This window comes from Rhodopseudomonas sp. BR0G17, from assembly GCF_010907025.1.
GTDB lineage: Bacteria > Pseudomonadota > Alphaproteobacteria > Rhizobiales > Xanthobacteraceae > Rhodopseudomonas > Rhodopseudomonas palustris_H.
On sequence record NZ_QUML01000001.1, the window covers coordinates 282,482 to 340,152 of the forward strand.

General features: G+C 65.4%; 48 protein-coding genes and 3 tRNA genes (2 of these 51 running past the window's edge). 18 read left to right on the forward strand and 33 right to left on the reverse strand.

All coding sequences use genetic code 11. From position 1 onward, the window contains the following. The 4 genes from DY467_RS01385 to DY467_RS01400 all read right to left on the reverse strand — a co-directional run. Positions 1–1,241, reverse strand: partial view of a valine--tRNA ligase gene (locus tag DY467_RS01385; protein ID WP_164633737.1) — the beginning only. Its footprint begins 1,633 nt before the window's first position; the window shows 1,241 of its 2,874 coding nt (coding positions 1–1,241); the start codon lies at positions 1,239–1,241; the stop codon falls past the left edge of the window. 141 nt (positions 1,242–1,382) lie between these two features. Further along, positions 1,383–2,177, reverse strand: coding sequence for a PopZ family protein (locus DY467_RS01390; protein WP_164633738.1), 795 nt, complete (start codon positions 2,175–2,177; stop codon positions 1,383–1,385). A 292-nt stretch (positions 2,178–2,469) separates the two neighbouring features. Beyond that, a complete protein-coding gene (locus tag DY467_RS01395; protein WP_107344559.1) occupies positions 2,470–3,861 on the reverse strand; it encodes a TolC family outer membrane protein in 1,392 nt (463 codons plus the stop codon). Positions 3,862–4,071: 210 nt separating this feature from the next. Continuing rightward, on the reverse strand, positions 4,072–4,737 hold the full coding sequence (locus tag DY467_RS01400) for a protein-L-isoaspartate O-methyltransferase family protein (protein WP_164633739.1): 666 nt from the start codon (positions 4,735–4,737) through the stop codon (positions 4,072–4,074). Between the two features lie 254 nt (positions 4,738–4,991). Between DY467_RS01400 and DY467_RS01405 the strand changes: the two genes are divergently transcribed. The 3 genes from DY467_RS01405 to DY467_RS26135 all read left to right on the forward strand — a co-directional run bounded on the left by DY467_RS01405 (position 4,992) and on the right by DY467_RS26135 (position 5,996). After that, positions 4,992–5,066 (forward strand) — tRNA-Asn (locus DY467_RS01405). 189 nt (positions 5,067–5,255) lie between these two features. Then, positions 5,256–5,627 (forward strand): hypothetical protein, encoded by a 372-nt coding sequence (locus DY467_RS01410; protein ID WP_164633740.1) that lies wholly within the window; start codon positions 5,256–5,258, stop codon positions 5,625–5,627. 192 nt (positions 5,628–5,819) lie between these two features. After that, entirely contained in the window at positions 5,820–5,996 is a 177-nt protein-coding gene (locus DY467_RS26135; RefSeq protein WP_199851737.1) for a hypothetical protein, read from the forward strand. Positions 5,997–6,017: 21 nt separating this feature from the next. Here the strand turns inward: DY467_RS26135 and DY467_RS01415 are convergent, their stop codons facing one another. The 8 genes from DY467_RS01415 to DY467_RS01450 form a co-directional block, all read right to left on the reverse strand. Then, positions 6,018–7,151 (reverse strand): alginate O-acetyltransferase AlgX-related protein, encoded by a 1,134-nt coding sequence (locus DY467_RS01415; protein WP_164633741.1) that lies wholly within the window; start codon positions 7,149–7,151, stop codon positions 6,018–6,020. Between the two features lie 2 nt (positions 7,152–7,153). Next, on the reverse strand, positions 7,154–8,656 hold the full coding sequence (locus tag DY467_RS01420; RefSeq protein WP_246701422.1) for an MBOAT family O-acyltransferase: 1,503 nt from the start codon (positions 8,654–8,656) through the stop codon (positions 7,154–7,156). A 202-nt stretch (positions 8,657–8,858) separates the two neighbouring features. Then, positions 8,859–8,932, reverse strand: a tRNA-Cys gene (locus tag DY467_RS01425). Between the two features lie 105 nt (positions 8,933–9,037). After that, positions 9,038–9,769 carry a tRNA-uridine aminocarboxypropyltransferase gene (locus DY467_RS01430; protein WP_164633742.1) on the reverse strand — a complete coding sequence of 244 codons (732 nt, stop codon included), beginning with the start codon at positions 9,767–9,769 and terminating at the stop codon, positions 9,038–9,040. A gap of 7 nt (positions 9,770–9,776) precedes the next feature. After that, positions 9,777–12,884 (reverse strand): efflux RND transporter permease subunit, encoded by a 3,108-nt coding sequence (locus tag DY467_RS01435; protein WP_164633743.1) that lies wholly within the window; start codon positions 12,882–12,884, stop codon positions 9,777–9,779. Further along, positions 12,884–16,015 (reverse strand): efflux RND transporter permease subunit, encoded by a 3,132-nt coding sequence (locus tag DY467_RS01440; RefSeq protein WP_164633744.1) that lies wholly within the window; start codon positions 16,013–16,015, stop codon positions 12,884–12,886. The genes DY467_RS01435 and DY467_RS01440 overlap by 1 nt, the downstream gene beginning before the upstream one ends. 76 nt (positions 16,016–16,091) lie before the next feature. Beyond that, on the reverse strand, positions 16,092–17,459 hold the full coding sequence (locus DY467_RS01445; RefSeq protein ID WP_164633745.1) for an efflux RND transporter periplasmic adaptor subunit: 1,368 nt from the start codon (positions 17,457–17,459) through the stop codon (positions 16,092–16,094). Further along, on the reverse strand, positions 17,449–18,897 hold the full coding sequence (locus tag DY467_RS01450; RefSeq protein ID WP_164572646.1) for an efflux transporter outer membrane subunit: 1,449 nt from the start codon (positions 18,895–18,897) through the stop codon (positions 17,449–17,451). Before DY467_RS01450 ends, DY467_RS01445 begins: the two co-directional genes overlap by 11 nt. Positions 18,898–19,331: 434 nt before the next feature. Here DY467_RS01450 and DY467_RS01455 point away from each other — a divergent pair, with 434 nt between their 5' ends. The 5 genes from DY467_RS01455 to DY467_RS01475 all read left to right on the forward strand — a co-directional run bounded on the left by DY467_RS01455 (position 19,332) and on the right by DY467_RS01475 (position 24,343). After that, positions 19,332–20,645, forward strand: coding sequence for an NAD(P)/FAD-dependent oxidoreductase (locus tag DY467_RS01455; protein WP_164633746.1), 1,314 nt, complete (start codon positions 19,332–19,334; stop codon positions 20,643–20,645). A gap of 2 nt (positions 20,646–20,647) precedes the next feature. Beyond that, a complete protein-coding gene (locus tag DY467_RS01460) occupies positions 20,648–21,493 on the forward strand; it encodes a DUF1365 domain-containing protein (protein ID WP_164633747.1) in 846 nt (281 codons plus the stop codon). A gap of 59 nt (positions 21,494–21,552) precedes the next feature. After that, complete coding sequence (locus DY467_RS01465; RefSeq protein ID WP_164633748.1) at positions 21,553–22,782, forward strand: SAM-dependent methyltransferase; 1,230 nt, start codon at positions 21,553–21,555, stop codon at positions 22,780–22,782. 108 nt (positions 22,783–22,890) lie between these two features. Further along, a complete protein-coding gene (locus tag DY467_RS01470) occupies positions 22,891–23,928 on the forward strand; it encodes a cysteine synthase A (RefSeq protein WP_164633749.1) in 1,038 nt (345 codons plus the stop codon). A gap of 100 nt (positions 23,929–24,028) precedes the next feature. After that, positions 24,029–24,343, forward strand: a complete 315-nt coding sequence (locus DY467_RS01475; protein WP_234819951.1) for a hypothetical protein — start codon at positions 24,029–24,031, stop codon at positions 24,341–24,343. A 21-nt stretch (positions 24,344–24,364) separates the two neighbouring features. Here the strand turns inward: DY467_RS01475 and DY467_RS01480 are convergent, their stop codons facing one another. The 4 genes from DY467_RS01480 to DY467_RS01495 are packed head-to-tail and all read right to left on the reverse strand — an operon-like array spanning position 24,365 to position 28,910. Continuing rightward, positions 24,365–25,105 carry an amino acid ABC transporter ATP-binding protein gene (locus DY467_RS01480; RefSeq protein ID WP_107344547.1) on the reverse strand — a complete coding sequence of 247 codons (741 nt, stop codon included), beginning with the start codon at positions 25,103–25,105 and terminating at the stop codon, positions 24,365–24,367. Between the two features lie 15 nt (positions 25,106–25,120). Beyond that, the gene (locus DY467_RS01485; RefSeq protein WP_164633750.1) at positions 25,121–26,626 is read right to left on the reverse strand and encodes an amino acid ABC transporter permease; all 1,506 of its coding nucleotides are present in this window, start codon (positions 26,624–26,626) and stop codon (positions 25,121–25,123) included. After that, positions 26,623–27,828 (reverse strand): amino acid ABC transporter permease, encoded by a 1,206-nt coding sequence (locus DY467_RS01490; RefSeq protein WP_164633751.1) that lies wholly within the window; start codon positions 27,826–27,828, stop codon positions 26,623–26,625. Before DY467_RS01490 ends, DY467_RS01485 begins: the two co-directional genes overlap by 4 nt. A gap of 20 nt (positions 27,829–27,848) precedes the next feature. Further along, on the reverse strand, positions 27,849–28,910 hold the full coding sequence (locus tag DY467_RS01495) for an amino acid ABC transporter substrate-binding protein (RefSeq protein ID WP_164633752.1): 1,062 nt from the start codon (positions 28,908–28,910) through the stop codon (positions 27,849–27,851). A gap of 321 nt (positions 28,911–29,231) precedes the next feature. Here DY467_RS01495 and metC point away from each other — a divergent pair, with 321 nt between their 5' ends. Then, positions 29,232–30,428: a cystathionine beta-lyase gene (gene metC, locus DY467_RS01500; RefSeq protein WP_164633753.1), complete on the forward strand. Its 1,197-nt coding sequence runs from the start codon at positions 29,232–29,234 to the stop codon at positions 30,426–30,428. Between the two features lie 80 nt (positions 30,429–30,508). Here metC and DY467_RS01505 read toward each other — a convergent pair whose 3' ends face one another. The 10 genes from DY467_RS01505 to DY467_RS01550 all read right to left on the reverse strand — a co-directional run bounded on the left by DY467_RS01505 (position 30,509) and on the right by DY467_RS01550 (position 44,302). Continuing rightward, complete coding sequence (locus DY467_RS01505) at positions 30,509–31,759, reverse strand: hypothetical protein (RefSeq protein ID WP_164633754.1); 1,251 nt, start codon at positions 31,757–31,759, stop codon at positions 30,509–30,511. Positions 31,760–31,961: 202 nt separating this feature from the next. Then, the gene (locus DY467_RS26140; RefSeq protein ID WP_349627598.1) at positions 31,962–32,261 is read right to left on the reverse strand and encodes a transposase; all 300 of its coding nucleotides are present in this window, start codon (positions 32,259–32,261) and stop codon (positions 31,962–31,964) included. Then, positions 32,186–32,584, reverse strand: a complete 399-nt coding sequence (locus DY467_RS01515; protein ID WP_164633755.1) for a transposase — start codon at positions 32,582–32,584, stop codon at positions 32,186–32,188. The genes DY467_RS26140 and DY467_RS01515 overlap by 76 nt, the downstream gene beginning before the upstream one ends. A gap of 13 nt (positions 32,585–32,597) precedes the next feature. Next, a complete protein-coding gene (locus DY467_RS01520) occupies positions 32,598–32,927 on the reverse strand; it encodes a transposase (protein ID WP_164633756.1) in 330 nt (109 codons plus the stop codon). A gap of 142 nt (positions 32,928–33,069) precedes the next feature. Continuing rightward, entirely contained in the window at positions 33,070–33,408 is a 339-nt protein-coding gene (locus DY467_RS01525; protein WP_012496014.1) for a lipid-A-disaccharide synthase N-terminal domain-containing protein, read from the reverse strand. Beyond that, positions 33,408–34,160, reverse strand: a complete 753-nt coding sequence (locus DY467_RS01530) for a glycosyltransferase family 2 protein (RefSeq protein WP_012496013.1) — start codon at positions 34,158–34,160, stop codon at positions 33,408–33,410. The genes DY467_RS01525 and DY467_RS01530 overlap by 1 nt, the downstream gene beginning before the upstream one ends. Before the next feature lie 63 nt (positions 34,161–34,223). Continuing rightward, positions 34,224–35,072 carry a phosphatase PAP2 family protein gene (locus tag DY467_RS01535; RefSeq protein ID WP_164633757.1) on the reverse strand — a complete coding sequence of 283 codons (849 nt, stop codon included), beginning with the start codon at positions 35,070–35,072 and terminating at the stop codon, positions 34,224–34,226. 1 nt (position 35,073) lies between these two features. Next, on the reverse strand, positions 35,074–36,819 hold the full coding sequence (locus DY467_RS01540; protein ID WP_107355646.1) for an ArnT family glycosyltransferase: 1,746 nt from the start codon (positions 36,817–36,819) through the stop codon (positions 35,074–35,076). A 50-nt stretch (positions 36,820–36,869) separates the two neighbouring features. Then, positions 36,870–39,092: a penicillin-binding protein 1C gene (pbpC, locus tag DY467_RS01545; protein WP_164633758.1), complete on the reverse strand. Its 2,223-nt coding sequence runs from the start codon at positions 39,090–39,092 to the stop codon at positions 36,870–36,872. Then, positions 39,089–44,302 (reverse strand): alpha-2-macroglobulin family protein, encoded by a 5,214-nt coding sequence (locus DY467_RS01550; protein ID WP_164633759.1) that lies wholly within the window; start codon positions 44,300–44,302, stop codon positions 39,089–39,091. Before DY467_RS01550 ends, pbpC begins: the two co-directional genes overlap by 4 nt. 278 nt (positions 44,303–44,580) lie before the next feature. Between DY467_RS01550 and DY467_RS01555 the strand changes: the two genes are divergently transcribed. The 3 genes from DY467_RS01555 to DY467_RS01565 all read left to right on the forward strand — a co-directional run bounded on the left by DY467_RS01555 (position 44,581) and on the right by DY467_RS01565 (position 46,633). Continuing rightward, a tRNA-Arg gene (locus DY467_RS01555) sits at positions 44,581–44,657 on the forward strand. A gap of 119 nt (positions 44,658–44,776) precedes the next feature. After that, positions 44,777–45,445 (forward strand): hypothetical protein, encoded by a 669-nt coding sequence (locus DY467_RS01560; RefSeq protein WP_164633760.1) that lies wholly within the window; start codon positions 44,777–44,779, stop codon positions 45,443–45,445. A 294-nt stretch (positions 45,446–45,739) separates the two neighbouring features. Further along, positions 45,740–46,633, forward strand: a complete 894-nt coding sequence (locus DY467_RS01565) for a hypothetical protein (protein ID WP_164633761.1) — start codon at positions 45,740–45,742, stop codon at positions 46,631–46,633. A 111-nt stretch (positions 46,634–46,744) separates the two neighbouring features. Here DY467_RS01565 and DY467_RS01570 read toward each other — a convergent pair whose 3' ends face one another. Further along, on the reverse strand, positions 46,745–47,191 hold the full coding sequence (locus tag DY467_RS01570; RefSeq protein ID WP_164633762.1) for a translation initiation factor 2: 447 nt from the start codon (positions 47,189–47,191) through the stop codon (positions 46,745–46,747). Between the two features lie 241 nt (positions 47,192–47,432). Here DY467_RS01570 and DY467_RS01575 point away from each other — a divergent pair, with 241 nt between their 5' ends. Continuing rightward, positions 47,433–47,786 carry a hypothetical protein gene (locus tag DY467_RS01575; protein WP_164633763.1) on the forward strand — a complete coding sequence of 118 codons (354 nt, stop codon included), beginning with the start codon at positions 47,433–47,435 and terminating at the stop codon, positions 47,784–47,786. On the opposite strand, the gene DY467_RS01580 is transcribed toward DY467_RS01575, so the two are convergent. Both DY467_RS01580 and DY467_RS01585 read right to left on the reverse strand, forming a co-directional pair. Beyond that, positions 47,787–48,266 (reverse strand): threonine/serine exporter family protein, encoded by a 480-nt coding sequence (locus DY467_RS01580; RefSeq protein ID WP_012496005.1) that lies wholly within the window; start codon positions 48,264–48,266, stop codon positions 47,787–47,789. It lies immediately after the preceding gene. Beyond that, entirely contained in the window at positions 48,263–49,069 is an 807-nt protein-coding gene (locus DY467_RS01585; RefSeq protein ID WP_107344533.1) for a threonine/serine exporter family protein, read from the reverse strand. Before DY467_RS01585 ends, DY467_RS01580 begins: the two co-directional genes overlap by 4 nt. 220 nt (positions 49,070–49,289) lie before the next feature. On the opposite strand from DY467_RS01585, the gene DY467_RS01590 reads away from it, so the two are divergent. After that, positions 49,290–49,631 (forward strand): hypothetical protein, encoded by a 342-nt coding sequence (locus DY467_RS01590; RefSeq protein WP_107346591.1) that lies wholly within the window; start codon positions 49,290–49,292, stop codon positions 49,629–49,631. Positions 49,632–49,679: 48 nt separating this feature from the next. Here the strand turns inward: DY467_RS01590 and DY467_RS01595 are convergent, their stop codons facing one another. After that, the gene (locus DY467_RS01595; RefSeq protein ID WP_164633856.1) at positions 49,680–50,087 is read right to left on the reverse strand and encodes an FKBP-type peptidyl-prolyl cis-trans isomerase; all 408 of its coding nucleotides are present in this window, start codon (positions 50,085–50,087) and stop codon (positions 49,680–49,682) included. A 214-nt stretch (positions 50,088–50,301) separates the two neighbouring features. After that, positions 50,302–53,295 (reverse strand): outer membrane protein, encoded by a 2,994-nt coding sequence (locus DY467_RS01600; RefSeq protein ID WP_164633764.1) that lies wholly within the window; start codon positions 53,293–53,295, stop codon positions 50,302–50,304. 197 nt (positions 53,296–53,492) lie between these two features. On the opposite strand from DY467_RS01600, the gene DY467_RS01605 reads away from it, so the two are divergent. Then, positions 53,493–53,840, forward strand: coding sequence for a GrlR family regulatory protein (locus DY467_RS01605; RefSeq protein ID WP_164633765.1), 348 nt, complete (start codon positions 53,493–53,495; stop codon positions 53,838–53,840). Between the two features lie 43 nt (positions 53,841–53,883). Here DY467_RS01605 and DY467_RS01610 read toward each other — a convergent pair whose 3' ends face one another. Beyond that, complete coding sequence (locus tag DY467_RS01610) at positions 53,884–54,123, reverse strand: pentapeptide MXKDX repeat protein (RefSeq protein ID WP_164633766.1); 240 nt, start codon at positions 54,121–54,123, stop codon at positions 53,884–53,886. 266 nt (positions 54,124–54,389) lie between these two features. Here DY467_RS01610 and dctP point away from each other — a divergent pair, with 266 nt between their 5' ends. Genes dctP through DY467_RS01625 form a run of 3 tightly spaced genes read left to right on the forward strand, consistent with a single transcriptional unit; the run spans position 54,390 to position 57,312 of the window. Then, positions 54,390–55,409, forward strand: a complete 1,020-nt coding sequence (gene dctP, locus DY467_RS01615) for a TRAP transporter substrate-binding protein DctP (protein ID WP_164633767.1) — start codon at positions 54,390–54,392, stop codon at positions 55,407–55,409. Continuing rightward, positions 55,406–55,957 (forward strand): TRAP transporter small permease, encoded by a 552-nt coding sequence (locus DY467_RS01620; RefSeq protein WP_164633768.1) that lies wholly within the window; start codon positions 55,406–55,408, stop codon positions 55,955–55,957. Before dctP ends, DY467_RS01620 begins: the two co-directional genes overlap by 4 nt. Beyond that, complete coding sequence (locus DY467_RS01625) at positions 55,954–57,312, forward strand: TRAP transporter large permease (protein WP_164633769.1); 1,359 nt, start codon at positions 55,954–55,956, stop codon at positions 57,310–57,312. The genes DY467_RS01620 and DY467_RS01625 overlap by 4 nt, the downstream gene beginning before the upstream one ends. A gap of 107 nt (positions 57,313–57,419) precedes the next feature. Here the strand turns inward: DY467_RS01625 and DY467_RS01630 are convergent, their stop codons facing one another. Further along, positions 57,420–57,671, reverse strand: partial view of a hypothetical protein gene (locus tag DY467_RS01630; RefSeq protein ID WP_164633770.1) — the 3' end only. 606 nt of this gene lie beyond the right edge of the window; the window shows 252 of its 858 coding nt (coding positions 607–858); the start codon falls outside the window, past its right edge; it ends in the stop codon at positions 57,420–57,422.

Below are 57,671 nucleotides of genomic sequence, written 5' to 3' on the forward strand. Positions count from 1 at the left end.
GTCTTCTCCCAGTTCTTCGGCACGAAGGTGGTCTCACCCGAGCGCACCGCGGCGATCGCCGGCTGCGCCAGCGTCTTGGCGTCGACGTACCACTGATCGGTGAGGAACGGTTCGATCACCACGCCGGAGCGGTCGCCGTGCGGCACCATGTGGACGTTGGGCTCGATCTTCTCCAGGAAGCCGAAATCATCGAGCCGCGCCACGATCATCTTGCGGGCCACGAAGCGGTCGGTGCCGTTGATCTCCTCGGCGAATTCGCGCGCGCCTTCCGGCAGGCCTTCGAGATAGGCGCTGTTGTCCGCGACCGAGATCTTGCCCTCGATGTCGAGCACATTGATCTGCGGGAGATGATGCCGCTTCCCGACCTCGAAGTCGTTGAAGTCGTGCGCCGGCGTGATCTTCACCGCGCCCGAGCCCTTCTCGGGGTCGGAGTACTCGTCGGCAACGATCGGAATCCGCCGGCCGACCAGCGGCAGGATGACGTGCTTGCCGACCAGATGCGTATAGCGCTCGTCTTCCGGATTCACCGCCACCGCGGTGTCGCCCAGCATGGTTTCGGGACGCGTGGTCGCAACGACGATGAAGGTCGACGGGTCGGCCGGGTCGAAGGTCTTGCCTTCGATCGGATAGCGCAGGTGCCAGAGGTTGCCCTTCACCTCGATCTGCTGGACTTCCAGATCCGAGATCGCGGTCAGCAGCTTCGGGTCCCAATTGACCAGCCGCTTGTCCTTGTAGATCAGGCCCTGGCGGTGCAGCTCGACGAACACCTTGGCGACGGCGCGGGACAGTCCCTCGTCCATGGTGAAGCGCTCGCGCGACCAGTCGCACGACGCGCCGAGCCGCTTGAGCTGGTTGACGATGACGCCGCCGCTCTCGGCCTTCCACTGCCACACCCGCTCCAGGAACTTGGCGCGGCCCATGTCACGGCGGCTCGGCTCCTGGCGCTCCATCAGCTGGCGCTCGACCACCATCTGGGTGGCGATGCCGGCGTGGTCGGTGCCGGGCTGCCACAGCACGTCGCGGCCGCGCATCCGCTCGAACCGGCACAGGATGTCCTGCAGCGTGTTGTTGAGCGCATGGCCCATGTGCAGCGAGCCGGTGACGTTCGGCGGCGGAATCACGATCGAGTACGGGACGGCGTCGCGGCGATCCGGACGGCCGGCCTTGAAGGCCTCCGCGTCTTCCCAGGCGCGCGAAATGCGGGCCTCGATGTCGGCTGGCTGGTAGGTTTTCTCGATCATGGCGCTGCAATCAAAAAAGGCGCGTCGCCGGGCCGCGAACGCGCTCGTTGGACGACGCTAGAAACCTTCCGGCGCGCCGCAAGTCAACAATGGAGGCCGGTCCATTGGATCAGGCGGAGGCAGCGCCTCCGCCAAACGGGCTCAGCGCCCGCGCGAGACCCGCTCGATTTCCTGGCGGACGATCCGCTCGACCAGCGTCGGCAGATTGTCGTCGAGCCAAGCCTTCAGCATCGGCCGCAGCATCTCCTTGACCAGATCCTCGAGGGTCCGGGCATTGTTGCTGAGCACCGTAGTGGCGAGCGAATTGAACGCCGATTCCACCGCCGCGGCGGTGGTCCGCGACAGGATCGGCTGCTGCGGCTCTTCGCTCCAGGCCGCCGCCGCGGGCGGCGGCTCGTAGGCCGGCTCCGGCGCACGCGGCTTGGGCGCGGCCTCGGCGAATTCGATATCGTCCTCGATCGGCGCCTTCTGAACGGGCGGCGGCGGAGGTGGTGGTGGTGGCGGCGCCGGCTCGGGTTCGGGCTCCGGCAGCGCCATCTCGTCGGTCAGTTCGAGCACGTCGCCATCCGGCTGCGGCGGACGAACCTCCTCCTCCGTGGTGTCGGCGTCGAGGCCGGCCAGCAGCGCGTCGATGTCGTCCTGACTGTTGCTCTCGGCCGGAGCCGGCGTTGGCGGAGGCGCCGGCTTCGGCGCAGCGGCGGCGGCGGGTTTGGGCGGCGCGGCTTGCGCCACCGGACTCGGTGCAGACGGAGGTGGGGTCATGGCCGCGGGCTTGCTCGGCGGGGGAGCCGGCTTGGGCGGCTCCGGCTTCGGGGCAACGGCCACCGGCGCAGGAGCCGGGGTCGCGGGCTTGGCTTCGTCATCGGCAATGATGCGACGGATCGACGCCAGAATCTCCTCCATGGAAGGCTCTTGCGCCTTTGCAGGCTGCGTCATCTCCGACTCCACATCATCACGCCCTTCCCGGCGTTGTAACATCAAAGCTCTACGGGAGAGACCGGTTCCGGATCGGCGGCGCCAGGTTTCGCGTTGGAAGCAGGACTTGTCCCCAGCTTCAACTACGGTACGCCCCGAGGTCCGCGCCACGTGTAACAACGTGGAGCGCCGCGAAACACGGGCGCATCTCCGACTCGAATCGTCACGACGACCCGATCAACGGTAGGCAGCCGATTAGTTGTTTGCAAGCAAACGCGCCCGGGCAGAATCCCGGGCGCAGCCGCGGCCGCAATCAGCGGCCGTCGGGAGTCCGCACGCCGCCCCAGCTGTCACGCACCTGCTGGTAGTGCACGCTGGGATCATAGACGTCGGTCTTGAGGCCGAGCACCTGCGGCGACAACCGGCCGACCGCGTTCAGCACCGCATAAGAAGCAACGACGCGGTCATGCTGCGCGGTCACCAGCGCGACGCGGGCATTCACCAGCGCCTGCTGCGCGTTCAACACGTCGAGCGTGGTGCGCTGGCCGGCGCGGGCTTCTTCACGCACGCCGTTGAGCGCGATTTCCGAGGCCTTGACCTGGGACTGCGCCGACGAGACCTGCGCCTTGGCGGCCTGCAGCTGGCCCCACGCCTGCACCACGCTGGCGCGGGTCTGGTCGCGGACCTGTTCGAGGTTGAGGCGCTGCTGCGCCAGCGTTTCCTTCGATTGCCGGATCAGCGCGTATTCACCACCGCCCTGGTAGATCGGGACCGACAGCTGCGCGACGCCCGAAGCGAGGAACTGGCGCGGCGACGAGATCGACGGCTCCCACGACTGCTGCGCGCTGGCCTGCAGCGTCAGCGTCGGGAACAGCGCCCCCTCGTTGATCTTCACGTTCAGATAGCTGACGTCGATGCCGTACATCGCAGCGGTGACGTTCGGATTCTCGACCAGCGCCAGATTGATCGCCTGGGCCAGCGAGGTCGGCAGATAGCGATCGACCGGCGAACCCGGCGCGAGATTGCCCGGCTCGGTGCCGATGATGCGGCGGTAGTTCGACCGCGTCGTGGTCAGCGTCGATTCGGCGGCCAGCTGCTGGGTGTTGCCTGCCGCGAGCTGCGCCTGCGACTGCGCCACGTCGGTGCGGGTCACCTCGCCGACGTTGAAGCGATCGTTGGTCTGCCGCAGCGTCTGCTCGAGCACGCGCACGTTGGAGCGCTGCACTTCGAGCGTGGCCGAGTCGCGCAGGTAGTCCATGTAGATGGTCGCGGCCGACAGCAACACCGACTGCTCCAGCACCCGCAGACCTTCACGCGCCGACGACACCTGGCTCTCGGCCGCACGGGTGCGGTTCGCCGTCTGATTGCCGTTGAACAGCGTCTGCGATGCGGTCACGCCGACCGAACGCGGGACCTGCGTCCCGGACGCCTGAAACTGGTTGCCGGCGACCGACGAAATCACGTCGGTGTACTGATAACCGCCGCTCGCCGTGACGGCGACCTTGGGCCGGTAGCCGGACAGAGCCTGCGGGACCGATTCGTCGGTGGCGCGCACCGAGGCGCGCTGTGCATTGAGTTGAGGATTAGTCTGGTAAGCGCGAACCAGCGCGCCTTCGATGGTATCCGCTCGGGCCGCTGTCTGCGACACGCACGCCAGAACGATGCCGGCAGCCGCGAGGCCGGAAATCCGCTTAAGCCCATCCATTCTGGCAATCCAATCCTGAACTTTTCCCCACACCGGACTTTCCGGTGCCCAACGCCGTGCGCTCGGCCGAACGATGTCCGGTAAGTCCATCCTCACCATAGGACACGGAATTGCCCGAAGAAACCCCCCGGCCGTGGTGCACAACGAAACTTGCGAGCTGGGGCATTCGCGCCACAGGTATGATTCCTCGAAAGAATCCGGCCGCTTGCGTCAGAATTCGAAGGCCGGCGCGCGCTCCAAACCGGGCAGCACGGGAATCGACGCATCGAACAGAATGCGGGCACCGTAGTCGCCGTGCGAGCGAGTCACCACGGTAACGCGCTGCGGCCGACCGTTGGCGAAGGCGCCGACCAGGCGGCCGCCGAGCTTCAGCTGATCGTACAGCGCGGTCGGTTCGACCTCGGTGGCGCCGCACAGCAGGATCGCGTCGAACGGCGAGTCGTGCAGATCGCCCTTCGCCGCCTCAGCGACCCGGACATTGACGTTGGACACACCGAGCGCCGGCAGCGTCGAGCGGATGCGCTGCGCCAGCGATTCGTCGTCGATCGTCGTGGTGACGCGGGTAACCAGCTTCGCCGCCACGGCGGCGATGTACCCGGTCGGGCAGCCCACAACGAGCACGCGGTCGTCGTGCTGCAGCTCGGCAGCCTGCAGCATCCGCGCGGTCATGATCGGATTGAGCATGAAGTGCTTGTGGCCGTCGTGGCCTTCGATCTCGAGATCAAGGTCGAGATAGACCAGCTCGCGCTTTGATTCCGGCACGAATGCCTCGCGCGGCAGCGCCCGCATCGCATCGATGATTCGCCAATCGGTCACGCTGGCAGGCCGAATTTGCCCGTCGACCATGTTTTGCCGCGCGCGCTCGAATTCCAACATCCTCGATCCCCTGCGTGAAACCCGCGCCATCCATGCTGCAACGCCGCTGAAAACGCAACATGTCGCCGCACTCAACAGATTTAGTGCAAAGGGGGCTTCACGCGGCGCAGATCATCCCCTAAATAGCCCTCGCCGTCACGGCGGCTCGCCGCGGCGTTGCGGCGGAAAACGGCCGGTGTGGATCGACCGATTTCTGCTTTCCAACGCCGAACGGCTTTGTTATACGCTGCCCCGCGAAGCGCTGCTTCGCATGTTCCCTGGTAGCTCAGTGGTAGAGCAACCGGCTGTTAACCGGTTGGTCGCTGGTTCGAATCCGGCCCGGGGAGCCATTCTCATTTTCCATCATTGCAGGTCGTGACGCCCACGCTAGCTCGTGGGCTCCCGAGGATGCGCCAGCTCCTCACAGCGGCGCGCCGGCGACCTTTCACGCCGCTGTGACTCCGCCTCCCCCAGTCCCCGGAACGTTCTCGCGCCGACGCACGTTGCGTCGGCATCGGAAACAAAGAGGGAGACCAAAGATGTTGAAGCCGATCACCTTTTCCGCTGCCGTGCTCGCGGGCGCCGTGGCCCTGACCAGCGCCGCCTCGGCTCAGCAGCCGACGCAGATGCGCGGCCAGCTTTACGGCGAGACGTATCGTCATCAGGGTTATCAGGAGCGTGGCTACCAGGAGCGCAATTGGCGCGACAGCAACGCGTTCTGGCCGGGCCAGGTGGCTGCCGGCGTCGTTGGCGGCGCGATCGGCGCGGCGGGGGCCATCGCCACGGCACCGTTCGAGGCCGGCTATCAGGGCAACTACGACATGCGCACTTACGCCGAGCGTAACGGCTTCGTCTGTCTACCGGGCACCACCTTCCGCGGCGAAGATGGACGGATGCATCTCTGCCAGTAAGCAGCCGTTCAGCATAACGGTCGAACCGAGCCGCCTCCTCCCTGGGGGCGGCTTTGTTCTTGACCGCATCCGTTGCGGATCAGCTCACCACGCCCCGCGCGACGAAGGCCGATCGCTAAAATTGTAGCGATCGGCTCAACCGGCCCCACAACAGTTTTCGCCACACTCAGGTTCGGACAGGGGAGCCGAACCATGAGCGAAGCCGAATACGATCTGTTGCTGGAATCGATCAGCGACGCCGTTGCGGAAAGCACGCAGGACAACGTCGTGCGGCCGAACGTGGTGGCGACGATGCGCCGCGCCGCCAACGACAATTCGGTCGAATGGCCGCTGCTGCCGTTCCCGTCCGACTGGTACGCCTCCTGCTGAGCGAGGCGCTGCTGCCGGCCGTTAGCGGCCTTCCTGCGCGACGGTGTCCGCCAGCGAATCCAAATGCCGCTCCGCCAGCTCTTCGATCACCAGATCGGGCTTCTCGCGTTCGATCAACGGCGCGATCTCGCGTGACGGCTTGAAGCCCGACCGGGCGACATAGACCACCTCACCAAAACTGCGCGACAGATACTTCACCAGTGCTCCGGTGAAAGAGTCGCCGATGAACATGATCTTGTATTTGGCTTGCGGACAGAACGTCCGCCCGATCGAAATGTCGTCGCCCACGGGCTGATACGCCGTCGCGGTGAAGGCACAGCGATCGGCCGGCAGCTCCGACAGCCGGGTCGTTTCCCGCCGCGTCAATCCTGCCATGCCGGCGAGATCGCCCGCGTGGTCTGAGGGAATCGCAAACTTCGTCGCATCGAGATCGAGCACCGGCAGATCGGTCAGCGGCAGCGCGGCCATGATGCGGCGATAGCCGAGATACGCGCCCCAATCGGTCCAGTGCGAGTCGTCTTTGAGGTACACCTGCCCGTCGGTCTTGCCCTGCCGCAGCGTGGCCCGCAGATCGAGCACCGGGAGGCGCGCAGCTTCCGCCATCGCGACGACTTGGTCGAGCTGCGACGGCGGATCGCGCCGCGACATGAAACTCGGCATCATCTCCGGATAGATCGTGTGCTTGTCCGGTACGACCACGAATAAATATGGTCGGCCGGCCGCCTGCAGCGGGCGCATCCGCAACGCGAGCGCGGCTTCGGTATTGGCAAGCTGCAGCGTGCTGAACGGATGCTGGTTGCGATACAGCTCGATCGAATTGTCGCCGGCGTAGAACAGCCAGTCGTCCTTGCCGAACACCACTTTGTCCGACGGCGAGCGTCCCAGCATCACCGTGGTGAAGTTCGAGTTCAGCCGGAGCAGCAGCTTTCGCAAGCCGAAATTGTCGTTGAAATAAGCATCGAACCGTTCCGGGAAGCTGTCCCACTGCGCCGCGGTGCGCGGCCATTCCGGGAGCTGCGTCAGTGCCCGCTTCTCGCCGATGCTGATCTCGGCGTGCTTGAAGGTCATCGCGATCAGCGACGCGAACGAAAACGCCGCGACGAGGCCCACCAAGGCGCCGCAGTACAGCCGAACGGTGAAAGGAGTTCGCTGCATCGCTAGAACCGGAAATAGATGAAGGGATTATAGGTGCCGGCCGCGACCTGGCTGCTGGCCAGCAGGCCGATCGTCAACAGCACGATCAGCCGGCCCGTCATCATCAGGGTCCCATCACCGCCAATCTGCAAGGTGCGGACGTCGGGATGCACCCGGCCCTGGTTCTGGTCCCGGCGCAGCCGCCAGTCCGCGGTCAGCGGACTGAACACCGCAGCGCTCGCCAGACTTCCCATCACCAGGCAGATGACGACCAGCGGATCGACATTGCCGAGGAAATCCAGCGACCAGCCGGCGCCGAGCCCGACCATGGCGCGCAAATAGGTGATGGCGTGAGACAGGTCGGTGGCGCGGAAGAACACCCAGGCCAGCGACACCACGGCCAGCGTATAGAGGTGCCGCACCGGCCGCGGCATCCGCGCCAGCAGCGACGCCAATCCGAGCCGTTCGAAGATCAGGAACAGGCCGTGGATCAGGCCCCAGACCACGAACGTCCAGTTCGCGCCATGCCACAGCCCGCACAGCAGGAACACGGTGGCGAGATTGAAATACACCCGCCACGGCGGCACGCGGTTGCCGCCCAGCGGGATGTAGAGATAGTCGCGCAGCCAGTTCGACAGCGAGATGTGCCAGCGCCGCCAGAATTCCTGCAGCGACTGCGACAGATACGGATAGTTGAAGTTCTCCAGGAAGGTGAAGCCGAACAGCCGCGCCAGCCCGATCGCCATGTCCGAATAGGCCGAGAAGTCGAGATAGATCTGCAAGGTGTAGCAGAGCAGCCCGAGCCAGGCCGCGCCCGGGCTGAGGTCGGCTGCCGGCAGCGCAAAGATCCGGTCGGCGACTTCTCCGAGCGGATTGGCCAGCAGCATCTTCTTGCCGAAGCCGGCCAAAAACCGCTCGATGCCGGAGGCCGCCAGTTCGAGCGTCACCGGCCGGCGCCGAAGCTGATCGGAGATGTCGTGATAGCGGATGATCGGGCCGGCAATCAGTTGCGGAAAGAACGCAATGTACAGCGCGAAGTCGACCGGCCGGCGCTGCGCGCGGGCAACGCCGCGATAGACGTCGATCACATAAGACAGCGCGTGGAAGGTGAAGAACGAAATCCCCAGCGGCAGATGCGGCGCCACCACGGTGACTGGCGCGATGCCCACCGTCGCCAGCAGCGCGTTGAGGTTCGCGATCAGGAATTCTGAATACTTGAACACCGCAAGCAGGCCGATGTTCAGCACCACCGCGGCGGCCACCACCAGCTTGCGCCGGCCCGGGTCCGTCAGGGCATCGAGCGCCAGCCCGAGCAGCCAGTTGCCGAAAATCGACCCCAGCATCACCAGCGCGAAGAACCGCTCGCCCCAGGCATAGAACACCAGGCTGGCGACCAGCAGCACGCTGTTGCGAAGCGGCCGCGGCACGCTCCAGTAGACCAGGAGCAGCAGCGGCATGAACAGGAACAGGAAGACCGGCGAACTGAACAGCATCAGGCCATCGCCCTCGCTTCCCAGCTCCTGCAATTGCGCTCCGGCATCGCCGCCCCGTCGTTTGGTGCGCCTTCTCCTTGCGCGAGCGCCCCCGATTGTTCAAGGCCGCCTCTGTCCCCGGGCTTTTCGTTGGATGGGGCATTCGCGCGTGACCTGATTCCGCGCGCAACAGCGCGTGACTCGACGCGGTTCCGGTCGAGTCTCAGGAAGATCGGCTAAGTGCTTGATTGGAAAGTGGAGGCCACGACCAGAATTGAACTGGTGTACACGGTTTTGCAGACCGTTGCGTAACCACTCCGCCACGTGGCCCCACGCGGCGAACTCATATACGGCCGAACGGCGATAGGCAACCTTCGCACAGCACGTTGCAGCGATCGAGATCGTCGCGTCAGGCCGCGGCGCGGGCGCGTGCCCTCACCCGCGCTTCCTGCGGCGCCAGTCGCGCTTCTTCGGCTTTGGGGCCAGATCCGGCCGCTCGGCCTGGACCTGCTTGAACCGCGCCAGCATCCGGTCGAAGGCTGACAGCAAGGCGGTCTCGATCTCGGGGCGATGCTCCAGCCGCGACAGCAGCATGGCGGCGGCTTCCAGCGTCGACAGCCCGTCGCGGCGCGGCTCCTTGCGCAGCCGGCCGTAGCGCGACGGCGCCGCGGGGTCGAGAATCACCCGCTGACATTTCAGCATCCAGGCGTTGCGCCACCACAGCGCCTTGGCCTGGCTCCAGGTGCCGTCGAGCAGCACCACGCCCTCGATCTCGTCGAGGACCATGTCCTGATACGGCTCGGGCTGCCCCTTGGCGTCGACCGCGAGGATCTCCTGTCCCTCGGCCAATTCGGCCGCGCGGGCCGAGCCGAGATACAGCACCGCCCAGCGCGACGGATCATGCACGGTGCGGCCGAGCGCCTTGGACAGGCTCGGCCATGACAGCCCGATCCGCACCACCGCGTTCTTGAAATGCTGCGCGGTCAGCCGCGCGGTGCCGAGTGCGCGGTCCTGTTCCTGCGGATGCTGCAGAATCAGAAGCTGGATGCGGCTGGCGATCGGCTCGACGGTGTCGCAGATGCACAGCGGCAGCGCCTTGCCGCAGCGCTCGCACTCCGGTTCAGGCGCGCCAAGCTCTGCCGCAGGTATCTGGTGTTCGGTCGTCATCTCGTCCCTATTCCGCCGGCACTGCGGCCGGCGCACCGCGGCGCCAGCGCCGCTGCCTCACCCGGTCGATCAACAGATAAATCACCGGCGTCGTATACAGCGTCAGCACCTGCGACACGAACAGCCCGCCGATGATGGTGATGCCGAGCGGCCGGCGCAGCTCGGTGCCGGGGCCGACCGCGACCACCAGCGGAATCGCCGCGAACAGGGCGGCCAGCGTGGTCATCAGGATCGGCCGGAACCGCACGATACAGGCTTCGAAGATGGCGTCGGCGGATGGCAGGCCGCGGTCGCGTTCGGCCTCCAGCGCGAAGTCCACCATCATGATCCCGTTCTTCTTGACGATGCCGATCAACATGATGATGCCGACGAAGGCGATCACCGACAGCTCGGTGCCGGTGACCAGCAGCGCCAGCAGCGCGCCAAGACCCGCCGACGGCAGCGTCGAGATGATCGTCAGCGGATGCGCCAGGCTCTCGTAGAGCACCCCGAGCACGATGTACATCGCGATGAACGCTGCCAGGATCAGCAGCGGCTGCTTGTTCGAAGTCGCGCGGAAATCGCCGGCGTTGCCGTCGAACGAGCCGCGAATCCCCTCCGGCATGTGCAGTTCGTCGACCGCGCGCTGAATGTTGGCGGTCGCCTCCTGCAGCGGCACGTCGGGCAGCGTGTTGAACGACACCGTCGTCGACGGCACGCCCTGGGTATGGGCGACCGCCAGCGCCGCCAGCCCGCGCTCGGCGCGCACCACCGCCGATAGCGGCACCTGATCGCCGCTGGTGCTGTCGACATAGATCCGCTTCAGGTCGCTCGGATCGGTCTGGAAGTTCGGGTCGATTTCCAGCACCACCTGATACTGGTTGCGCTGGGTGTAGATCGTCGCGATCTGACGCTGCGAGAACGCGTTGTTGAGCGCGTTGTCGATGTCCTGAATCCGCACGCCGAGCCGCGATGCCATGGTGCGGTCGATCGACAGCGTCAGCTGCAGGCCGCCGTCGTCGCGATCGCTGGTCACGTCGGTGATGCCGTCGACCGTCTGCATCCGCTTGGCGACGATCGGCGCCCATTTCTGCAACAGGTCGAGATCGGGACTGCTCAGCGTGTACTGATAGTTGGATTCGCTGGAGCGGCCGCCGCCGCGCAGATCCTGGGCGGCGAACATGAACAGCCGGATGCCGGCGACGCGGCTGAGCTGCCGGCGCAGGCGATCGATCACCATCTGGGTGGTGACACCTTCGCGTTCGGCGGTCGGCTTCAGATTGATGAACATCGTGCCGCGATTGGCGCCGCCGGCGCCCGGTCCGCCGCCACCCAGCACCGAGCCGACGCCGCTCACCGCCGGATCGGCCATCACGATGTCGGCGAGCTCCTCCTGCAGAGTCCGCATTGACTGGAACGAGATGTCGGCCGAAGCGCGGGTCGAACCGATGATGAAGCCGGAATCGTCGATCGGGAAATAGCCCTTGGGCACCTTGATATACAGCGTCACCGTGAGCGCGATGGTGGCGATGAACACCACAACGGTCAGCCACGGCACCGACAGCACGCCGCGCAGCGTCCAGGCATAGAAGCCGACGATGCGGTTCAGCGTGCCTTCGACCGCGCGATCGAACCAGGTCTGCTTCGGCGACGCTTCGGCACGGATGTAATGCGCGCAGATCATCGGCGTCACCGTCAGCGACACCACGGTCGAGACCACGATCGCAAACGTCAGCGTCAGCGAGAACTCGCGCAGCAGCCGGCCGATCAGGCCATCCATGAAGATCAGCGGCGCAAACGCGGCAACCAGCGACAGGCTGATCGACAGCACCGTGAAGCCGATCTGCCGGGCGCCCTCCATCGCGGCTGGCAGCGGCGCCATGCCGCGCTCGAGGTTGCGGTACATGTTCTCGATCATCACGATCGCATCGTCGACCACGAAGCCGACCGCGATCGCCAGCGCCATCAGCGACAGATTGTTGATCGAAAACCCGCTGATCCACATCCCGGCGCAGGTCCCGGCCAGCGCCAGCGGCACCGACACGCCGGCGGCGATCGTCGGCGTCAGCCGGCGCAGGAACAGCAGCACCACCGCCATCACCAGCACCGCGGTCGCCAGCAGCGTCCACTGCATGTCATCGACGCTGGCGCGGATCGTCCCGGTGCGGTCCGCCAACACCGAGATGTCGACGCCCGCCGGAATCCACTGCTTCAGCTCGGGCAGCAGCGCTTTGACCCGGTCGACGGTCTCGATGACGTTGGCGTCGCCCTGCTTGGTGATCTGGATGATCACCGCCGGCTGCTTGTTGTACCAGGCGATGGTGCGGGCGTTGCGGGTGGCGTCACTGACGGTGGCGACATCGGACAGTCGCACCGTGCCGTTCGTATCGCTCTTGATGACGATGCTGCGGAATTCCTCCGCGGTGCGCATCTGCGGATTGGTCGACAGCGTTTCGGTCAGCCGCGGCCCGTCGAACGAGCCGACCGGGCCGACCGGATTGGCATTGATGATTGCGGTGCGGACGTCGTCGGTCGAGATGCCGGCGTTGGAGAGCGCGACCGGGTTGAGCGCGATCCGCACCGCGGGCTGGTCGGCGCCGGAGACCGTGACGTCGCCGACGCCCGGTACCTGCGAGATGCGCTGCGCCAACACGGTGTCGGCGACGTCGTAGATCGCGCTCGCCGGCATGGTCTTGGAAGTCAGCGCCAGGATATAGACCGGCGCCGCCGCGGAGTTGAACTTGCGGAACTTGGGCAGCGTCGGCAGGTCGGTCGGCAGGTCGCTGACCGCGGCGTTGATCGCCGCCTGCACGTCGCGCGCGGCACTGTCGACGTTGCGGCCGATCGAGAACTGCAACTGAATGCGGGTATTGCCGAGCGAACTGGTCGAGGTGATCTGATCGAGCCCGGCGATTTCGCCGAGCCGCCGCTCCAGCGGTGCCGCGACGGTCGAGGCCATCACCGACGGCGCCGCCCCAGGCCGCGACGCCTGCACCATGATCATCGGGAAATCGACGTTCGGCAGCGCCGCCACCGGCAGCACCGCATAGGCCACCATGCCGACCAGAAACAACCCGATCGCCAGCAGCGTGGTGCCGACCGGCCTTCGGATGAACGGGTCGGACATTGAGGCCATTATAGCCCCTCCCCGGCACCGGCCAGCGGCGGCGATGGTGTCGCCGGCGGCACCGGCGGCAATGCCCGCTCCAGCTTCCGGTTGATGCGGTCGAGCGCCAGATAGATCACCGGCGTGGTGTACAGCGTCAGTAACTGGCTGAGCAGCAGACCGCCGATGATCGAGATGCCGAGCGGAAACCGCAGCTCAGACCCGGTGCCGCTTTCGACCGCCAGCGGCAGCGCGCCGAACAAGGCCGCCAGCGTCGTCATCATGATCGGCCGGAAACGCAGCCGGCACGCCTGCACGATCGCCTCGTAGGACGACATCCCCTGTCCGCGTTCGGCTTCGAGCGCGAAGTCGATCATCATGATGGCGTTCTTCTTGACGATGCCCATCAGCAAGATGATGCCGATCAGGCCGATCACCGACAGATCCTGGCCGAACAGCATCAACGCCAGGATCGCACCGACGCCGGCCGACGGCAGCGTCGAGAGGATGGTGATCGGGTGGATGTAGCTCTCGTACAGCACGCCGAGCACGATGTAGATCGCCACGATCGCGGCCAGGATCAGCCACGGCTGGCCGGCGAGCGCCTTGGAGAATTCGGCGGCGTCGCCATAGAACACCCCGACGATGCTGCCGGGCATCCCGATCTGCTTCTCGATGGTTTCGATCCGCTTCAACGCCTCGCCGAGCGAGGCATCGGGCGCAAGATTGAAGCTCATGGCGACCGACGGGAACTGCGCCTGGTGCGAGATCGCCAGCGGGGCGATGGTGCGCTTCAACTCGGCGACCGCCGAAATCGGCACCTGGGCGCCAGCATTGCCCGGCACATACAGCTTGGACAGGATCGACGGGTCCTGCTGATAGACCGGCATCGCTTCCAGCACGACGCGGTACTGGTTGGCCTGGCCGTAGATCGTCGAAATCTGCCGCTGCGCGAAGGCGTCGTTCAGCGTGTCGTTGATCGCCTGAACGCTGACGCCGAGCTGGCCGGCGCGCTCGCGGTTGACGTCGAGCGCAGCCCGCAGGCCGCCCTCCTGCGCTTCGGTCGAAACGTCCCGGAACAGCGGATCGCGGCGTAGTTCGGCAAGCAGCCGATTGGCCCATTGCGACAGCAGCGCCGCATCGGTCGCGGTCAGCGTGTACTGATACTGCGAGCGGCTGGCCTGGGTCGAAATCTGCACGTCCTGCACGGCCTGGAAGTACACGGTCATGCCGGGAATGCCGGCGACGCGCTGCTTCAGCCGTTCGATCACCTCGCCGACGTCGGACTTGCGGTCGCCGCGCGGCTTCAGCGTCAGCACCAGCCGGCCGACATTCGGCGTCGGATTGACCGAGCCGGCACCGATCACCGACACCACGCCGACGACGTCCGGATCGGCTTCGATCGCCTGGGCGGTCTCGGTCTGCCGCGCCTTCATCTCGGCGAACGACACCGCCGGTCCCGCTTCCGTCACCGCGGTGATCGAGGCGGTGTCCTGCAGCGGCAGGAAGCCCTTCGGCGCGATCGCATACAGCACCAGCGTCGCCGCGATGGTCAGGAACGTCACCACTAGTGTCGCGCGCTGATGCTTCAACACCCACAGGAGGCTGCGGTGGTAGGCCTCCGCGCCACGGTCGATCCAGGCGGTGATGGTGGCGAGTCCGGGCACCTGGCGCTCGTCGCGGGCGTGCTTGAGCAGCCGCGAACACATCATCGGCGTCAACGTCAGCGACACGATCGCCGAGGTGACGACCGCGATCGTCAGCGTCAGCGCGAATTCGCGGAACATCCGGCCGACCAGGCCGGACATGAACAGCAGCGGGATGAACACCGCGATCAGCGACATCGTCAGCGAGATCACGGTGAAGCCGATCTCGCTGGCGCCCTTCAGGGCCGCCTGCATCGGGCTCTCGCCGTCCTCCATGTGACGGACGATGTTCTCGATCATCACGATGGCGTCGTCGACGACGAAACCGGTGCCGATCGTCAGCGCCATCAGCGACAGATTGTCGAGGCTGAAGCCCATGAAATACATCACGCCGAAGCTGGTGATCAGCGACAGCGGCAGCGCCACGCCGGCAATGATGGTGGCACGCATCGAGCGCAGGAACAGCAGCACCACCAGCGTCACCAGCACCACGCTGAGCAGCAGCGTGAACTGCACGTCGTGCACCGAGGCGCGGATGGTTTCGGTGCGGTCGCTGACCACGGTTAGCTTGACGCCGGCCGGCACCAGCCGCTGGATCCGCGGGATCTCGGCGCGGATGCCCTTGACCACGTCGATGACGTTGGCGCCGGGCTGGCGCTGAATGTCGAGAATGACGGAAGGCGTACCTTGGTACCAGGCGCCGGTGCGCTCGTTCTCCAGCCCGTCGACGATCTGCGCGACGTCGCCGATCGTCACCGGCGAGCCGTTGCGATACGCCACGATGATCGGACGATAGGCGTCCGCGGCCGCGATCTGGTCGTTCGCCGCGATGGTGTAGGCCTGCTGGGCGCCGTCGAGCGAGCCCTTCGGCCCCGACACGTTGGCGTTGGCGATCGCCGTGCGCAGGTCTTCCATCGAGATGCCGTAGGCGGCGAGCCGGGCCAGATCGGCCTGCACCCGCACCGCCGGCTTCAGCCCGCCGAGCACCGAGACCCGGCCGACACCGGAGATCTGCGCCAGCCGCTGCGCCATCAGCGTGTCGGCGAGGTCGCTCATGGTGCGCAGCGACACCGTGGTCGAGGTCAGCGCCAGCGTCATCACCGGCGCGTCGGCCGGATTCACTTTGGCATAGACCGGCGGGTACGGCAGGTTCTTCGGCAGAATGCCGGCGGCGGCATTGATCGCCGCTTGCACGTCCTGGGTCGCGCCGTCGATGTCGCGGTTGAGGTCGAACTGCAGCGATACCTGGCTGACGCCATAGGACGAGGTCGAGGTCATCGCCGTCAGCGACGGAATCTGGCCGAGCTGCCGCTCCAGCGGCGCCGTGATCAGCGACGCCACGACGTCCGGGCTCGCGCCTGGGAGCTGGGTCGTCACCTGCACGGTCGGGAAATCGACCTGCGGCAGGGCCGACACCGGCAGCGCCAGATAGCCGAGCAGACCGCCGATCATCAGCGCCACGCCAAGCAGCGAGGTCGCGATCGGACGTCGGATGAACGGCTCAGATACGCCCATGAAAACTCACCTCAGCGTTGCGTCCTGACGTCTCGCGCTCCGGCATCCGCCACCGTAGCGCTGGCAGTGGAACGCGTCAGGGCGCCTTGGGCGCACCCGACGACGGGGCTCCGCCTGCGGCCGGTGCCTGCTGCCCGGCTTCACCACGGCGGCGCTTGCCCTGCCCTTCGCCGGCTTCGCCCCCGCCGCTCTGGCCCTGAGCACCCGGCGGACGGCGGCGCTTCTGCGGAGCGAGATCGGCGGTCGGAATCTGGCTGGCATCGCCGATCGTCACCTTGGCGCCGTCGGCCAGATTGGCAAAGCCTGTGGTCACCACCCGGTCGGCCGGCGTCAGCCCCTCGGCGACCACGGCTTCGCTTTCGTTCTGCTGCGTCACCTTCACCGGGCGGGCATGAACGGTGTTGTCCTCGCCGATGATGTAGCTGAACGTCCCGGCGGGGCCGCGCTGCACCGCGGACACCGGCACCACGATCGCCTGCTTCAAGGTGTCGACCTTGAGCCGCACGTTGACGAACTGGCCGGGCCAAAGCTGCAGCTTGGCGTTGGGAAATTCGGCCTTCAGCTTCACCGTGCCGGTGGTCTGATCGACCTGATTGTCGATCCCTTTCAGCATGCCGGTGTCGACCACGGTGACGCCGTCATTGCCGAACACGTCGACCGGCAGCGGCGCCTCGGCGGCCGCGGCATTGACCCGCACGATCTGCTGCTGCGGCAGGCTGAACTGCACCGCGATCGGCTTGAGCTGCGTCAGCACCACGATGCCGGTGGCGTCCGAGGCGTGCACGATGTTGCCCTTGTCGACCTTGCGCAGGCCGGCGCGGCCGGAGATCGGCGCCACCACCTTGGTGTAGCTCAGCGTCGCCGCAGCATTGTCGATCGCGGCCTGATCGGAGCGCACCTGCGCCTCGAGCTGCGCCACGGTCGCCTTCTGGGTGTCGGCCTGCTGCTTGGAGCCGGCATTGGAGGCGGCGAGCTGCTGATAGCGCGCCAGATCGATCCGGGCGTTGGCGAGCTGGGCTTCGTCCTGCGCCTTCTTGGCGACCGCCTGATCGTATTGCGCCTGATAGATCGCCGGATCGATTTCCGCCACAACGTCGCCGGCCTTGACGTCCTGCCCCTCGGTGAAATTCACCGCGATCAGCTTGCCGTCGACCTGGGCGCGCACCGTTACGGTGGCGAGCGCCTTCACGGAGCCGACGCCGTCGAGATACACCGGCACATCGGCAACCTTCGGCGTCGCCGCCAACACCGGGACGGCGAGGTCCGGCGGCATCCGCCGCTCGGCCTGCTTGGTCTGGATCGCGCGCCAGGCGATGAAGCCGAGGCCGCCGAGGATGGCCACGACCAGCAGCAGCGACACGCTGCGGCGGCGCAGGCGGTGGCCCCAACCGTTGCGTCCGGGCCCGGCGCCGGACGTATCCTTCGCATCCGGCTTAAAGAGCATCGGCCGTTCTTTCCATCTTTGGCTCCCAGCCGCCCCCGAGTGCCTGAAACAGACTGACGATCGCCTGGAAGCGCGCAAGCTGCGTCTGGATCAGCGCGTCCTCGGCCTGGAATAGCGTGAGCTGCGTATTCAGCACGGTGACGATGTCACTGGTGCCGGCGCGCAGCTGCTGTTCGGCGAGGTCGAACGCGCGCCGCGACGATGCCACCACCTCGCGCTGCAACCGCAGCCGCTCGGTGTTCTGCTTGATCGACTCCAGTGCGTTGTCGACGTCCGCGAATGCCGACACCACGGTCTTGCGATAGGTCTGCAGCAGCTCTTCCTGCTGCGCCTGCGTCAGATCGAAATTGCCCTGGATCCGGCCGCCATCGAAGATCGGCTGCGTCAGCCCCGCGGCGATGTTGGAAAACGTCGCCTGCGGCGTGAACAGCGACGCCAGCGCCGCGCTCTGATAGCCGCCCTGCGCGGTGAGCTGGATCGTCGGGAAGAACTGCGCCCGCGCGCTGCCGACATTCGCTGTCGCCGAGGCGAGTTGAGCCTCCTGGCGGCGGATATCAGGCCGCTGCGTCAGCAGATCCGACGGCAGCCCCGGCGTCACCCGCGGCGACGACAGCCGCGTCAGCGAACCGCCGGCGATCTTCACGCTCTCCGGCGGGCGCGCCACCAACGTCGCCAGCGCGTTGACGTTTTGCGCGAGCGTCAGCCGCAGCGGCGGCAGCGCGGCGCGCTGGTTCGCCAGCACACTCTCCTGCTGCGCCACATCGAGATCGGTGCCGGTGCCGGCTTTGAGACGCTGCTTGATCGCGTCGAGAATCCGGCTGGCGCTCTTGATGTTGCCTTCGGCGGTGCGAATCCGGTCCTGCGCGGCGAGCACCTGGAAATACGCGTTGGCGACGCTCGCCATCGTGGTCAGCATCACCGTGTCGCGGTCGAACCGGTTCGCGGTGGCGGTCTCCTCGGCCGCGAGCGCGGCGTCGTGGTTCTTGCCCCAGAAATCGATCTCGTAAGACGCACTCAGCGACGACGAATAGGTGCTGTAGCGGCGACCGGCGATCGTGGTGTTGGAGATGTTCGAGCCCGAGGTCTTGACCTGACTGCCGTTGCCGCTGGCGCTGAGGCTCGGCAGCAGCGCTGCGCCGGTGATCCGCGCCTGCGCGTCCGCCTGGCGGATGCGCGCGACGGCGGCGGCGACGTCGAGATTGACGGTCTGCGCCTCTTCCATCAGTTGCGTCAGCTCGGCCGACCGGAAGCCACGCCACCAATCCAGCGCCGGCGGCTTCTCGACCGCGGTGCGCGACGCAGCCTTGTAGCGATTCGGCAGGTCGAGCGCGGGATCGGGCAGATCTTGCGTGAGGATGCAGCCGCCGGACGCAGCGACCAGCGCCGAGGCCACCACCAGTCGGGCTGCGCGGCCAAGGTAGCGAAGTGTGGTGCTCATGCTGGGCGCGATCCATCTCCCGGCGCGGCGTAAAGCCGCGCACGCCGCGCCACGATCGACTTCGGCGCACGATGTTCTCTGCCAGTCACTTGCAACTCGATCACGGAAGACTGCGGTTTGAAAGCCAGCCGCCATTGTAACGGGCGGAAACGCCGACGCACAGGGCCGTCATCGCCGCGTTCGGTGACAAGTTGTTTCCGGTATCCCGCCGCCTGAGTCGGCTTCGGCGGTGCGATTCTCCCGATTCCATCGGTGTTCCCTCAGCTTGACGGCCCCGCCGAATGCGGCAAAGCTTACAAAGATTTCATCTGCTGATACGGCCGTCCGAGGACGATTCCCTGCCCGCCCTTCGAATTTTTTCGCTGCCGGACGTGCTGAAACTCTCGAGCCTGGATGCCGTAACTCGGTCGCCGGTGGGCTAGAGGGGGCTTGGAATGCGCGTTGCTATCGTCGGAACGGGAATCGCGGGGAATGCTGCCGCGTGGGCGCTGTCTCAGCGCTATCCTGTCACAGTCTATGAGCGCGAATTGCGCGCTGGCGGCCACAGCCACACCGTCACGGTCGACTACGACGGCACCTCGATCCCGGTCGACATCGGCTTCATCGTCTACAACCAGCTCAACTATCCCGACCTCACCGCGATGTTCGCGCATCTCGGCGTCAAGACCGTCGAAAGCTGCATGAGCTTTTCGGTCAGCGCCGACGCCGGACGATTCGAATGGAAGGGCGGCGGCTCGAACTGGCTGGAAACGGCGGACGGCCTGTTCGCGCAGCGCCGCAATCTGCTGTCGCCGTCATATTTGAAGATGCTCCGCCATATCCTGATCTTCAACGAGCAGAGCGTCGAAGACTTTAAGACCGGCGCCCTCGCCGGCCTGTCGCTCGGCGACTATTTCACCAGCCGCAAATTCGCGCCGCGATTGCTGACCGATTATCTGGCGCCGATGGGCGCCGCGATCTGGTCGGCGCCGGCGTCGGAGATCTTGGATTTCCCGGCGGAGAATTTCGTCGCCTTCTTCAACAACCATCGGCTGCTGCATTACGAACGCCCGATCTGGCGCACAGTGAAGGGCGGCAGCGCGCGCTATGTCGAGAAGCTGACCAGCGCCTTCAAGGACGACATGCGGCTCGGCGCGGCCGTCACCTCGATCGAGCGCTCGCCGAAGGGCGTGATCGTCCGCGACAGCCTCGGCGGCCTCGGCGTATTCGATCACGTGGTGATCGGCGCCCACAGCGATCAGGCGCTGGCGATGCTCTCGGACGCCAGCGACGTCGAGCGCGACATTCTCGGCAGCATCGGCTACGCGCCGAACATGGTGTATCTGCATCGCGACCCGCGGCTGATGCCGAAGCGCAAGCGCGCCTGGGCGTCGTGGAATTTCCTGCGCTGGCAACGCGAGGGCTCGCCGGTCAATGACGTCGCCGTCACCTACTGGATGAACCGGCTGCAGGGCATCGATGCCGACAAGCCGCTGTTCGTCAGCCTCAACCCGCCGTTCGAGCCCGCGCCCGAACTGACCTTCGGCCGCTACGCCTGCGACCATCCGCAATACACCGCCAAGGCATTTGCGGCGCAGCGCCGCGTCGGCGAGCTCCAGGGCCATCGTAACACTTGGTTCTGCGGCGCCTGGACCGGCTACGGCTTCCATGAGGACGGGCTTCGTTCGGGTCTTGCGGTCGCCGAGCATCTCGGCGCCCCGGTGCCGTGGCGCGGCCCGCCGTCGGAATTCCGCGAAGCGGCCGAATAACCATGGCCGCCCTCGCCGCCTCAACTTCCACGACCTGCGCCGCGCCGCCCGCAGCGGCCGCGTCGCTGTATGTCGGCGATGTGATGCATGCACGGCTGAAGCCGGTTGGGCACCGTTTCCAATACCGGGTGATGTCGCTGCTGATTGATCTCGATCGTCTGGATGAGGCCGACCGGATGTCGCCGCTGTTCGGCGTCAATCGGCGGGCGCTGTACAGCTTCCATGAAACCGATCACGGCCCGCGCGACGGCTCCTCGCTGCGCGCCTACGCTCAGGCCAGTGCAGCGGCGAAGGGCGTCGATCTCAGCGGCGGCCGGGTGCTGCTGCTGACCTATCCGCGGATCGCCGGCTACACCTTCAATCCGCTGTCGGTGTACTTCTGCTACGACGCCTCCGGTGCCCTCGCGGTGGTGATCTACGAAGTCCGCAATACCTTCGGCGACATCCATCCGTACGTGCTGCCGGTGAGCGCCGGCGAACTCGGGCCCGCCGGTCTGCGGCAGGAGCAGGACAAGCTGTTCTACGTCTCGCCCTTCATCGAGATGGCGATGCGCTATCACTTCCGCATCGTGCCGCCGGGCGAAATCGTGCGCTTGCGGATTCTCGAGACCGACGCGGACGGCCCCGTGCTCGCTGCCACTTTTGCAGGCACCCAGCGCGTTATGTCGACGGCATCGCTGCTACAGGCTTTCCTCGCGCTACCGCTGATGACGTTGAAAGTCATCGCCGCGATCCATTGGGAAGCGCTGCGGCTGTGGATCAAGGGCGCCAAGCTCGTTCCGCGTCCGGCGTCACCGCCGCCTCCGACCGGCTTTGCAGCCGGCGGTCACGATGCTTATACTCACTAAAGCTAAAGTATGAGCCCGGCGTTGCTCCCGTCCCGCTGGGCGCAAGCAATGGAACTGGAATGTCCGAGTTAGTAGCGCTGACCCCCGACAACGTCGATGACCGTGTGGCCGATCTGCCGCGCTTGGTCCGGATGGCGCTGGCGTTCGGTGCGCGGCTGCAGCGCGGCACGCTCGACGTCACCCTGCCCGATGGCCGCCGCTTCCGCCTCGGCGGCGCCGAGCCCGGCCCCGCCGCCGAGATGCGGCTGCACAGCTACGCGTTTGCTTCGCGGCTGATCAATGGCGGCGACATCGGGATCGCCGAAGCCTATCTGAACCGCGAGTGGGACACGCCGGATCTCACGCAGTTCCTGTATCTGTTCTGCGTCAATCACGAGATGATCCAGGCAATGCTGGCGGATAATCCGCTGATGCGGCTGGTGCAGATGGTGCGGCACTGGTTCAACCGGAACACCAAGCGGCAGGCGCGCAAGAACATCTACGCCCATTACGACATCGGCAACGAGTTCTACTCCGCCTGGCTCGATCCGAGCATGACGTATTCGTCGGCGCTGTTCGAAGATCACACCCACGACCTGACCGCGGCGCAGATCAATAAATATCAGCGGCTGGCCGAGGCGATCGACCTCAGGCCGGGACAGTCGGTGCTCGAGATCGGCTGCGGCTGGGGCGGCTTTGCCGAATATGCCGCCAAGACCTTCGACGTCCGCCTCGTCGGCCTGACGATCAGCCGGGAACAGCGCGATTTCGCACAGAAGCGGATGTTCGAGGCCGGCCTCGCCGACAAGGTCGAGATCAGGCTGCAGGACTACCGCGACGAGCGCGGCCGCTACGACCGCATCGCCTCGATCGAGATGATCGAAGCGGTCGGCGAGGAATTTTGGCCGAAATACTTCTCACAGTTGCGCGATCGGCTGTTGCCGGGCGGGTTGGTCGGTATCCAGGCCATCACCATCCAGGATCGCTTCTTCCAGACTTACCGGCGCGAGGTCGATTTCATCCAGCGCTACGTGTTCCCGGGCGGCATGCTGCCCTCACCCGGCGTGCTGAAGTCGCTCGGCGAGACGTTCGGCGTGCCGGTGGTGCGCGAGCGGGTGTTTGGAGAAGATTATGCCAAGACGCTCGCAACCTGGAGAGACAATTTCCGCGCCGCTTGGCCGAAGCTGACGTCGCAAGGCTTCGACGACCGCTTCCGCCGGTTGTGGGAATACTACCTGTCGTATTGCGAAGCCGGCTTCCTGTCCGGAAACATCGACGTCCGCCAAGTGGTGTTCGCGAAGGCAGGCTGATCTCGGCTACATGGTCGCCGCGTTTGCTCAATGCGGCGGCATGCGTGCCTTGTCTCGCGCCGCGCGGTCTCTTACCTTGAGGGCCCGCAACGTCACCAGCCGGACAGCATGAGCATCAAGAACGACGTCGTCGACGCCATCGGCAACACGCCCCTGATCAAATTGAAGCGCGCGTCGGAACAGACCGGCTGCACCATTCTCGGCAAGGCCGAGTTCATGAATCCGGGCCAGTCGGTGAAGGATCGGGCAGCGCTGTTCATCATCCAGGATGCGGTGAAGCGCGGCGCGCTGCGCCCCAGCGGCGTCGTGGTCGAAGGCACCGCCGGCAACACCGGCATCGGGCTGGCGCTCGTCGCCAACGCGCTCGGCTTCCGCACCGTTATCGTGATCCCGAACACGCAGAGCCAGGAAAAGAAGGACATGCTGAGGCTCTGCGGCGCCGAACTGATCGAGGTGCCCGCCGTCCCCTATGCCAATCCCAACAACTACGTGAAGCTGTCCGGCCGCCTCGCCGCGCAGCTTGCCAAGACCGAACCGAACGGCGCGATCTGGGCCAATCAGTTCGATAACGTCGCCAATCGCCAGGCCCACATCGAGACGACGGCGCCGGAAATCTGGAAGCAGACCGACGGCAAGGTCGACGGCTTCGTCGCCGCGGTCGGCTCCGGCGGCACGCTGGCCGGCGTATCGATCCGCCTGAAGCAGTTCAATCCCAAAGTCCGCGTCGTGCTCGCCGACCCGTTGGGCTCGGCGCTGTACAATTACTACAAGAACGGTGCGCTGAAGTCGGAAGGCTCTTCGATCACCGAAGGCATCGGCCAGGGCCGCGTCACCGCCAATCTGGAAGGCGCGCAGATCGACGACGCCTATCAGATCCCCGACGATGAAGCAGTGCCGCTGATCTACGATCTGCTCGAACACGAAGGCCTGTGCCTCGGCGGCTCGAGTGGCATCAACGTCGCCGGCGCGATCCGCCTCGCCAAGGATCTCGGCCCCGGCCACACCATCGTGACCATCCTGTGCGACTACGGCAGCCGCTATCAGTCCAAGCTGTTCAACCCGGACTTCATGCGCGGCAAGAACCTGCCGGTGCCGGACTGGATGGAGACCAAGAGCACGATCCAGGTGCCATTCGAGCAGGCCTGAATGCCGAGGGATACAGGCGCGGCCGCGACATCCTGAGCGACCGCGTTAACCCGCCGCCAACCGTGCTCATACGGGGCGCTGCGCATTAAACTGAAACTTCATGGCGCCGGCCGATCCTTGCGCAAAACAAGGAGCGCGTCGGCTCATGTCCGTGTTCAGGTCGTTCGGCGCCACGCTGGTGGCGGCGGTTGCTGTGCTGTTGGTCTCAGATGCTCTGTTCGGCGACGACAGCTACCGCTTCGATCGGTCGCTGTACGACAGCCGGCTTTATGCCCCGCGACACACGCCGGGCGCGGCGGGGATAAGCGACTTCGACGAAGCGATGACGCCGGCCGAGCGCATTCGCGAAACCTTCAGCCAGTTCACCGTCAGCAGCGCCAAGCGCTACACGTCGCGCGCGACGATCATCAGATAGCAAAGCGCCGATCGTCCGGCCTCAGCGCAGGATCTGGCTGAGGAACAGCTTGGTGCGCGCGTGCTGCGGATGGGCGAAGAATTCCTTCGGCTCGTTCGCCTCGATGATCTGCCCGGCATCCATGAACACGACGCGGTCGGCGACCTCACGGGCGAAGCCCATCTCGTGAGTCACCACCAGCATGGTCATGCCCTCTTCGGCGAGGTCGACCATGGTGTCGAGCACCTCCTTGACCATCTCCGGGTCGAGCGCCGAGGTCGGCTCGTCGAACAGCATCACTTTCGGGTTCATCGACAGCGCCCGCGCGATCGCCACGCGCTGCTGCTGACCACCTGAGATCTGGCCGGGATATTTATTCGCCTTGTCGGGAATCCGGACCCGCTCAAGAAACTTCATCGCGGTCGCTTCGGCGTCCTTCTTCGGGATGTTGCGCACCCAGATCGGCGCCAGCGTGCAGTTCTCCAGCACGGTCAGGTGCGGAAACAGGTTGAAGCTCTGGAACACCATGCCGACTTCACGGCGGATCTCGTCGACGTGCTTCAGCGTCGGCCCGAGATCGATGCCATCGACCACGATCTGGCCTTCCTGAAATTCCTCCAGCGCGTTGATGCAGCGGATCAGCGTCGATTTGCCCGAGCCCGACGGCCCGCAGATCACGATGCGTTCGCTGCGCGCAACATCGAGGCTGATGTCGCGCAGCACGTGAAACTCGCCGTACCATTTGTTCAGGCCCGCGATCGAGACGATCGGAGTATCAGCCATCAATCGATCCTTCCGTCAGGTCCGCCGGTGCGCGTTGAGCCGGTGCTCGACCGACAGCGAATAGCGCGACATCCCGAAGCAGAACACGAAGTAGATCAGCCCGGTAAACGCGAAGCCGGTGAATAGCGTCGTCGGCGTCGACCAGGTCGGATCAGCAAATGCGGCGCGGAGCTGGCCGAGCAGATCGAACAGCGCGACGATCGACACCAGCGAGGTGTCCTTAAACAGCGCGATGAAGCTGTTGACCAGGCCCGGAATGACATGCCGCAGCGCCTGCGGCAGTACGATCAGCCCGGTGGTCTTCCAGTATGACAGCCCGAGCGCGCTCGCCGCCTCCGCCTGCCCGCGCGGGATCGCATTCAGGCCGCCGCGAATGACCTCGGCATTGTAGGCGCCGGCGAACAGCGCGATGCCGATCAGCACCCGCATCAGATTGTCGATGGTGAAGTTGCCCGGCAGGAACAGCGGCAGCATGTAGGTGGCGAAGAACATCACCGTGATCAGCGGCACGCCGCGCCAGAACTCGATGAAGGCGACCGAGAAGATCCGGATCAGCGGGATGGTCGAACGGCGGCCGAGCGCCAGCGCAATGCCGATCGGCATGGAGGCGACGATGCCGGTCACCGACACCACCAGCGTCACCAGCAGGCCGCCCCACATCCGAGTATCGACCACTGGCAAGCCGCCGCGGTCGAGCCGCAGCGCGGCGACCATCACGGCGATGCCGACGAAAATGCCGACCGTGGTCGCCAGCGCACGCCAGCCGTTGCGCACCCCGGTCAGGATGAACACCAGCGCGGTGACGGCGACCGCGGTGAGCAAGAGATCAAGCCACACCGGTTGTGACGAGGCCTGGACCCAATCGCGCAGCGCCACCAGCGGCCAGCTCACCCACACCAGCACGGTGCCGAGGCCGAGCAGCACCTGACCGATCACGCTGCCGACCGGCCCGCCCGCGGCGAGCTTGCGACCGGCGCGACCGACGCTGTCGGCAACACCGCTCGCCAAATCTGCGCTCCAGGTGACGCCGAAGCCCTGCACGCCGCCGCCATGCAGCAGGAAGAACGCCAGCACCGGGAATGCAATGAAGAACAGGCCGGCGTTCAGCGTCTTCGCCGGTGCGCGCGGGATCAATAGCGGCAGCAGCAACAGCGCCCCGAGCGCGAACACCAGATCGACCCGCCAGCGTTCCGGCGTCGGATAGAAGCCGTAGATGAACTGCGAGAACTTGGCCTGCACGAACGGCCAGCAGGCGCCGACCGGATGGCCGGCCTTGTCGGCGAGGCAGTCGGTGCGGTTCGAACCGGACCACACGGCATCGACCAGCAGGAACTTCAGCGTCGGCACAACGGTGAAGTACAGCAGCAGCGCGCCGACGATGGTCAGCAGGATATTGGTCGGCGAGTTGAACAGCCGCTGCCGAATGATGCCGATCACACCCGGCTGGTGCACCGGCGGCGGCCGCTGCGGCACCATCTCGCCGCGCACGAACACTGGCGTCACGGACCCGAGCTCGCTCATGCGCCCATGCTCCGGTTGATCCGCCATGCGTACAGGCTCATCAGCGCGCTGGTGACCAGCGAGATCAAGAGGTACACGCCCATGGTGATGGCGATCACCTCGATCGCCTGCCCGGTCTGGCTCAGCGTGGTGCCGGCGAACACCGAGAACAGGTCCGGATAGCCGATCGCCACCGCCAGCGACGAGTTCTTGGTCAGGTTGAGATACTGGTTGGTGAGCGGCGGCAGGATCACCCGCAGCGCCTGCGGGATCACAATCAGCCGCAGCGTCTGCCCGCGCGACAGGCCGAGCGAGGCGCCCGCCTCCATCTGCCCCTTGTGCACCGACAGAATGCCGGCGCGGACGACTTCGGCGATGAACGCGGCGGTGTAGGTCGATAGCGCAAGGGTCAGCGCCACGAATTCAGGCGCCAGCCGCGAGCCGCCGACGAAATTGAAGCCGCGCAGCACCGGCACTTCCAGCGAGAACGGCTTGCCGACAATCAGGAACGCGATCAGCGGCAATCCGATCAGCAGGCCGAGCACGATCGGCCAAACCCGCATTGGCTTGCCGGTCGCAAACAGCCGGCGCCGAGCGTAGAGCGGCAACACGATCGCGGCTGCGATGGCGATCAGTAGCGCGACCAGGAAGCCATCGAGCCCCGCCTCGCCCACCAGCCGCGGCACCACGATGCCCCGGTTGGACAGAAAGAAGCTGTCCATCACCGAGACGCTCTGGCGCGGTGACGGCAGCGCGCCGAGCACGGCCAGATACCAGAACAGGATCTGGAACAGCAGCGGCAGGTTGCGAACGATTTCGACATAGCCGCCGCCGATCCGCGAGATCAGCCAGTTCGGCGACAGCCGCGCCAGCGCCACTGAAAAGCCGATCACGGTGGCGAAGAAGATTCCGACGACCGACACCACTAGCGTGTTGATCAGGCCGACCAGGAACACGCGGGTATAGCTGTCGGACTCCTGATACGGGATCAGCGTCTGGCTGACGCCGAACCCCGCGGTGTGCGACATGAAGGCAAAGCCCGAGGCGATCCGCTGGTTGGCGAGGTTGTCTCGGGCGTTGTCGACGATCTCGTAGCTGATCCAGACCAGCGCCGCGACGAACAGCACCTGGGCGAGCAGGCCCTTCCAGCCTGAGCGACCGCCGAGCACTCGTCGCAGTTTCGCGACGAGCTGTGGCGGCGGTGGGCGTGCGTCGATCGCCATCGGCGCGGATCTTTAGGCGATCAGCGGATCGGCGGGGCGTACATGATGCCCCCCTTGTTCCAGAGCTTGTTGAGGCCGCGCGCGATCTCGAGCTTGGAGCCGGTGCCGACGTTGCGCTCGAACGATTCGCCGTAGTTGCCGGTCGCCTTGATGATGCGGGCGACCCAATCCTTGGTCAGGCCCAGCTGTTCGCCGAGATTGCCGTCGGTGCCGAACACCCGCTTCAGCTCCGGCTTGTCGGACTTGGCCATCTCGTCGACGTTCTTCTGGGTGACGCCGAGCTCCTCGGCATTGACCAGCGCGAACAGCGTCCACTTGACGATGTCGAACCACTGATCGTCGCCGTGGCGGACCAGCGGGCCGAGCGGCTCCTTGGAGATCACTTCCGGCAGCACGATATGATCGGCCGGGGTCGCCAGCTTCAGGCGCTGGGCGTAGAGCTGCGAGACGTCGGAGGTGAACACGTCGCAGCGGCCGGACTCATAGGCCTTGACCGCCTCGTCGGCATTGGCGAACGCGATCACCTCGTACTTCATGTTGTTGCCTTTGAAATAGTCGGCAACGTTCTGCTCGTTGGTGGTGCCGGTCTGCACGCAAATCGAGGCGCCGTTCAGTTCCAGCGCCGAGTTTACCTTGAGCGACTTCTTGGCCATGAAGCCCTGGCCGTCATAATAGCTGATGCCCGCGAAGTTCACGCCGAGCGAGGTGTCGCGCGACAGCGTCCAGGTGGTATTGCGCGACAGCACGTCGATCTCACCGGACTGCAGCGCGGTGAAGCGGTCCTTCGCCGATAGCGGCACGAACTTCACTTTGCTGGGGTCGTCAAACACCGCGGCCGCGATCGCGCGGCAAACATCGACGTCGAGACCGGTCCAGTTGCCTTTGTCGTCGGGCGCCGAAAAACCGGGCAGTCCCTGGCTGACGCCGCAGGACAGAGCGCCGTTTTCCCGAACGATCTCAAGCGTGGTCTTCTTTTTCTCTGCGCCCGCCGTTGATCCGGCCTTTGGACTTTGCGCACCGGCGATCTGAGGGGACAGACCGACCGCGATAGCGAGGGCGACAAGAATAGAGACGCGCTTCATGGCAAAACCTTTCAAGGGATGTCCTGGCCGCTTCAATCGGCTTCGTGGGCGATGCGTTCCGATTGGATCCGCCGTTCGATCGCCCGAAGGCCCGCGCGCGGCAGCCGTTGCCCGGCACCATGCTGCAAAACTCTCGCCCAGCACTCGCGAGCCCCTCAGCACGATCTCCAGACAGACCGGTATGCATCACAGAACGAGACGCGCGCCGGGTCAAGGGGTTGACGGCCGTCTTCCAGAAGCTGCTATTACCCCCATTCGTCGAAGTAGCCGAAGCACACGCACGAGCGCTGTCACATTCGGCACAACCACCAGCGAGCCACCATGGAAGCCTCCGACTCCAGCGGGACACCCGCGCCGCTCAGCACGCAGACCCGTCTCGTCACCGCAGGGCGCGACACTGCGGCGCAGAAGGGCTTCGTCAATCCGCCGGTGGTGCATGGTTCGACGGTGCTGTACCCGACCGCGGCCGATCTGCACGCACACCGCGGCGAGTACTCCTATGGACGGCACGGCACCCCGACCACCAAGGCGCTGCAACAGACGTTGATGGCGCTCGAAGGCCCGCAATGTGCCGGCGTCGGCATCACACCCTCCGGCGTGTCGGCGATCTCAACCGCCCTGCTCGCCGCCGTCAAAGCCGGCGATCACGTGCTGGTGTGCGACAACGCATATCGGCCGACCCGGCTGTTCTGCGACCAGATGCTGAAGCGGCTCGGCGTCGAGACCAGTTATTTCGACCCGCTGATCGGCGCCGGCATCGCTGCGCATTTCCGGCCAAACACGGCGGTGGTGGTGGTCGAGGCGCCCGGCTCGCAATCGTTCGAGATGCCGGACATCCCGGCGATCGCGGCGGTCGCCAAGCAGCACGGCGCGCTGGTGATCGACGACAACACCTGGGCAACGCCGCTGTATCATCGCTCGCTGGAACAAGGCGTAGATATCTCGATCCAGGCCGCGACCAAATATATCGGCGGTCACTCCGACATCATGTTCGGCACCATCTCGGCCAATGCCGCCGCGTGGCCGAAGGTGTCGGAAGCGATCCGGCTGCTCGGCGTCTGCGCCGGACCAGACGATGTTTTCCTGGCGCTGCGCGGTCTGCGCACCCTGGAGGTTCGTCTCGCCCGCCACTATCAGGCCGGCCTGGAGATGGCGCGCTGGCTCGCGGCGCGTCCCGAGGTGCAGCGCGTGCTGCATCCCGGGCTCGACACCGATCCTGGCCATGCGATCTGGAAGCGCGACTTCACCGGCGCCTCCGGGCTGTTCTCGATCGTGCTGCAGCCGGCGCCGCAGGCTGCCGTCGATGCGCTGCTCGACACCGTGTCGCTGTTCGGGATGGGCTATTCCTGGGGCGGCTTCGAAAGCCTGGTGATCCCGTTCGACTGCGCGTCGTACCGGACTGCGACGCAGTGGAACCCGGGAGGCCCGGCGCTGCGGCTGCATATCGGGCTCGAAAGCGTCGGTGATCTAATAGCCGATCTAGAGCAGGGCCTTACAGCTTTTGCTGCCCTTCGATGAGGCACTAAGAACGTCAGCCAACCCCGACAGACAAAAAGAACAGGATAATGATTGGCCGTGCCAGAAGGTCAGAGCAAGAGTCACAGTTGGCCGCCAATAGATGAGATAAATTGGATAGCCTCGGGAGACGCTCCTCTATTCATGACGCGCCGAAGCAGAGTAAGCCCATTCGTGTCTCGCGCATGAATGTCCGCCCCCTTTTCTATCAACGCACGGGCCAAGCCTTGCGTTCTTGCGCTCCCGAAATTCAGCTCGAATTTCGGATCGGATAGCGTCAGAAGGATACTCGGAGAAACTCTGTTAGTCCGTTCAGCCATCTTAAACAGCGCCTCCTGCGAACTATCACTGTCTCGATAAAGGGCAACGAAGAAGTCGAAAAACGAGACGAGCGCAAGACGATCCCGATAGGGTTTCAGCGGATCACTGATCCTGGCGACAGGGAATCCGTTGTCATCGAATCTGTAGCACGCGTAGGGCTCTTTGAACGACGAGAGGGATTGGTAGGCCGGTTCGGCGGTCTTCACCGGCTCCAGCAACTCGTTAAGGATGCCGATCCCGTCGAACATAGGCGGGATGTCGAAATTCACGTCCGCTCCCTTGTCGAGCATATTTAAAACAACGTTGTATCGGCCCGCGAGTACCGCGAGCCCTAGAGGCGGAACTCCCAAACAATTTGGCAGATCGATCCTCATCCGCCACTTGATCTGGTCTTCGTTAGCAGCAGCTTCCTTTACGGGCATCGCTTCTATCATTGAGGCGATCTCTGCATCAGAGAAAGCCTTGCTAAACGAGCCGTCATCACCTCCAAGGGGCACCAAAGCACGCTGGTACTCCGTGGCGAAGAGCACATGATCGAAGAATGAATATTTGTCCAGAATTGTGAAATTACCACTGGGCCTGAGTGTCCGGTACGAATTCCCGCCTTGCTCCGACATGGGTCCCAGCTGGTATCCACGGACTTCCAACCAGACCATCGGAGCGACAAGAGGTCGTTTTCGTGCTGCAGTCGCAGCAAAAAAGTACGCAATAGTGCTCTCGGTCGCGTCCCGCAACTTCCCGTTTCCATAGAACGGACCGTTGTTCTTCTCCGGGCAATCGCGAAGCGCTCTCCAAGCCAAGCCGACCGCGCGAGGCAGCGCTATACTACCAGTTCTAACAATACTAGAAACCGACTTGATCTTTTCACTATCGCTTTGGCAGAAGGCTTCGAAAGCAAAGGTCTCATTCGGGTTGGCGGGATCTGCAACCTCAGCGCTATGCGCTGAACAGACTGACATCATAAAAAAAGCTGCCGTAGCCCTAAGGGAGGCGTTCAGAGCACGAGAAAACAAGGCACTTGTCCATAATTAAGGTACGATTATTGACCATTAACATCACAGTGCAATGCATGGCAATTCGATTACCTTAACCTGGAGACCTTTGCGCGGATGGCGATATCTGCGCTAAGGCGGTTGGGCGGCATCGAGATTGTCTTGCTGGCGTCGATCCGGCTGCGGCTCAGCTGGCGCACAGACGCCTTGCACCCGTGGCCACTCATGCTGGGCTCAGTTGGAGATTTCGCCGCAGATTGTAGGCCATGCAGGCGAGCAGGAAGGCCGTGAGATTCCGCGCCGCGTTGAAGTAGCGCATGCGGGTGAAGCCGTAGCTTCTCTTGAGCGTGCCGAACACCGCATCGACAGGGCTGCGCAGCGGCACCAAAGCGTGATTGCGCGCGACTTCCTCAGGCGTGAGGGGCTGGTTCTTGTGGGCGCGGCGCATCACGCCGTCGCCGAAGCCCTTCTGCGCAAGCAGCTCGCGAAGCGATCGGCTGTGATAACCGCGGTCGGCATAGATGTGCCGGCGCTGGGCGGCAGCAAGTCGGGCGCGACGCTGACATCCTGAATGTTGGCGGAGGTTAGCCGGCCGCTGCGGATCAGGCCCGTACCCTGATCGACTGCCACATGCATCTTGTAGCCGAAGGTAAAGCGGCGGCGTTCGTTATCAGCGCCGAACCTGGCATCGGAGTCGACCGGGCTGGTCGTGCCATCTTCCTTGCGTGGCCGGCGTGCCGCGCTCGTCACCATCGAAGCGTCGATCAGCGTGCCCTGCTTGATCAGCAAGCCATGGGTGTCGAGTTGGCGCTGAAGCTCCGCGAATAGCTCCTCGATCAGTCCCATCTTGGCCAGGCGCTCACGAAACCGCCAGAGTGCTGTGATCCGGCGTCTCGTCGTCCAGCGACAAGCCGGCGAAGCGCTGGAAGCTCAGCCGATCGAACAGCGCCGCCTCCATGGCCGGATCTGACAACCCGTACCAGCGCTGCAGCAGCAGCGCTTTGAACATCGTGAGGGCCGGAAACGACGGCTCTCCCTTGGCGGCGACCGGGATCACAGCCAGTAGGCGCTCGAAGGCCGCCCAGTCGAACAACCGGCCGATATCGTCCAGCACGTCGGGCCGCCGCGGCTTCCTGCGGCTGACCGCCGCATCCAACAGACCAAACTGACCAATCCGCCGTTGTCCCATCTCAGACCTCCGCGACTCACCGACACTAGCGAATCACGGCAGAGCTATCCGTGCAAAGGTCTCCACCATGAGGTTCTGCAAGCTGCGACCGCTAGGAAGTGCGGTCCTGATTCTGTCGAAGCCAGAAATGCTCTACGCCCGATCAGTTCGGCACGCTCTCCGAGCCGCGGGCGTGCGCCTTGATGATCAGCATGATGTTGCGCACGTAGATGATGGTCGCCATCGCCTGGCCGAGGATGATCACCGGCTCGCGCTTGGCGATGCCGTAGATCAGCGTCATCAAGCCGCCGCCCATCGAAAAGAACCAGAACGCCATCGGCACCACGCTCTTGCCGGCGCGCTCGCTCGAGATCCACTGCACCAGGAAGCGGGCGGTGAACAACAGCTGCGCGATCAGGCCGAAGGCGAGCCAGAAATCGAACTTGGCGACGAACACGTCGTAGAGATAGTCGCCGAGTTCCTGACCGTATTGAATCAGCATCAGTTCACCTCAGTGGCGACCGGTGTCGCTTTCTTGCGGCGGATCAGCCACCACACCCCGGCGAGATCCATCAGCCCGACCCACAGCCGATCGAAGAAGCCGTAGTTGGACTTGCCCGACAATCGTGGCCGGTCGGCGACATCGACGTAAACAATGTCGAAGCCCTCGCGGCGCACCAGCGCCGGCAGGAACCGATGCAAGCCGTCGAAATACGGCAGCGACAGGAAGACGTCGCGCCGGAACGCTTTCAGGCCGCAGCCGGAGTCGCGGGTGCCGTCGCGCAGGATGGCGTTGCGGACCTTGTTGGCGACACGGGACTGCAGCCGCTTGAAGCCGGTATCCTTGCGGCCCACCCGCTGGCCGGCGGCAAGGCCGACCCGCGCCCCGCCCTGCTCCAGTGCGAAGATCAGTTCGGGAATGAACGCCGGGTTGTTCTGGCCATCGCCGTCGAGCGTCGCGACCATGCCACCGCGCGCCGCGCGGACACCGGTCCGCACCGCCGCCGACTGGCCGCAGGACGCCGCATGGCGGATCTGGCGCAGATTGGGCCGCTCGGCGCGCAACGCGGCGAGCCGCTGCGGAGTCGCATCGGTCGAGCCGTCGTCGACATAGACGATCTCGTAGATCCAGCGCCCATCGAGCGCGGCGGCGATCTCGGCGATCAGCGGGGCGACGTTGTCAGCCTCGTTGCGCACCGGTACCACGATGGACACCGCAGGCGGCGGTCCGGACTGAGACAAGGTTTCAGGCATGCTTCGGAACAATCCGGGGCCGACGGGAACTCGCGGCCGGGGCGCTGTCTGCGCGCCCGCTTCTTATGGGGCGGAGCCGCCGCGGGCAACCCTTTTGACGCGATCCCAGGACGGCCCTGGCAGCGGATCGATGGTGCCATCCTGCCGGATGGTGAACGCCAGCCGCCGCGCCGCGAACCAGTAGCGCACCGCCATCGCCCCGACGAGCCCGAGCAAGGCGCCGGCGACGACGTCGCTCGGATGGTGGGCGAGCAGCACCAGCCGGCTGACCAGGATGGCGAACACGTACGTCGCCATCAATGCCGTCAGCCGCGGCCACAGCGCCGCCACCGCAAAGCCCAGCGCCGCCGCGGTGATGGAGTGGCCCGACGGGAAGCTGGCATAAGCCTCGTTCCAGGCGAACAGCGAGAAGTTGTACGGATCGGCGGCGCCGCCGACGAACGGACGGCCACGGCCGATGATCCCCTTCAGCACTTCGCCAATCGCGACCGGCACCAGCACCGCCAGAAATAGGAATTGCACGCGGGTGCCGAAACCGATCATCACCGCGCGCGGCATGCCGCGCAGCAACGGCACGATCAGCAAGATCAGCAGCAGCAAGCCTGCCAGCACCCACAGCACATAAGCGGACTTGCCGAAATCGGTGATGATCTTCACCGGCCACAGCGACGGCGTGCCCCGCGGCGGCATCAGGCCGATCTCGAACGCATCGACGCCGACCATCAGGATCACGATCGCTAGCGACAGCACGGCCGTCAGCCACAGCGCGTGCCGCGCCCAGCGCCGCGCAGCTTCGGCGCGCCGCGAATGCGACGGCGGGCGGACGAGCTGCGCCAGGGCGCGGCCGATCACCAGCAGCAGCTCAACGGGATAGATACGCTGCGGCCGGCCGGCCTTGTCGGGCACGGCCATGTTATTGCGTGCCTTCGGAGCGGAAGATCGCGATCGAGACCGGCTTGCCCTGCGAGAAGTTGTAGCCGTCGATCCGGGCCGCAACATTGTACCGCAGACCGATCGCCTCGGCCCGGCTGGCGAACGCCCGCTCGCTGCGCGACTCGACGATCGCGAACCGGCAGGAGCCGCCGAGCAGGAAGTCTGCAGCGCCGGAGCCGTCGGTGAGCAGCGTATCGGTGCCGGTCATGAACACCAGGCTCGGCTCGTGATAACCCGCCGCGGCCGCCTTCGGCCCGACGCAGACCACCTTGCGCAGCTCGCGGGCGATCTCGACGCTCGGGAACACCGGGCGCAACGTCGGGACCACAACACCAAACACCGCCACGACCAGAAACAGCGACGCCAGCGCGCCGTTGAGCAGCGAGGCTTCGGCGCGGTTGTCGTCGAACAGGCGCCAGGCGAACAGACCGAAGATCAGCGAGCCGGCCGCGAACGGCCACGCCAGGAACATCGGGTGGCGCGTCAGATACACCGAACCGATCACCACCAGCGGCAGGATGATGGCCGGAATCGCGAACCACCACGCCGAGCCGCGCGCCAGCCACGAGCGCGACAGCACCCGCCGCTCGATGGCGCCTGCGGTCATGATTGCGATCGCCGGATACAGCGGCAGCACGTAGTGCGGCAGCTTGGTGATCACCAGTTCGAACACGATCCAGGACGGGACCAGCCAGGCCAGCAGATATTGGGCGCCCGGCTCCCGCCGCGCCCGCCACACCGCCGGCGCCGCCATCGCGGCCAGCGGCGCACCGGGCCAGAACGTCGCCCAGAACAGCAGGAAATACAGACCGGGAGGCGCGCCGTGGGATTCCTGCGGGCTGGCGATCTTGCTCAGCATGTCGCCGCCGACCGAGTCCGCGAAGAAGGTGTCGCCGGCGCGCAGATAGATCGCGATGAACCACGGCAGTACCCACAGCAACATCCACGGCACACCGAGTAGCGGCCGCAGCCGCCACAGCCAGGCCGCCGAGCGGTCCAGGATCGCCAGCGGGATCACCGTCAGCGCGATGAACATCAGGATCAGCGGGCCCTTGAGCAGAATCCCAGCCGCCAGCGCGGTCCAGAATACCGCCGGCACGATCCACGACCGCTCCGGACCGATGTCGCCGCGCTGCCAGCCGAGATAGGCCCGTGCCATCGCGCCGAGCGCGGCGGTGACGGTGAACAGCAGAAACGCGTCGGTCTTGGCGAGCCGCGCCTCGACCCCGAGCAGGATACAACTACACAGCATCAGGGCGGCGATCACCGCTCCGCGTCGTCCGACGAAGGCCAGCGCCGCCCAATAGGTCATCAGCACCGCGCCGATCGCACCGGCCAGCGACGGCACCCGGTACAGCCAGATACGGACCTGCGCGCGGGGCAAGCCGAGCTTGCCGGCGGTCTCGACCACGGTGGCCTGCAGCCAATAGATGCCGACCGGCTTCTTGTAGCGAACCTCGTCCTGATAGCGGATATCGATGAAGTCGCCGGTCTCGACCATCTGCTTGGTCGCCTGCGCGAACCGCGCTTCGTCGCGGTCGATCGGCGGGATGTTGAAGAATCCCGGCAGGAAGAACAGCAGCCCGACCAGCACCAGGAAGGCCGACGCGCGCAGGTGACTGACCGTCACGAAGTCCAACACCGCGACCAGCCCACGGCCGGGATCGACGGTGGTTTTAGGTTCGCGCGGCGCGCCGAAACGGGGTCTGGCAGAGGTCTCGATCATCGGCCTCGCATACGCTGAAACCGATACAGCGACAACTGCTTAGCCCGGCTCTATTGAATTCTGACAACAACTGTGTCCGCGGCGCCAGAGGCGTCCATCACGGTGAGCCGGACGAAGCCCGGACCGGGCGGCGCGATCAGCCGCTGCCGCCGTCCGTCGATCTCGCCGACCGATAATCCGTTGACCATCACGGTCATCGGCAGCACCCCGCCGGCTACCTTGACCGGCAGCGCGCCGGCCGAGGCTTCGCTGATCGCATCGATCCGCGATCCGTTCAGGGGAAACTGGATCCGCAGCGCCTTGTCGTCGCCGGGCTGCACCAGATCGCCCGAGGACCGGAACCGCCGCAGCGGCAGCGGCAGCTTGGCGTTGCTGGCGACCAGCGTACCTTTCGGCGCCTTGGGCAGCGGCGCCCGCATCTGGCCGCTGCGGGCGAAGGCGTCGAACAGCACCGGGGCGGCGGCGACGCGGCCGATCATCCCGGGCACCGGCGCGCCATCGGGCCGGCCGACCCAGACCCCGATCGTCATTCGGCCATCGAACCCGACCGACCAGGCGTCGCGGTAGCCGTAGGAGGTGCCGGTCTTGAACGCGATCTGGTTGCGCACCGCATTCTCAGGCGGCGGCGTGCCGAGCAGAACGCTGCCGACCTGCCACGCCGCGACTTGATCCATCAGGCGCAGAGTCTCGCGCTTGTCGTTGCCGGAACTGGTGATTTCGCGCAGCGGTAGCACGCTGCCGAGGCGCGGCAACCCGCTGTAGAGCTGCACCAGATCGATCAGCTTGATCCCGACGCCGCCCAGCCCCATCGCCAGACCCGGCGCTTCATCCTTGGGCAGCACCAGCTCGGTGCCGGACTGTTTCAGCCGCGAGGCCAGCCGCGCGGCGCCGACGCGGTCGAGCAGTTCGATCGCCGGAACGTTGAGCGAGAGCTGCAGCGCTTTCCGCACCGGCACGGTGCCCTGGAACGTCATGTCGAAGTTTTCGGGCGCATAGGCGCCGTACCGCACCGGGCGGTCGTCGATCAGGCTCTCCGGGTGAACGAAGCCGTCCTCGAAGGCGAGCCCGTAGATGAACGGCTTCAAGGTCGAGCCCGGCGAGCGCACCGCGCGGGCCATGTCGACCTGCCCGGCGCGGCGGTCGTCGAAATAGTCGGCCGAGCCGACATGGGCGAGCACGTCGCCATTGGCATTGTCGACCGCGACGATGCCGATCGAGATGTCGGGGCCGAGCGCGGCGGCGCGGTCGCGCGCCAGCGTCTCGAGCGCGCGCTGCAGACCGGCATCGAGTGTCAGGCGGATCAGCTTGGCGTTCTTGTCGGCGATCACCGCCTGATCGGCCGAATGCGGCGCCAGCACCGGCATCGGCTTGCGCTGGCGCGCGACCGGCACCGCCCTCGCCTGCGCCGCGTCGTCGTCGTTGACGACGCCGTCTTCGACCATCCGCGCCAGCACCCGGTCGCGCGCGGCCTGGGCGGCATCCGGGAAACGATCGAGCCGGCGCGTTTCCGGCGACTGCGGCAACGCGACCAGCAGCGCCGACTCCGCCAGCGTCAGCCGCTTCGGCTCCTTGCCGAAATACGCGATCGAGGCGGCGCGAATGCCTTCGAGATTGCCGCCATACGGCGCCAGCGCCAGATAAAGGTCGAGGATCTGCTGCTTCGACAGCGTCTGTTCGAGTTCGACCGCGCGCACCATCTGCCGCAGCTTGGCGCCGACCGAGCGCTGGCGCCGCGGCTCCATCAGCCGCGCGAGCTGCATGGTGATGGTCGAACCGCCGGAGACGATCCGGCCGTGGCTGACGAGCTGCAACGCGGCGCGTCCGACTGCCAGCGGATCGACGCCATGATGCTGATAGAAGCGCTTGTCCTCATAAGCGAGCAGCAGCTTGAGGTAGCGCGGATCGACTTCGGTCGCGGCATCGACAGGCAGCCGCCAGCGCCCGTCGGCCATCGCGAACGCCCGCAGCAATTTGCCGTGGCGGTCGACCACCGTCACCGAGGTCTGCCGCGCCTCGTCGAGCGGCAACGGGCCGAGCGAGACGGCGTAAGCGAAAAGGCCGCCGCTTGCGATGGCGATCAGGAGCGCCGACACGAGGGCGGTCGTCTTGATCCTCCCCCAACCTCTCCGCCCGTCATTGCGAGGAGCGAAGCGACGAAGCAATCCACGCCGCGCGCGTGGCGCTGGATTGCTTCGCTCCGCTCGCAATGACGCCTTGGCAGGCGTCAGCACCTCTCGCGACGCTGCGGGCGTGTTGGTCGGCCGCTCGCTCATTTCGCCGCCCGCACCTCGATCGTGCCGGTGCCGGTGCGGCCGTAGCGCGAGGGATTGTACATGTCCTCGACCACGGCCTGCGGCAGCACGTATTTGCCGGGCGACACCGCGCGCACCACGTAGGCGACCGTGAACACCGACTTGTCGTCGGCCTTGCGGTCGATCGCGGCGGTGAAGCGGTCATCGCGGAACTCGGTGTTCACCGGCTCGGCGCCATCGGCGATCCAGCTCAGCGTGCCGGAATCGCCCGACGACACCAGATGCGGATTGTCGATCTCCAGGCCCGCCGGCAGGTAGTCGGCGATCATGACATGGCCGTATTCAGGCTTCGGCTCGGTGATCGTCAGCACCACCGCGAAGCGGTCGTTCTGCTTCGCCTTGGTGATGTCGGCCGGCTCGCCGCCAAGCGTGAAGTAATTGCGCTCGATCTTGAAGCCGTTGCTGGCGGCCGGCTCCGGCGTGATCGGCGAACCGCTCACCGTCACCACCGCCTGCACCGGGGAGTCGCCGGTGTTGGCGATCTTGAGCGGCTGAGCCTTCACCTCGTCCGCCTTGTAGCTGCGATATAGCGCCGTCTTCACCGCATCGCCGTTGAGGTCGAGCGCCATCGTCTCCTTGGCGAGCGCGCGCGCCGCCAGCACCAGCCAGGCGTTCTCCTGGGTCGAGGTGTAGGGCGACAGCCCGCGCGCGGCTTCGACCCGCTGCACCGCCGTCGTCAGCGTCGGCCGAGGCGCGTTGCCTTCGCTGGCGAGCGACACCAGGGCCGCGGCATCGCGCAGCTCCGAGCCGTAGTCGACCCGGCCGAACACGATCGACGGCTTGGGATTGAGGCTGTCGGCCGCCGCCGCATAGACCCGCTCGGCGCGGGCGCGGTCACCGACCAGCGCCAGCGCCGCGGCGAGCTGCGCCTTGGCGATCGGCGTGGCCAGCTTGTCGAGCTTGGTGTCGGCGAGATAGCGCAGGTCGCCGATCGGTGCGGCGCCATTGCGGGCGAGCACATATAGGCCATAGGCGAGATCGCGGCCGCCGTCCTTCTCCGGCTCGTCGGCATTGACCACCGAGTTGCGGATGCGGTCGAGCGCGGCGCGGAACGCGACGTCCGGCACCACGAAGCGCTTCTCGCGCGCCCGGGTCAGGAAGTCGGTGACGTAGGCATCGAGCCAGGCATCGTCGCCGCCGGTCGACCACAGCCCGAACGATCCGTTCGAGCCCTGCCGCGACAGCAGCCGGTCGATCGCGCCCTTGATCCGCTCGTCGGCGCTGCCGTCCATCGCCAGATGCGCGCCGGCGGCGAGATCGTTGACGTAGAGCAGCGGCATCGCCCGGCTGGTGATCTGTTCGGAGCAGCCGAACGGATAGCGGTCGAGCGCCTTGAGGATGGTGGCGGCGTCGAGCGCGGTCGACATGCTGACCGACAGCGACAGCCCGCCGGTGCCCGGCACCAGGTCGGAGAACATGTCGGAGGTCAGCGTCAGGCTGTCGCCCTTGGCGAGCGTCCGGATCGAGCGCCGCGCCAGGGTCTGGTTGGCGGGACGGACGTCGAGCGCATAGTGCCGCGCCAGCGACAGGCCGTTCGGCCCCAGGATCGCGACGTCGAGCGCAGCGGTGCCGGCGCCACCGGCGTCCAGCATCAGCTTGGCCGAGCCGCGCTGCTTGGCGGCGAGCTTCATCGTCGTGGCCGCCTCGCCGCTCAGCTTCACCGGACCGCTGGCGCTGACCTTGATGGTGTAGTCGCCCGCGGCGCCTTCGACGTTGTCGAGATCGAACGCCATGGTGCCGCGGTCGCCGTTGCGCAGGAAGCGCGGCAGCGTGGTGGTCAGCACCACCGGATCGCGCACCGTGACGTCGGTGTTGGCGCGGCCGACCTTGGTGGCGGTCCACGCCACCGCCATCACCCGCGCGGTGCCGGCGAATTCGGGAATGTCGAAGTCGATCGTCGCGGTGCCGTCGGCCGCCACGGTGACGATACCGGAATACAGCGCCAGCGGCTTTTGCGTCGGCGGGCTGCCCTGCAGCTCGGCCGCCGAGGAGTCACCGCCGGAACGGATCTGGCCGCGCGCGCCCTGCATGCCGTCGATCAGCTGGCCATAGAGGTCCCGGATCTCCGCGCTAAGCCGGCGCTGGCCGAGATAGTACACGTCCGGTGCCGGCGGCTTGTAGCCGGTGAGATTGAGGATGCCGACGTCGACCGCGGCGACCACGATCTTGGCGTCTTCGCCGGGCGACAGCCCGCCGAGCCGGACCGGCAGTTTCAGCGACGTCGACGGCCGCACCAAGGCCGGCGGCGACAGTTCGACCGACAGCGTGCGCGCCGCCTTGTCGATGCCGAACCATTTCAGGCCGATCGCACGCCCCGGCATCCGCTGCGCGGCGGTGTCGAGCGGCCGGCGCAGCGTGGTGACCACATAGGCGCCCGAGCCCCAATCCTTGCCGACCGTGAGCTTGACCTGCGAACTGCCCGGCTTGACCTGCAGCGACTGCGTGGTCAGCAGCCGGTCGCCCAGCACGTTGACGGTCAGAAGACCCGCGGTGCGCGCGTTGACCGTCACCGTCATGGTGTCGCCGGAGGCGTATTCCGGCTTGTCGATCGAGGTCTCCAGCAGATCCGGCGTATCGGCCGAACCATCCGAATACCAGCCGACGTCGAACTGCACCGAAGTCAGCGGACCGGCGACATCGGCGGTCTTGACGTCGAGCCGGTAGCGGCCGGGCTCCGGGTTGAACTGCAGCCGCGCCGGCTCGCCGGCCTTGATCGACAGATCGCCGTCGGCGACCCGCTTGGTCGACTTCACCGGCTCGTAATCCCAAGATGAGTTCTGCCGGTACCACTGATAATGCGACTCGATCTTGAGCAGCTCGTAGCGCAGGCCATTGCGCGGCAGCGAGCTGCCGTCCGGCGCCACGAAGGCCACGTCGAATTTGGCGACGTCCCCCTCGGCGACGTTGCGGTCGGCGAACAGCGGCTTGACGCCGATCATCGCCGCCGCCGGCGCGACCGGCAGCACCAGCTTGCGCTCGACCGCGCGGCCGCCGGCTTCCGCCATCCGGACGAAGATCTGCGCCTCCTGCGGCCGAGTCGAAGACGGCGGCTTCGGCAGGCTCACCTCGAAGGTGGCGGCGCCATTGGCGTCGGTCTCGGGGAGGTTTTCCAGCGGGGTGCGCTCGTTGCTGGTGGTCTCTTCGTCGGCGACGCCGAACTGATAGCCGGCATAGCCCGGACGCCCTTCGGCCGGCGCCACCAGCAGCTCGCCTTCGATCTGCAGCGCCGAGGCCGGCGCGCCATACAGGAAATGGCCGTCGACCTTAAGTTCCACAGGAGCATCAGCTTTGATCGCCTTGTCCTTGGTGGAAATGTCGAATTCGATCCGATCGGGAACATAGTCTTCGACCATGAAGGTGGTTTCGCCGACGCTGGCGCCCTTCGGATCGGTGAACGCACGCACCCGCCAGGTGCCGGTCGGCACCGCCGAATTGAGCGCGACGTCGAGGCTGCGGCCGCCGGCGCCCTGATCGGACAGCACGGCCCGGCGGTATTCGACGCCATCCGGGCGTTCCACCACCAGCGTCATCGGGCTGGCGGTCATCGCCACGCCCTGCCCGTCGCGCAGCAGCGCCGTGAGGTGCACGGTCTCGCCGGAGCGGTACACGCCGCGCTCGGCATAGACGAAGGCGTCGGCGCCGGCCGGCACCGCACGCCCGGCGACACCGCGGTCAGACAGGTCGAAGGCGCTGGTCTTCAGGCTGAGGAACGCATAGTCGGCCTTGTCGCTGGACGCGGTCAGCAGCGCCGGCGACAGCCCGCCCTCGCCGCGCGCCAGCCCGGCTTCGAACAGCACGTGGCCGGAGGCGTCGGTCTTGCGGGTGGCCAGCACCTCGTTGTTGCGCGCGATCAGCCGCACCTCGGTATTGGCCAGCGGATCGGTCGAGGCCAGCGAATTGACGAAGACGTGGACGCCGTCGTTGCCGGAGAACGCGGTCAGGCCGAGATCGGAAACAATGAACCACTGGGTCGCGAGCTGGCCGTCATCGTCGGAATTGGCGGTCGGCCCCTTCGGCGCCGCGGTCATCACATAGACGCCCGGCTGCAGGTCGCCGAGCACCTGATCGACCGGGAACGCAGTGGTGACGTCGGCATTCAGCGCCGCGGTCGCGGTGTCGAGCTCGCCCGACCACACCTTGGCGCCGCGCTCGTTGCCGAGGTCGCTGAGCTGGTAGCGGCTCAGCGTCCGCTGGAAGTCGCTGTCGACCACGGTGTTGATCAGGTTGCGGTCGCCGATCCGGAACACCTGCACCGCCACGGTCGGGGTGTTGACGCTGACCAGCGGAATGCCGCGCTGGCCGGTGCGCGGCAGCACGTAGGCGCGGCCGGTGAAGCGCACCAGCGGCTTGCGGTCGCGGACATAGACGTTGAACTCGGCGGACTTCGCCAGCGCCTCCTTCACGGTTGACGGCAAGCCGGCGCGCAGATTGATGTTGTAGCGCTCGCCATGCTTCAGCCCCTCGACGCAGAGCTGGCGCTCCTCGGCGCTGATCGCCGGCTTGTCGGTGCCGGCCAGCGTCACATAGGGCGCGAAGTCGGTGCGCTTGGCGAGCTCCTCAGAGAACTGGAAGCACACCCGCGGCGAGGCCGAATCCGAATCGACGGTGTAATCGAGCAGCCGGAAGCCATGCTCGGCGCGCAGCTTCTCATATTGGCCGCGGATGTCGGCGACCTCGCGCAGCTCCAGCGAAATCCGCAAGGCATCCAGCGCCGGCCGCCACAGGCTGCGGTCGGCCATCGCACGGCCGAGCAACGCCAGCGCGTCGGCCTCCTCGCCCGGGCTCTTGGCGCGCTGGTAGGCGATATAGGCCGCGGTGGTGGCGCGCTCGCGCAGGAAGGTCTGTTCGGAACTGGTGGCGGCCTTGATCTGCAGCACGGTGCGGGCCAGCCGCAGCCAGTTGTCGCCGTCGGCCGGATCGAGCGCCGCGATCTGCCCCAGCGTCTGCAGCCCGCCGCGGTAGTCGCCGCGCTTGAATGCGGCGTCGGCGTCGCTGCGCAGCACCGCGGTCGGCTTGTTGGTGGCCGCCGCTTCGTTCTTGATCTGGGCTTCGAGCTTGATCGCGGCGTCCGCCAGCTCGTCGCGCTGGAACGCCTTGTCGGCCGCCTGTGCCGATGCGAGCCCGAGCGCCAATCCGGCGCAAAGCGTGAGGGCGCGAACCAGACCGATCATGCTTGAACTCCCTTGCCGCGAACGAACGTCGCGTTAGATCTTGTCATGCCGTGACGAAGATGACGCCGTGATGGCTGCGGGCGGACGCAGGGGCCCCCGGTTTCGCCATCCCTCTTCCGCCCTCGCCGGCCAGCCCGGCTCGAGACTCACATCCTCGCCCGCGCGCGCGCCGAAAACAACGCGCCGCATGCGTTGGACGCAGGATGGTGGCAAATGGTTCGGGGCGGTTGTGGCGGAAGCGGATTTTTTGTATCCGGTGGTGCTATAAAGCCCCCAACGGTCCCATAGCTCAACTGGATAGAGTAGCGGATTTCTACTCCGCGGGTTGCAGGTTCGAATCCTGCTGGGATCGCCAACCTAGAAAATCTGGCCACCCATTCAAACCTCTATAAGCGGCCGAATCTTTGGTAGACTTGGACAAAATAGCCTCATCGGCTATGAAAATGGCAACCTGATCACTTCTCCGCAGGGCAAATGCTTCAACACGACATCACTCGGCCCTTGCTGGTCATAACGGGCGTATGGAATCCAGCCATTCTCCAGCCGCCGTGGATTGCTCGCTATCTTCTGGATAAGAAAGAAGGTGAGGAGTTCGCTTTCATGGAGGTCGGAGTACCTGACCGACCAACACCGATAATATATATTAACGATTTAGGAATTGCCGCATCTCGGTCGCGCATCGATCTTTTCGTGAACACCTTTGATCCAAAGCGTTGCAACGAATTGGAAGCAATGTGCGCCAAAATTCTAGAACTACTACCACACACACCGGTCACGGGCCTTGGCGTGAACCACATCTTTTCTGTCTCTAATCCTCAGCCGCAACTACTCGATAAATTCAAGACAAGAGAGAACATTGAAACGGCATACCGAGTTATCGAACAAGTACTCATTAGCCGCATCGAATTAGGTGAGAATGTGAAGCTAAATCTGCGACGGCAGATAAGCAGTGAGAAAATCCTGTTCGACCTAAATTTTCACCACGAAGCGAACAAAGCAGACACCATCAGGGCACTTTTGCCAAACGTCATTGAACGCACATACCAACAAGCAATCGAAACAATCGGATCCCTATACGGCGAACACGACATTGAAGATCGTGGCCACGATTTTCCAAAACAGGAAACGGGAGGAGAAAACTAGCAATGTCATTTCGGCGCATAACTATCCGAATTACATCTACCCCCTCTATGGAGACGGTGAAATACAAGCCGCACAACACAATCTTGGAAAGCAGTGCAACAAAGGGCGCCGATTACGAGACCGATGAAGAACATCCTGCAGATTCCGCTCGATCGTTACCCACCAAGAAGCGGCGCATCCCGAGCGGGTACAATCTTATCGAACTCAATAAGCGGTTAAGAGGCGAAACAAAGAGAGAGAGCACCACTTCGAGCGCAATGATCGGACGCCGCTCTCCATCATCCTGACCCTATCATGGACTTTATTTTTTGCGACAGCGCCTCCATGGATCGGCAGAGCCTCCTGCAAGGAGACCTCCTAGTACGGAACGAGCGATTGCGCGCCGCATTGGGGGATGCACACCAGTACTATGCAGACTCCAGCGATTATTCGCATTTTTTAGTACTAACTCAGTCTTGCGATCTTGTTCGCCGGTCTGGGCGCCAGCCGAAGAGCCGATACATTACTCTAGCTGCAGTTAGGCCCGTATCGATTGTGGTGGATCGATTTCTGGAGCGACACAAATTCACGTACTCTTTTCCAATTATGCTCTGCAAAAAGGAGAGGGAGACCGTCGCCAGAGAATTTCTTGAGCGCTTGCTGCACAATACGGTAGACGGCTTCTTTCTGCTCAAGAAGGACTGCCATCCGCTCCTAGACGAGGATATTTGCGCCTTCCTACCCCTCTCCGTCGCACTTCGAAGCGCAGAACACTACGAGGCGTGCCTTTCGGCAAAGATCGGCCAGATGGATCATATCTTCGCAGCGAAGATCGGCTGGCTAGTTGGAAACCTCTACTCTCGAGTTGGCACTCCGGACATCGAAGAACACGTCGCAAATCCTCAAGCTTATAAAGAGAAATTCTATGATGAGACTCTTTTCCAGCGCACCGCATGGCTAAGCACCGGACAATTTGAGCAGCTTCGAGAAATAGTTCGCTATTGGTCGAAACTGAACCCAGCGATTAGAATTAATGAAGAAATTGCGCAGGAAATCCTAACTCAATTACCCTCAGATCAACAACTAATCATTGAACGAGTAATCGCGCTCTTACACGACGCGAATCTTTTAGGCTCAGAAGCGGAAGCGAGAAATGTTCTCCTAAATGACGTTTACCTGCAAAACGCACTGAAGAACGCATCAGCCTAGACGTGCATCAGTTACCTAAAAGACCTGCAATGATCTTTCTTTGCTAGGCTCGACCTGTCAATGTAGGCCTGATCAGAGGGGCACTTCGATGCCCAAACAACTCAGCGTCTATCAGCTCACCGGCACCCGCGGCTTGCGATGATGCCGGACGACCGGTGCCCGCGGCGGTGGCGCAACCGGCTGCAGCGTCACCACGACCGGGTTGGGCTTGTGGTCCATCGCGGCGCCGGTGGCGGCGTCGACGCCCATGCCGACGACGCCGCCGAGCAGCAGGTTGCCGGCAAAGCCGGCGCCGCCGCTGCCGGAGACTTCGCGGGTCAGCGGGATGATCTGCGGTTCAAAGCCTTCCTTGCTCAGGCTGACGGTGATGTCGGCGTTGCGGTTGACCTCGACCACGCACGGCGTGACGCAGGAAAACGGCGCCTCGGTGCCGGACACATCGGCCTTGGCGCCCGACGGCGTGGTCGCGATCGAAATGTTCTCCGTGGTGCCGCGCGTCACCGACGCACATCCCGACAGCAACAACGCGGCCAGCACCGCGCCTCCCAATGACCGCATCGCAATCCCTCTGATACCGACGCTTCCAGAGCACCGTGTTCGAGGGGGATTTCAAGCCGCGGCGGGCCGCCAAAGCCGCAACTGAGACGCAGGGACAAACCTATCTGCAGAATGTCCCCATGCCGCGCGGTCGGCGCCCGGCGGCGGTCCGGTTCGCCGATGATCCTGCGCCCACGACGCGGCAGCGGCGCGGCGGCCGAATCGGGTACCGATCTGGCGACCGCCAAGCATTCGAGATCGCGTGGACCAGTCCCAAGCCCGAGCCATTCTGCATCTGAAAGCGGAGATCGTCCGGGTCCGCTCGTTCGGCCAGTCGCACCTCTACAAGTTCTGGGCCTTCAAGGTCGACGAGATCAGCGATCCGGTATGGACCGATGGCGCGGCGACCACCTCCACGGTGTGGCTGACGACCGATTACGGGCTGCTCGACGGGACCGGCTACCGGGACCGCCGCAAATTCCGCATCGATCCCGGCGGCCGGGTGTCGCTGATCCAGGCCAGCAGCCACGACGGCAGCATCATCGAGGGCCGTAACGCCGGGCGACTGGCGAGCGGCGTGGCGCGCTCGGTGGCCTGGCCCGGCACCGGGCGCTGATCAGAACTGCCGGCTCTTCAACAGATACGCCGGGATCGCCAGCCCCGCCCCGATCGCGCCGACGATCGACAGCACCCGCACGAACGCCTGCGAGGCCGCGACGATCTGCGCGGTCGAGGAGCCGGTGGTATCGGCGGCAACCGCCATATAGCCGAGCATCGCCTGGCCGAAGAACGCGCCCGGCACCATCGGAATGCAGCCGGCCAGCGCCACCGCGTTGCAGGCCGGGCCGAGCCAGCGCAGCGCCAGGATCGCGGTGAACGAGGTGACGAACGCCGCCGCGAAGGTGGCGGCCTCCAGGCTGCCGCCGGTCTGCTGCACCACGGTGCGGACCGCCAGCGCCAGCGCCCCGGCGACCGCACACCAGGCCAGCGTGCGCCAGCCGAAATTGAACAGCACGCCGAAGCCGGCCGCGGCCAGCGCGCCGAACGCCGCCTGATGCGCCAGATACGGCAGCATCGCGATCCAGGTCGCGCTCATGTGTGAATCCTCAGCACGAATTCGGCGAGCCACAGCCCGGTGACGGCGAACACCATGATCATGATCACGGTGACGGCGCGGGCGCTGCCCATGGTCGGATAGCCGTCCATCACGTCGGTCTGCGCGTTGGTGGACGGCACGCCCGGCACCAGCAGCAGGATCGACGCCATCATCGCCAGCTCGGTGGTCGAGCTGCCGATCAGCCGCGCGCCGAGACCGCCGAGCGCCGCCGAGATGCAGCCGACGATCGCCGCGACCACGAACACGTTGAAGCGGCGGCCGAGCAGCAAATGACGAACGCCCTGCCCGATGCTGGCTGCCGCCAGCACCGGCCCGAACGACAGCCAGTCCGAGCCGAGCAGCCGGCCGAACGCCGCGCAGGCGGCGCCGGTGGCGATCGCCACCAGCCACGGCGGATGCCGCGGCGTCTCGCTCTGCAGCCGCTTCAGCTCGGCCTCGATCGCGTCCGGCGTCATGTCGCCGCGCGAGGCGCGCTTGAGCAGCTCGCGCACCGCAAAGTCGAGCCGATGGTTCACGCCGTGCGGACCGATCTGGATCATGCGCGTGAAGCTGTGATGGCCGCGCGCCAGCGTGATCTCGAACGAGGCGTAGCCGGAGCGCATCCCCAGCACCTCGACGCCGAGCGCCTCCGCGACCATCCGCGCGCCCTCGTGCACCACGCGCACCGACGCCCCGCTCTGCGCCAGCACCGCGCCGGCCTGCAGCGCGACGTGTGAGATCCGCGCCAGCGAATACGGATGGATCGGTTCGAGGTCTGCTGGATCTGGCTGAATCATCGTCATGGTCGGTGGCTATACAGATTGAAGTGGGGCGAAAGCAGGATTGGTCGGACAGCTGCGCTACATGGATACTAACCGCTTAACTAATCGCGGTCGCATATTACCATTTGCGCTTGATCAGTGACGGGTTAACGCCGTTGGCGTTGAACGCTTCCAATTCCGCAATGCAGGTCTATGCTCATCGCGGTCTCGGCCGCTGCTTATTCGAGGAATGGGGTTGAAGATGAAGTTACCGACATTGATCGTCGCCTGCATCGCCGCCGCTGTGGTGGTGTTCGGCGTCCGCAATTTCAAGGCAGAGCCCAACCCGAACGAGGCGACCGAACAGGCGGCGGCCAGTGCCGCTGCGGTCCCGGTCAGCCCAATCAAGACGCTGACTTCGACCTCCTGCCCGTCCGACGGCTGCCCGATCTCTTGCGAAGACGACGACACCCTGCTGTCGGCGTTCTGCGTCAGCGGCACCAAGGCCCGCTTCGCCGACACGCTCAAGCTTGCAAGCGGCAAGCTGACCGCGACCTGCGGCATGGGCGCCAGCAGCATCCTGGCCTATTGCGGCCGGCAGTAACCGCGGCAAAGACGGCCCGGCGCAGGCCGGGCCATCGCATCATCGGCCTTACTTGAGGCCGAGCAATTCCACATCGAAGATCAGGGTCGCGTTCGGCGGGATCACGCCGCCGGCGCCGCGCGCGCCATAGCCGAGCTCCGGCGGAATGATCAGCGTGCGCTTGCCGCCGACCTTCATGCTGGCAACACCTTCGTCCCAGCCCTTGATCACCCGGCCCATGCCGATCGGAAACTCGAACGGCTCGTTGCGGTCGACCGAAGAATCGAATTTGCGGGTCTTGGCGCCGTTCTCGTACAGCCAGCCGGTGTAGTGCATCACGCAGATCTGGCCGCGCGCCGGCGACGCGCCGGTGCCGACCTGGGTGTCGACGATCTGGAGGCCCGACGGCGTGGTGACGGCTTTGACGGATTCGGACATGGCGGGGGTGCTCGACATCAGGGCCGCGGCGGGAGACATCGCAACGACGGCCAAAGCCAGCACAGCGCCGGCGGGAAAAGCGAAACGCATCGGATTGTCCTTTGGGAAGATCGACGTCGGTCGCGGTGAGGCCCGGTTGTAGCCGCTTGGGGCCGATCCGACAACCAAGCCAGGCGCGGCCGCCTGCCGGCCGCCCCGCCCCGTCACCCCAGCCGTCGCGGCCCGGCACCAGGCCGGGCCTCGATCCGACGGCTCAGTCCCCCGCGAACAATGACGGCCCGAACTTGTAGTTCACCCCGAGCGACACCGTCTGCAGCCTGTTGCTCTGCGGCGCCAGATTGACGCCATCCAAAGCCGGCGTCACCGACGTCGCGAACACCGGAGATGCCCCGAAGTCGAAGTACTTGTATTCGAGCGCCATCGACCACGACGGCGCCAGCGCGTATTCGAGACCGCCGCCGATGGTCCAGCCCCAATTGGTGCTGGTGTTCGCCAGCGTCGTGCCGCCGACACCGACGGTGTTGAACTGATCCTGCTGGCGATCCCACGCCGCGCCGCCCTTGACGTAGAGCAGTGTGCGATCGATCGCGTAACCGCCCCGCGCCGTCAACGCGCCGATCGCGTCGATCTTGCTGCCGCAGTCGAAGCCGGCCACCACAGGATTGGGATACGCGCCGAAGCAGGTGTTGGTGCCGCGGATATTCGCCCAATTGGCCGAGGCTTCGACACCAGCGACGAGATGCCCGAACTGGTAGTTCGCGCCGATCTGGCCGCCGAGCAGCGCGCCGCCGAGGTCGACCCGATCACCCGTCGTCGGAGTCGGGAACGGGTCCGCATAGGTGGTGCGGCCCCAGCCCGCGCCGACGCTGGCGCCGACATAGAGCCCGGTCCAATTGACGGACGCGATCCGCGGAGGCGCCTTGGCGATGCCGTGCGCCGAAGTCTCTGCCGTCTCGACGTCGCCGAACTTATAAGAGGTCTGCACGAAGCCGCCGTAGCGCTCGGCGTAGAACTGCATCGGCGACGTCGTCGCTTCTCTCGGGAAGATCGTGCTAGCGGTGTCGGTCGCGAAGTACCAATAGCGGCCGCCGACGCCGACGCTGAAACGATCGGTGACGGCGTAGGACAGGATCGCTTCGAATTGCGTGCCCCAGCCGTGGCCGACCTCCGACTGCGGATTGATGTCGGCGCGGAACCAATGATTGTCGAAGCCGGCGCGATTGACATACGGCAGATAGGCCGCATCCACCTCCAGCCGCAGCCGTTCGGTCAGCGGCGCGCGAACGTTGAGGCCGAGCGCGACGCCGCGCCAGGACTCGGTCTCGCTGAGACCGACGAAGTTGGTGGGAAACGGAACCCCACAGGTGTCGAAGTCGGTCGCGATCTGCCGACAGCCGAAGCCGTTGCCGGTCTGGTAGAACGAACGATAACCGACGAAGCCGCCAAGCTTACGGCCGCCATCGTTGATGAAATTGTAGCCGATGTCGGCGCTGCCGAAGGCCATGCGACCGTCGCGCATCTCCGAGATCGTGTTCGAGTAATTCACTTCGCTCGGGAAGTCTTCGTCGTTGAGCTGACCGCTCACGAGATGGCCGAGACCGAGATTGGCCTTGGCGAACAGCCCCGAAGCGTGATCGACGCGGACGAAGGCTTCGAGCGAGTGTCCGGTCTGATCGCCGTAGATCAGCCGCGAATTCAACCGGCTCGGCTGTACATTGTCGTTCAGATCCTTCTGCATCCGCCCCGAGCTGCCCCAATACCGGGTGCCGGCCTCGATCTGCCAGCCGAGCGGCAGAGCGGCGGCCTTCACGAACAGCGGCACGTCGCCGCCCGCACTGAGCGTCGGTGCGCCCGAGCCGAGCCGATAGTTGAGACCAGCCTTGACCAGATCGAGCTTCTGCTTGAAGCCGACCTCGGAGGCATTGCCGAATTGATCGACGTAAGCGGTGTCTTTGGTGCCGAAATCGACGTGGTTGTATTCCACGAAGGCCGACAGGTTCGGGCTTAGCGCGTATTCCAGGCCGGTGCCGGTGACCCAGCCCCAGCGCGTGCCGCTTTCGGTGAAGCGGCTGGCGCTGCCTGCGCGCTGCACGTCGCTGCTGCCGGTTGCCCACGCTGCGCCGGCCTTGCCGTAGATCAACAGATTGCCCCAGGTCTGGCCAAGCCGACCGGTGATCGTGCCGAGCGACGACAGCTCGTTGTGGCAGGTGAAATTTCTCCGTGTCCCGATGTCGGTGGCGCATTTGGCATAGCCGCCGATATCTGCTGCCGCGGCGGACGCTTCAACGCCGGCGACCCAGCGGCCGAATTGATAGTTCGCGCCGATCTGACCGCCGCCGAACAGACCGGAACTATCGCCACGCCCGGGGAACCCGCCCGACGTCGACGCGGCGAGCAGCGCGCCGGTCGCCGACTCCCAGTCGGTGCTACCGAAACCTCCGCCGGCATGGACGCCGAGATAGATCCCGGTCCAGCTCCACTGCGGCAGCGGAACTCCCGGGAGCGGCGCCGCGCTGACCGAGGCTGCGCCGAGCCGGTAGTTGAGACCGACCTTCACCAAGTGCGCGGTCTGGCCGATCGACACGTTCGATACGTCGCCGAACTGATCGGCCATCGTCAGTGAGCGATTGCCGAAATCTGCGTAGTTGTACTCGATCTTGCCCGACAGGCCCGGCAGGAAGGCATATTCGACGCCGGCGCCGAGCAGCCAGCCGGTGCGCGTCTCGGACGCTTCAAGCACATTGACGAAGTTGCCGCTGACCATCCGGCGATTGACATCGGCCCAAGCGGCGCCGGCCTTGCCATAGAACAATAAATCGCCTGCGGCGTAGCCGAAGCGCGCGGCCAGCGTCCACAGCTCATCAATCCGGCTGGTGCAGGCATAGGTGCCGCGCAGGCATCGCGCCAGGCCGTTGATGGAACCGAAGCTGGCGTCGCCTTCGATGCCGAGCACGTAATTGCCGAACTGCGCGTTGTAGCCGCCCTGAATGCCAGCGATCGCATTGCCGCTCACGCCATGGCCGTAGAAGGCCTCTGCGGCCAGCGCGGCACCGCCGCCCGAGATGCTGTTCCACGCGCTATCCGACGCGGCGGCGCCGACGTGGGTGCCGACGTAGAAGCCGGTCCAGTTCGTGACTGCAACTGCTGATGACGGAAACGGAGCAGCCGGCAGATCGGCAGCGTGCGCGCCGCCGCATCCAACGACCACAATCGACCACACACTCAGCCACGCTGGAACCTGCTTCATCCTGCCCCCTCGCTCGAAAAGCGCACCACCCAATCCAGGGCAAACATGATTCTGTGAGGGAACTCTACAGTCACGCGCGCATGGTGACTGAGCAGAACACAACAAGGTTCCGCAGCCGTACGCTGACGCGCAAAACTCAGCGAAGGTTGTGAGCGCAGCCGATCTCAGTACACTTAGGAAAGGTACGGGGCAGCACGATGCGGAACGGGATGTACTCAATTCACATCCGGATGCTCGACGGCATCCGCGCCCGTTCGAACGGCGTGATCCTGCTGCGCGATGGCCGGCTACTCGGCGGCGATCCTTATTTCTTCAGCACCGGGCACTACACCGTCGCCGACGGCCGCTGGAAAGGCGAGCTGCTGACACGGCAGCACACACCTTACAGCGAGACGCCGGGGCGACCGCTATTCTCCGGACACGACGTGACGACCGGGTTCTCCGGCAGCTTCGTTGATGATGAGTCCGAGGTGTTCGGCACGTCGCTGATCGGCAGCCGCAGCGTCAGCTTTCGCGCCACGCTGCGGCTGCTGGTGACGGACTAACCGGACGACGAACGTTCGTCGCCCTTGTCACGGGCGATGCGAACTACTTCTTCATCTGGTCCTTGGACATGCCGTCTTTGGACATGGCATCCTTCTTCATGCCGTCCTTCGCCATCGTGTCTTTCTTCATGCCGTCCTTGCTCATCGAGTCCTTGGCCATGGAGTCGTGAGCCATGCCGTCCTTCTTCTCCATCTTGTCCATTGCGTAGGCGGCCGGCGCCATCGCCAGGCTGGAGGAAAACGCGGCGACCATCAGGGCGAGAGCGATGCGGGTGCGGGTCATGTGATGTGATCCTTGTCGAAATCGATCGGTGCGGCGACTGCCGCCCTCTTGCTCGACGGATCGGGAACCCGGCTTGTTACGCCGCGCCGAAATAATTCTCGATCGCAGCTATCCGGACGACGGTGGTTCGGCACCGCAACAACTCCCGCACCGCACTGCAACTAACAAAACCGGTCGCAATCGGCCCGATCGCCGCCTCTCGCCTTGACCGCTCGGCGAGCAATGCTTTAGCGATTCAGACAACAGAAAATGATCGGGAGAGAACGATGCTGTCACGCCGCCACCTCCTCGTCTCCGCACTGGCAGCGCCCGCCGTCCTGAAATTCGGGATCGGCTCGGCGCAGGCGGCAACGACGCTGAAGATCTCGCATCAGTTTCCCGGCGGCACCATCGACAAAGGCGACTTCCGCGACCGGCTGTGCCGCAAGTTCGCCGAGGAAATCAGCAAGCGCTCCGGCGGCGAACTGGTTGGCGAAGTCTATCCCGGCTCATCGCTGATCAAGACCAACGCGCAGTTCTCGGCGATGCGCAAAGGCGCGCTCGACCTGTCGCTGTATCCGATGCCCTATGCCGGCGGCGAAGTCCCGGAGACCAATATCGGCCTGATGCCGGGACTGGTCTCGACTTATGAGCAAGGCCTGTCGTGGAAGACCAAGCCGGTCGGCAAGGCGTTGACCGATTTCCTCGCCGACAAGGGCATCGTGCTGGTCACCTGGGTGTGGCAGGCCGGCGGCGTCGCCAGCCGCTCCAAGGCGCTGCTGTCGCCCGACGATGCCAAGGGCCTCAAGGTTCGCGGCGGCTCGCGCGAGATGGACATGGTGTTGCAGCAGGCCGGCGCCGCGGTGCTGTCGGTGCCTTCCAACGAAATCTACGCCGCGATGCAGACCGGCGCCTGCGATGCCGGCATCACCTCGTCCACCAGCCTGATCTCGTTCCGGCTCGAAGAAGTCGCCAAGCATCTGACCTCGGGCGCCGACGCGTCGTATTGGTTCATGCTCGAGCCGCTGATGATGTCGAAGGCGATCTTCGACAAGCTGCCGAAGAACCATCAGGACATCATCCTATCGGTCGGCGCCGAGCTCGAAGCGTTCGGCAAGCAAGGCGCGCAGGCCGACGATATCGAAGTCGCCAAGGTGTATGAGAAGGCCGGCGCCAAGGTCGACAAGCTCGACGCCGCCACGGTCGAGAAGTGGGCCGCGATCGCGCGCGACACCGCGTGGAAGGACTACGGCAAGAAAACCGCGACCTGCGCCAACCTGCTCAAGCTCGCGACCGACGCGGCATGATGCACGGACCCGTGCCGGGCCAGCCGGATCCGACCAGCGCCGCTCAGCGCGAGACCGGCGGCCCGCTCGGCCATGTGCTGGCGCTGGTGAACCGCGCGATCTTGGTGCTCGCAGCAATCGCACTGGTGGTCGCCTGCGGCATCCTCAGCTACAGCGTGGCGGTGCGTAGCCTGTTTCACAGCGCGACCTACTGGCAGGACGAGGCCGCGGTGTTCCTGTTGGTCGGGGCCACCTTCCTGACAGCAGCGTTCGTGCAAAGCCAGCGCGGCCATATCGGCATCGAGGCGTTCACCGGCCTGCTGCCGCCGGCTGTGAACCGCATCCGGCTGTTGCTGGTCGACATCGCCAGCCTCGCCTTCTGCGGCTTCTTCGCCTGGAAATCCTGGACGCTGACGCACGAGGCCTATGTCGATGGCCAGGTCTCGAATTCGATCTGGTCGCCGCCGCTCGCCATCCCCTACGCGCTGATGGCCGCCGGCATGACGCTGCTGTGCCTGCAGATCGCGGTGCAGATCGTGAACTCATTCGGCAGGACGAAACGCGCGTGACAGTCCTTGGTATTGGTATCAGCTACGGTCTCGCCACGCTGGCGGCGATGTTCTCCGGCATGCCGATCGCATTTGCGCTCGGCGCCGTCGCGCTGGTGTTCATGGCGATCTACATGCCGCACGCCTCGCTCGATACGGTGACGCAGAACGTCTACGAGGAAATGGCGTCGATCACGCTGCTGTCGATCCCGCTGTTCATCCTGAAGGGCGCGGCAATCGGCAAATCGCGCGCCGGCCAGGATTTGTACTCCGCCCTGCACGCCTGGCTACATCGCGTGCCCGGCGGGCTCGGCGTCGCCAACGTTTTTGCCTGCGCGCTGTTTGCCGCGATGGCGGGCTCATCGCCGGCGACCTGCTCGGCGATCGGCTCGGCCGGCATCCCCGAGATGCGCAAGCGCGGTTATTCCGGCGGCTTCGCGGCCGGGATCATTGCGGCGGGCGGCACGCTCGGCATCCTGCTGCCGCCGTCGATCACCATGATCCTGTTCGCGGTCGCGGCCGAGAAGTCGCTCGGCCGGCTGTTCCTCGCCGGCATCGGCCCCGGCCTGCTGCTGGTGCTGCTGTTCGGCCTCTACGCGGTGGTTCGCTTCCGCCGCGAATACGCGCTCGCCAAGGAGCTGTACGACCAGACCGGCCAGACCTCGCCGATCCTCACCCGCGAGACTTACACCATGGCGCAGCGCTTCGGCGCGCTGCCGCGGGTGCTGCCGTTCGTCATCCTGCTCACCGGCGTGATGATCGCGCTGTACGGCGGCTACGCGACACCGTCGGAAACCGCCGGTCTCGGCGGCCTGCTGGCGCTGCTGCTGATCGCGTTGATCTATGGGGTGTGGAAGCCTTCCGACCTGTCGCCGATCATGACCTCCACCGTGCGCGAGTCGACCATGCTGATGATGATCATCGGCATGTCGCTGCTGTACTCCTACGTGATGAGCTATCTGCACATCTCGCAGTCGGCCGCCGAAGCCATCGTGGCGATGCAGCTGCCGCGCTGGGGGCTGCTGGTGGCGATCCTGGCGCTGGTGGTGGTGCTCGGCTTCTTCCTGCCGCCGGTGTCGATCATCCTGATGACGGCGCCGATCATCCTGCCGCCGCTGCGCGCCGCCGGCTTCGACATCATCTGGTTCGGCGTGGTGATGACCATCGTGATGGAGATGGGCCTGATCCATCCACCGGTCGGCCTCAACATCTTCGTCATCCGCAACGTCGCCCCCGACATCCCGCTGTCCGAGGTGATCTGGGGCACGCTGCCATTCGTGCTGCTGATGATGTTCGCGGTGCTGCTGCTGTGCCTGGTGCCCGGGATCTCGACCTGGCTGCCGGATCTGGTGATGGGGCCGGAGAGCCTCAGATAGATCGGAGGGTGGATCAGGCGCACTCGCGCCGCAATCCACCGCCCTCGCCGTATCAGAAACAAGATGGTGGGTTACGCGCCGACGACGCTACCCCACCCTATCGGTTGTTACCACGTGACGTAGAAGTCGCCGCGATTACCCATGCTTAGAGCCAGCGCTTTGCCGCCATCGATCGCCGCCTTGGTATCACCGGTCGGCTTCACGCTGGTCGACCCCATCGTCCCGCCGCCACCGGCGTCGGCAAAATGAACCGCCCACGACTGCATGTTGAGGTCAGGCACGTCGGACGCCTTCTGGAATTTGAGCGTGCCGTTCTGCAGCGCGTCGCTGAGCGACTGCGCCTGCTCGGTCATGCCCTT

Coding starts and splice junctions, on each gene's coding strand:
- DY467_RS01390 (WP_164633738.1), bottom strand. CDS start 2,177: ATGACGCAGCCTGCAAAGGCGCAAGAGCCTTCCATGGAGGAGATTCTG.
- DY467_RS01395 (WP_107344559.1), bottom strand. CDS start 3,861: ATGGATGGGCTTAAGCGGATTTCCGGCCTCGCGGCTGCCGGCATCGTT.
- DY467_RS01400 (WP_164633739.1), bottom strand. CDS start 4,737: ATGTTGGAATTCGAGCGCGCGCGGCAAAACATGGTCGACGGGCAAATT.
- DY467_RS01410 (WP_164633740.1), top strand. CDS start 5,256: ATGTTGAAGCCGATCACCTTTTCCGCTGCCGTGCTCGCGGGCGCCGTG.
- DY467_RS26135 (WP_199851737.1), top strand. CDS start 5,820: ATGAGCGAAGCCGAATACGATCTGTTGCTGGAATCGATCAGCGACGCC.
- DY467_RS01415 (WP_164633741.1), bottom strand. CDS start 7,151: ATGCAGCGAACTCCTTTCACCGTTCGGCTGTACTGCGGCGCCTTGGTG.
- DY467_RS01430 (WP_164633742.1), bottom strand. CDS start 9,769: ATGACGACCGAACACCAGATACCTGCGGCAGAGCTTGGCGCGCCTGAA.
- DY467_RS01435 (WP_164633743.1), bottom strand. CDS start 12,884: ATGGCCTCAATGTCCGACCCGTTCATCCGAAGGCCGGTCGGCACCACG.
- DY467_RS01440 (WP_164633744.1), bottom strand. CDS start 16,015: ATGGGCGTATCTGAGCCGTTCATCCGACGTCCGATCGCGACCTCGCTG.
- DY467_RS01445 (WP_164633745.1), bottom strand. CDS start 17,459: ATGCTCTTTAAGCCGGATGCGAAGGATACGTCCGGCGCCGGGCCCGGA.
- DY467_RS01450 (WP_164572646.1), bottom strand. CDS start 18,897: ATGAGCACCACACTTCGCTACCTTGGCCGCGCAGCCCGACTGGTGGTG.
- DY467_RS01455 (WP_164633746.1), top strand. CDS start 19,332: ATGCGCGTTGCTATCGTCGGAACGGGAATCGCGGGGAATGCTGCCGCG.
- DY467_RS01460 (WP_164633747.1), top strand. CDS start 20,648: ATGGCCGCCCTCGCCGCCTCAACTTCCACGACCTGCGCCGCGCCGCCC.
- DY467_RS01465 (WP_164633748.1), top strand. CDS start 21,553: ATGTCCGAGTTAGTAGCGCTGACCCCCGACAACGTCGATGACCGTGTG.
- DY467_RS01470 (WP_164633749.1), top strand. CDS start 22,891: ATGAGCATCAAGAACGACGTCGTCGACGCCATCGGCAACACGCCCCTG.
- DY467_RS01475 (WP_234819951.1), top strand. CDS start 24,029: ATGGCGCCGGCCGATCCTTGCGCAAAACAAGGAGCGCGTCGGCTCATG.
- DY467_RS01480 (WP_107344547.1), bottom strand. CDS start 25,105: ATGGCTGATACTCCGATCGTCTCGATCGCGGGCCTGAACAAATGGTAC.
- DY467_RS01485 (WP_164633750.1), bottom strand. CDS start 26,626: ATGAGCGAGCTCGGGTCCGTGACGCCAGTGTTCGTGCGCGGCGAGATG.
- DY467_RS01490 (WP_164633751.1), bottom strand. CDS start 27,828: ATGGCGATCGACGCACGCCCACCGCCGCCACAGCTCGTCGCGAAACTG.
- DY467_RS01495 (WP_164633752.1), bottom strand. CDS start 28,910: ATGAAGCGCGTCTCTATTCTTGTCGCCCTCGCTATCGCGGTCGGTCTG.
- metC (WP_164633753.1), top strand. CDS start 29,232: ATGGAAGCCTCCGACTCCAGCGGGACACCCGCGCCGCTCAGCACGCAG.
- DY467_RS01515 (WP_164633755.1), bottom strand. CDS start 32,584: ATGGGACTGATCGAGGAGCTATTCGCGGAGCTTCAGCGCCAACTCGAC.
- DY467_RS01520 (WP_164633756.1), bottom strand. CDS start 32,927: ATGGGACAACGGCGGATTGGTCAGTTTGGTCTGTTGGATGCGGCGGTC.
- DY467_RS01525 (WP_012496014.1), bottom strand. CDS start 33,408: ATGCTGATTCAATACGGTCAGGAACTCGGCGACTATCTCTACGACGTG.
- DY467_RS01530 (WP_012496013.1), bottom strand. CDS start 34,160: ATGCCTGAAACCTTGTCTCAGTCCGGACCGCCGCCTGCGGTGTCCATC.
- DY467_RS01535 (WP_164633757.1), bottom strand. CDS start 35,072: ATGGCCGTGCCCGACAAGGCCGGCCGGCCGCAGCGTATCTATCCCGTT.
- DY467_RS01540 (WP_107355646.1), bottom strand. CDS start 36,819: ATGATCGAGACCTCTGCCAGACCCCGTTTCGGCGCGCCGCGCGAACCT.
- pbpC (WP_164633758.1), bottom strand. CDS start 39,092: ATGAGCGAGCGGCCGACCAACACGCCCGCAGCGTCGCGAGAGGTGCTG.
- DY467_RS01550 (WP_164633759.1), bottom strand. CDS start 44,302: ATGATCGGTCTGGTTCGCGCCCTCACGCTTTGCGCCGGATTGGCGCTC.
- DY467_RS01560 (WP_164633760.1), top strand. CDS start 44,777: ATGCTTCAACACGACATCACTCGGCCCTTGCTGGTCATAACGGGCGTA.
- DY467_RS01565 (WP_164633761.1), top strand. CDS start 45,740: ATGGACTTTATTTTTTGCGACAGCGCCTCCATGGATCGGCAGAGCCTC.
- DY467_RS01570 (WP_164633762.1), bottom strand. CDS start 47,191: ATGCGGTCATTGGGAGGCGCGGTGCTGGCCGCGTTGTTGCTGTCGGGA.
- DY467_RS01580 (WP_012496005.1), bottom strand. CDS start 48,266: ATGAGCGCGACCTGGATCGCGATGCTGCCGTATCTGGCGCATCAGGCG.
- DY467_RS01585 (WP_107344533.1), bottom strand. CDS start 49,069: ATGACGATGATTCAGCCAGATCCAGCAGACCTCGAACCGATCCATCCG.
- DY467_RS01590 (WP_107346591.1), top strand. CDS start 49,290: ATGAAGTTACCGACATTGATCGTCGCCTGCATCGCCGCCGCTGTGGTG.
- DY467_RS01595 (WP_164633856.1), bottom strand. CDS start 50,087: ATGTCTCCCGCCGCGGCCCTGATGTCGAGCACCCCCGCCATGTCCGAA.
- DY467_RS01600 (WP_164633764.1), bottom strand. CDS start 53,295: ATGAAGCAGGTTCCAGCGTGGCTGAGTGTGTGGTCGATTGTGGTCGTT.
- DY467_RS01605 (WP_164633765.1), top strand. CDS start 53,493: ATGCGGAACGGGATGTACTCAATTCACATCCGGATGCTCGACGGCATC.
- DY467_RS01610 (WP_164633766.1), bottom strand. CDS start 54,123: ATGACCCGCACCCGCATCGCTCTCGCCCTGATGGTCGCCGCGTTTTCC.
- dctP (WP_164633767.1), top strand. CDS start 54,390: ATGCTGTCACGCCGCCACCTCCTCGTCTCCGCACTGGCAGCGCCCGCC.
- DY467_RS01620 (WP_164633768.1), top strand. CDS start 55,406: ATGATGCACGGACCCGTGCCGGGCCAGCCGGATCCGACCAGCGCCGCT.